This is a genomic window from Nocardioides pini (genome assembly GCF_026712185.1).
Taxonomy (GTDB): Bacteria; Actinomycetota; Actinomycetes; order Propionibacteriales; family Nocardioidaceae; genus Nocardioides; species Nocardioides pini.
This window is the reverse complement of the sequence record NZ_JAPPUX010000005.1, coordinates 515,374-571,835: the sequence shown is the minus strand read 5'-3', so window position 1 is coordinate 571,835 and position 56,462 is coordinate 515,374. Positions and strand designations below refer to the sequence as shown.

The window sequence follows — 56,462 nt, the reverse complement described above, 5'->3', positions numbered from 1 at the left end:
GTGGTGCTGTCGATGGCCGTGGCCTGCCTGCTGCTGCCGCTCGCGACCTCCGCGGTGTCGGTGGCCCTGGTGATGGCGCTCATCGCCTGCGGCAACGGCCTCGGGTCGGGCATCGTGATGACTCTCGGCGCGGACGCCGCCCCCGAGGACGGCAGGTCGCAGTTCCTCGGCGCTTGGCGGTTGTGCGGCGACATCGGCAACACGGGCGGGCCGCTGCTGGTCGGCGCGGTCGCCGCCGTCGCCCCGCTGGCGGTCGCGTGCGCCACCGTCGGCGTCCTCTGCCTGGCCGGCGCGGGCTGGGTGGGCTACTGGACCCGGCAGGTCGACGTGGCTCGGGCGGCGCTCAGACGCTATGGCGTGACCGCCTCGGGGTGAGGGGGTTGCAGGCCGGGGCCTCTCGCATGCATGTACGTGGGTTGTCGGGCAGGAGCGGCCTGCTCGACCTATCCACAGGCATAGGAGGCCCCGGTGTTCACTGAGCGTACGAGTGTGGGACTCGATGTGCACGCACGCTCGGTCGTCGCGACGGCGATCGACACGATGACGGGTGAGCTGTTCAAGGAGCGGCTGGTCCCGTCGAACGAGATTGTCCTCGGCTGGTTGGGCAGGCTGCCGGGCCCGGTCGCCGTCACCTACGAGGCGGGCCCGACCGGGTTCGGGCTCTCCCGCGCGATGACCAGCGCCGGCATCCGTTGCGAGATGGCAGCGCCCTCGAAGCTGTCCCGTCCGGCCGGCGACCGGGTGAAGACCGATGCCCGTGACGCCTTGCAGCTGGCCAAGCTGCTGCGTAACGACGACATCACCAGTGTCCGGGTGCCGACGATCACCCAGGAGGCAGCACGCGACCTGGTCCGTGCACGCGAGGACGTCCGCGGCGACTTGATGCGGGCTCGGCACCGGGTGAGCAAGCTGCTGCTGCGCCATGGCCACGTGTATTACGGCGGCCAGACCTGGTCCAAGAAGCACCACGCGTGGCTGCACAGGATCCGGTTCGAGGAGCTCGGCACCCGATGCGCCTACGAGGCCGATCTGGAAGCGATCGAGTTCGCCGTCGCGCGCCGTGACCGGCTCGACGCGCTCATCACCCAGCTCGCGGCGGACAGCGAGTTCACCGACGTGACCCGCCGCTTGTGCTGCCTGCGGGGAATCTCGACCCTGACCGGATTTGCGCTGGCCGTCGAGCTGGGCGACTGGCACCGGTTCAACGGGCACGGCATCGGCGCCTACCTCGGGCTGGTGCCGTCCGAGCACTCAAGCGGCCAGTCCCGCCGACAAGGCTCGATCACGAAAACCGGCAACAGCCACGCCCGTCGGCTGCTGATCGAGGCAGCCTGGCACCACAAGGCCCGCTACACCGTCGGCCCGGTCCTGCGCGCCCGCTGGGAACAAGCTCCCGAGGCCGCGCGCGTGCGCGCCCATGCTGGCAACACCCGGCTCAACCAGCGCTGGGCGACCTACACCCGACGGCACAAGACACACACGGTCGCGAACACCGCGATCGCGCGCGAGCTTGCCGGCTGGTGCTGGTCCCTGGCCACCCTCGAGCCAGCCGTGTAGACCCGCAACGAGACTTGGCTGGCCCGTCGAGGACCTGACGAGCAGCGCGAGGAGAACCGGTCCGCGATTCGGCTGTGAGCCACGAGCACGCTCGTGACGCTCGACCTCAGACAAGCAGACCACTCCCGCCGCACGCCGTCCTGCGGTACCCAACCCGCGAATATCAGCATTGACCGCGCGTCGAGAACGACACGCTGCGACAGGCCCTACGACATCCACCACGCCAAGAGAGGCGCCGCCAACACACCCAGTGTCGGCGGCGCCTCACCACGCCCTCTTGACACCCGAGGGCTACATATCAGCCGACGGTGACCGTCACCTCGTTGGACACGACGTCGGAGTCGGTGTCGACGACGCGGAACTGGTTGGGACCGGTGCGGCTCGTCTGGACGTACGTCGCGAAGGTGCCGCCGCTGACCGACATGGTCACCGGGAAGTCCGACCACGCGCCGTTCTCCATCCGCTGCACCTGCAGGATCGCGCCCTCGCCGCCCTGGTAGGTCCCGGTGAGGTCGATCTGCTGCATCGGGCTCACCGACTGCTGGGCCGCCGACAGGGAGATGCCCGCGGCCGGGGCCTCCGACGAGGGCTCGGTGCCGGGGGTCGTCCCGGCCGTCTCCTCGGGCGTGGTCTCCGTGCTGGTCTCCGAGGGCTTGGGCAGCCGGAACGTCGCCGAGGAGGACGGCTCGTCGCTGGCCGCGGAGTCGTCGCCGATGCCGGTGGCCTTGACCCCGACCATGATGGCGAGGCCGCCGAGCAGGCCGATGACCACGGCGACGCCGACGAGGGCGATGAGCCCGGTCAGCACGGGGCGGTTCTCGGTGTCCATGTCGGTGGGGAGGGGCCTTTCACGCGGGTCGTCGGTGTCGGGCCATCATCCAAGACGGGTGGGTGCAAGGCCAACCGGCGAACGCCCGTCGGACAGGATGGGGCCATGCAGTCACCGTTGCGACACGGCAAGGCAGCCATCGGCACGACCATCGCCGGCGGTGCCCTCGCCGCGCTCTCCCAGGCCCCCGAGCGGGCCTCCCGCCTGCTGCGGCACCGCTACCCGACGGTGGCGGTGACCGGCATGACCGGCGTCGGCAAGACGCGCCTGGCCGACCGGCTGTCGCGCCGGGCCAGCGCGGAGGCGGCCGGCGGGGCCGACGTGGGCTCCGCGGTGATGGAGCGTCGTACGCGTCGCAACGCGCGGCTGCGCGGCTACCGGTTCCGCGTCGTGCCGGGCGAGAACGCCGCCACCCGGCTCGGGGCGCTCGACGAGGTCTTCCACGACGAGCCCGTCGACGGCGTGCTGCACGTCGTGGCCTGGGGTCACGCGACGCCGCGGCGGACGGGCGGCACCACCGGCGCGGCGCTGGCCACCCGCGAGGAGCAGCTGGCCGCCGAGCTCGAGGACTGGGCGATCACAGCCCACCGGATCGCCAGCATGGCGGTGCGCCGCGACCGGCCGACCTGGCTCGTCGTGGCGGTCACCAAGGCCGACCTCTTCGCCGACGACGTCGATGCCGCGGTGCGCTACTACTCCCCCGGCAGCGGCACGCCGTTCGGCGACAGGCTCGACGAGCTGCGCGCCCTCGCCGGCGGCGCCAGGCTGTCGATCGACGTGCTCCCGGTGTGCGCCCGCGGCGGCGACAAGCGCTCCGCGATGCCGGAGAAGGCCTGCAACGACCTCTTGGGCCGCCTCGAGCTGCGGATGGCCCAGCTCAGCGGCCACGTCTGACGCGTCCCGTACGACCGTCGACCGGACCGAACGACCTCGACCGCCCGGCGTCGGCGCTCGCCGGGCGGGTGGGCACGCGGCTTCGGTCCGATCGACGGACCGGGCGGGCCTCGGGTGGAGGTCCGGACCGGGCAGGCCGCGCGCGAGCCCGTCGTTCACATTTCCACGACTTCTGGTTTCGGCGCCGTTCATCGGGGCAGAAGGACGCCATGAGGCCGATCGCGATCAACCAGCGGGCGCTGCGGGGCGCCCGGGAGGAGCTCGACTCCGCGCGCGAGGACCTCCGGGCCGCACTGGGCGACCTCCACCACCCCGCCGACGACTTCCCGTGGCGCGACCTCGTGGTCGAGGGCGTCCGGAGCCTGGTCGACGACGCCGAGCAGGTCGCGACGAGGTGCCGCACCCTCGCCGGGGCGATCGACGACTCGGTCGTCGACTTCGACGAGCTCGACCTCATGGTCGGGCAGGCCGCGACGCTCGCCGCCGGCCTCGACCAGGTGACGCCATGACCCGGGTGGTCGCCGACCGGATCGAGACGCAGCAGGAAGCGCTCCAGTTCGGCGACCCGATCGGCTGCCACTACCACTGGCTCGAGCCCGACGAGGTCGACTCCTACGGCGACTCCGTGCGCCGGCTCGCCGCCAAGGTCGAGCTCGCCGTCGACGCCTTCGAGCGCACGTCCCAGCTGTCGGAGGACGTGTTCGCCGGTGAGGCGGCCGACACGCTCCGCGACCGCGCCGCCCGCCGCCGCGATGAGTCGGCGACCGTCCGCGACCACCTCCGCGGGCTCGGCCGCGCCGTCAACGCCTACTCCGACGTGCTGCGCCGGCACCGCGAGGGCCTCGAGCAGCTGCGCGACTTCGCCGTCAGCAAGGGGCTCGAGGTGCGCGACAACCGGATCTGGCCCCCGGTGGAGACACTGCCCGGTGACGCCGGCCAGAAGCAGGTCGACGCGTGGGAGAACGACTGGAAGGCCTACCAGGCCTGCTTCGAGGCCAAGGTGGAGCTCCGCGACGCCCGCCGGGCCGCCACCCGCGACCTCGTCCGGGCGCTGGCCGAGCACGCCGGCGTCCACCCCGACGAGGACCGCGCCAGGCTCGTCCCGTCCGGTGCCCGCGAGGTGCGCTTCGGCGACCTGCGCCGCGAGGCGGCGGAGGAGGCCCTCGAGGCCGTGCAGGCCGGCGACGCAGCGGAGGCCGCCCGCGGCACGGTCGACGCCCTCCGGCGCCGGGAGCAGACCGCGCTCGGTCGGCTCGAGAACCTCGTGCTGGCCGAGGCGCCGCCCGAGGAGGTCCAGGCCCAGGCCGCCCAGGTCCAGTCGCTGCACCGCGAGCTCACCGAGGCGAGGGTCGAGGCGCGAGACGCCGAGGCCGTCGCGCAGCGCGAGCAGGCGCAGGCCGACCGAGCCGCCCGCGACCTCCGGGACGCGGAGTCCGGACGTCCCCGCCTGGTCGTCGACCGTGCCGAGTGGGCGCCGGCGGACCGACCGACCGACCTGCGCGACCGCCTGGGCTAGACGCGCTCGTCGGGCGCCCCCGCCGCCCCCGCCGCCCCCGTCGTACGCCGCTCGCGCTCCGCGATCGCGTGCACGTCGGTGCGGGAGTCGTAGGACCAGAAGTCCCGCAGGGCCACGGCGGTCAGCACCACGCCGGCCACGCACGCCGCGCCGCCGCTGACGACGGCACCGCGCACCGACCACGCGTCCGCGACGAAACCGGCGCGCGTCTCGCCCACCATCGGGCCGACCGAGTAGGACAGCATCTCGATGCCGGCCAGCCGGCCCCGCATCGTGTCGGGGATGGTCTGGTTCCAGACCGTCGAGCGGAACACGGCGGAGACCATGTCGGCCGCGCCGGCCAGGGCCAGGAAGCCGCACGCCAGCCAGAACGACGGCATGAGGCCGGCGAGGGCGATGAAGCCGCCGTAGAGGCACGCGGCGATGACGATCGCGCGCCCGTGGTGGTGCACGCGTCCCACCCAGCCGCTGAGGGCCGTGGCGACCAGCGCGCCGACGGTCTCCGCGGAGTAGAGCAGACCGAGCAGCTCGGGCCGCGCGAACACCTCGTGCGCCAGCGCCGGGAACAGCACGACGGGGATCGCCAGCATCATCGCCGCGATGTCGACGACGTACGTGCCGAGGAGGTCACGGCGGCGCAACGCGTAGGTCAGGCCCTCGTGGATCCCGCGCAGGCTCGGCGGCGTGGTGTCGCCGCCGTGCGGGTAGGGCCGCATCGCGGCGAACAGCCCGGTCGCGACGGCGTACCCCACGAGCCCGACGAGGAAGCACCAGCCGACCCCCACGTAGGCCACCAGCAGGCCGCCGATCAATGGCCCGAGGAGCACACCGAACTGCATCGCGAAGCTGCTCAGCGCGTTGGCAGCGGGGATCTGGTCGTGCCGGACCGTGCGGGGCTCGAGGGCCTCGCGAGATGGCCGCTGCATCGAGCTGACCGCGGCGTAGAGCGCGGCGACGACGAAGATCACCCACACGCGGGGCTCGTCGAGGAAGGCGTTCCACGCGAAGGCCAGCATCAGCACGACCTGGGCGGCACCCGTGGCGACCAGCAGCCGACGGCGGTCGACGTGGTCGGCCAGCGCACCGCCGTAGAGCCCGAAGACGACGAGCGGGCCGAGCTCGACGAGACCCACGAGCCCGACCATGAGGTTCGACCCGGTGAGGTCGTAGATCGCGAACGGGACGGCGACGTAGGCGACCATGCTGCCGAGGTAGAAGACACTTCCGGCGGTGAAGAGCAGCCGGAAGTCGCGGGACTCCCGCAACGGGCTGACGTCCATGCGCAGTGCGCGCACGCGCTCGGTCCAGGTCACGAGCGTGGAGTGTCCCACCGACGCTCGCCGTGGGCACCCGAATTCACGCGGGCGCGACCTCGAAGCTCGTGACGGGGTTGGGGCGGGTGGCCCGGCAGGTGAGCTGCTCCGCGGCGCCGAGCACCCGCCGCACGCGCACCTCGTGCGTCGATCCCGCTGCCTCCAGGACGACGGTGGTGACGTCGCCCGCGGTGCGCGCCGACACGACGTGCACGTCGTCGAATCCGGTCAGGCCCGTCCGGCGGCGTACGTCGATGTCGGCGGCCTGCGCCGGCATGGGCAGGTCCGAGCGCCCCCGGAGGTGCTCGAGGAGCACCTCGCCCCGGTCCGTGGCCTCGGCGACCCGCCGGGCGGACTCCGGGTCGAGCCCGCCGTAGTAGAGACCGCGCGGCAGCACGACGAGGTTGCCGGCGAACCGGTCGCCCCCGACGTGGGACGTCTCCCAGACCCCGGCGCCGTGCGGGCCGGCCGCCAGCTCGAGGGCGACCGGCCGGCCGAGCTCGGCGCAGCAGGCGTCGTGGCGCCCGTGGGTGCACACGGCGAGGACCGGTGCTGTCTCCGGCCGCAGGCCGAGCGTCCTGCCGGCACCGAGGGCGGCCAGGTCGAGGTCACGCACGTCGTCGATCGCGTCGAGGTCGACGGCCTCCGCCCACGAGGACGCTCCCGCCGCCCGCGCGGCGACGACCCGGGTCGGTCCTCCGCCGGCACGCCTGCCGGGCCGCCGGACGAGCAGCACCCGGACCCGGTGCCGCCGCGCCTGCTCCTGCAGATGGGCACCCAGCCCCTCGGGCAGCCGGGCGTCGCGCAGGGCGTCGGCGCCCCACGGCCCGGGGTGCTCGAGGAGGAGGTAGCTGCGGACCGTCGAGGCCGTTCCCGCGAGCTCGTCGCTGCGGGCCCGGCTGGCCGTCGCGCACCGGAAGTCGGTCACCGGACGACCTCGAGCAGGCCCTCCCGCACCAGCCGCCGGCACAGCACGAGCGCGCTCTCGTCGTCGAGGGGGAGGTCGCCCGGAGCCAGCTCGGCACGGTCCGCGACGTGCTCGAGGGCCGGTCGCACCCGCGCCGGCACCCGGAGGACGCGGTCGCCGATCATCACCCGCACCTGGTCACCGTCGTCGACGAGGACGCACGGGTGCCCGCGCCGACGCCGCAGCCGGGTGCCGGCGTCGATCCCGGTCGCGAGGGCGTCACGGTCGAGCAGCGCGCCGGCCAGCCGTGGCGGGCGGCCGCTCAGGAATCCCTCGACCTGGCCCGCGGCGAGCGCGCCGGGGTCGAGGCGGCGTACGGCGTCGGCGACGGAGGCGAGGTGGTCGGCGAGGCCCTCGGAGAGGCGCGTGGGGTCGTCGAGGTAGCCGGCGGGCAGGTGGTCGTCGGGCACCGCGGCGAGCAGGCGGCCGACCTCCCGCGTCACCAGGCTGCGCCACGTGAGCTGGTTGATGCCGATCGTGAGGTGCAGCGAGACCGACTCCTGCGCCCGCGCGGCGTGGGGGGTGCCGGTGGGGAGGTAGGCCACGACCCCCGGCTCCAGCAGGAGGTCGCCCGGCCCGCCCTCGCCGTGCACCTCCCACATCTTGGTGCCGTGGGTCTGTATGACGAACACGTCGTGGGAGTCGGAGTGGACCGCGAAGCCCTGGGCCCCGGGCGGGGTGAGGTAGGCGTTGGCCTGGCAGGGATGGCCGAGCTCGAGCTCCAGCTCCGCGACCAGGTCACCGACGGGCGACCAGTAGCGCTGGAGGCCCTGCAGCACGATGGTGGCGCCCTCGTCGTGCAGGCGCATCAGCTTGACCGGGTCGACCAGGCCGGTGAGCGGCTTGCCGGCGAGGCTGCCGCCGCGGGTGAACGACGACTCGGGCAGCACCGAGCCGTTGCGGGCGACCCGGACCGCGGGGGTGCGGATGGCGGTCTCGGTGAGCAGGTGGTCGACGTGGGCGAGCGAGAGCACCTCGGCGCCGTACGCCGGGTCGGTGTGGTGGACGTGGACCGAGGACGCCCAGACCTTGTCGACGAAGGTCTGGGCGTCACCCGTGAGGCGGTCGAGAGCGCTCGGTCCGGATCCACCGATCGACGCCGTCGCGAGCGCCATCAGACGGGTGTGATGGCAAGGCGGAGTGCCGAAGGCGGGCCGCTAGGCCCGTCGAGCGCGCGACAACGCAGCCAGCGCGCCCGGATGGTGGCGCGCAGCAGGCGAGAGATCGGTGGATCCGGGCTCAAAGCGCGGTCCCGTCGGTGCCGTCGGCGTCGGTGGAGTCACCGTCGGTGGCGTCGGTGGAGTCACCGTCCGTGCCGTCGGCGTCCGTGCCGTCGGCGTCGGCGTCGGTGGAGTCACCGTCGGTGGCGTCGGTCGAGTCACCGTCCGTGCCATCGGCGTCGGTGCCGTCGGCGTCCGTGCCGGGGCCGGCTGCGACACCGGTCGGGTCGACGCCCTCGGTGCTCATCTCGTCGTCGCCGAGCGGGTTTCCGGGAGTCGTCATGGGTTCCTCCTCGCTGTGCCGCGACGGACGGTCCGCCCCGGGGATTGGGTCGAGTCTGGTGCGCGCCGCGTCCACCGTCCCACACCCCTGGGGACGGGGTCAGCCCCCGACGGGCTCGGTCTCCCGGACCTCGAAACGGGTCGTGCCCTTGACCTTGTCGTCGCCGCACGACTGCCGTCGCGGCGGACCGGCCACGGCCACGAGCTCGTCGGCGGGATCGCCGCCGGCCAGGACGTGCAGCTCGCGGGCCTGGTCCAGCGCCGGGCGGCCCGCCCGCCCGCGCGTCCACGGCAGCGGCACCTCGCCGCGCCCGACCGCGGTGCACGCCTCGACCGCGGTGTCGGTGTCGAGCCGGCCGAGCGTGATCCCGCTGGGAAGTCCGAGCAGGGTGCCGGAGAACCGGTGGCCACCGAGGTGCGTGGTCTCCCACGTGGCCTCGGGCCACGTCTCCGCGAGCCGGCCGGCGATCGGTCGGCCGACCTCGGCGCAGCAGCGGTCGCGCTTGCCGTTGGTGCAGACCAGCCACAGCGGGCCGTCGTACGCCGCCATCTCGGCGAGGTCGAGACGCAGGAGGTCCTCGGGCCGGTCGAGCACGGTGGCGCGCACGTCGAAGCCCGCCTCCGTGGCGCGGGCGTGGAAGACGTGGGTGCCGGGGCCGGCGCTGCCGTCGGGCCGGCGGAGCAGGAGGACCTTCATCTCGACCGACCCGAGGTGCTCGCGGACCGCCTCGGGGAGGCGGTTGTCGCTGACGGCGTCGCGGCCCCACGGCCCGGGGCTCTCCACGAGGAGCATCTCGGCGTCGGTGGGCGCCGTGCCGGCCATCGGCTCGTCGTCGACGAGGCTGGCGATCGAGCACCGGAAGTCAGGCATGGCCAGAAGTCTGACGGACGGGTCCCACCCGCCCGCGCCCAGGACCGCCGCCGGTCCGGCGCCCGGTCACGGAGCGCGCCTCAGAGCAGCCCGCGGCGGCGGGCCACCGCGGCGGCCTCGGTGCGCGACGCGGCCTCGAGCTTGGCCAGGATGTTGGAGACGTGGACCGACACGGTCTTGGTGCTGATGAAGAGCTGCTTGCCGATCTCGCCGTTGGACCGCCCCTCCGAGACGAGGGCGAGGATCTCCGCCTCGCGCGGCGTGAGCGTCGCCGTCTGGGCGGACGTGGCGGGCGCGGGTGCGGACCCCTGGGCGACGAGCTCGTCGAGCATCGGCTGGGCGCCGAGCGCGTGCGCCGCCTGCCGTGCCTGGTCGGCCACCGTCCTGGCCCCGGCGGTGTCGCCGACCGCGCGCAGCACCCCGGCCAGCCGCACCCGGGTCTGTGCCACCTCCGGCACGCTGCCGTAGGCGACCGCGGTCTCCTCGGCGGCGCGCCAGGCCGCGACGAGGTCGTCGGCCGAGGGCGGGTCGACCTGGGCCAGCCAGCACCAGCGCAGGTGCTCGGCGGTGCGCCGGGCGACCCACATGCGGTACTCCGGGCCGTGGCTGCCGTCGTAGGGGGCGTAGAAGTCGATCACCCGGCCGCCGTCGGCGACCATCCGCTCGACGTCGTGGGCCGCCGCGTCCCGCTCCTCGGCGGACTGGTGCGGCGCCGCGGCGGCGAAGGCCGCCAGGGTGAGGGTGGCGAGCCGCAGCCGGGCCTGGAACCACTCGTGCCACAGCGGCACGACCACGGCCACCACGTCGTCGTAGACCGACACCGCGAGGGCCCCGTCGCCCGCGGCGGCGGCCCGCATGATCTCGGCGCTGCCCGCGGAGAGCGCGGTGAGCCCGTCGGTGCCCCAGTAGTCGCGGAGCCGCTCGAGGGCCTGCTCCTTGCGGCGGCCGCGGATGCCGATGGTGATCAGCATCTGGTGGGCGAAGTAGAGCCACTCGAACACCATGGGCGGGTTCTGCCCGCTGACGTCGAGCAGGGCCCAGGCCTCGTCGAGCAGGCCCTGGTGGGTGAGCGCGACCGCGAGCAGCAACCGGGCCTCGGCGGGATAGGGCGACCAGGTCAGGCCACCGACCTCGCTGCGCTCGATCACCTCGCGGTAGACCTCGACGGCCCGGGGCAGGTCTCCTTCGTCGTGGTGGAGCCGGCCGAGCAGGTAGAGCGCCCGGAGCTCGGGCTCGATCAGGCCGGCCCGTCGCGCCCGGTCGGCCGCGGCGCGCCACCCGGCGCTCGGGCTCGCGCCGCCCTCCGGGTCGAGCCCCGCGACGGTCGCGTGCAGCTCGACGGCGAGGCTGGTGAGGTCGTTGCGCTCGGCCAGCTCGAGGGCCTGCAGGGCGATGCTCCGCGCCTCGTCGGCGTGCCACCCGCCCAGGCTCTGGGCGTGGACGAGGAGCGCACGGGCCAGGAGCTTCGGCGGGCCGCCCCGCAGCAGCTCGACGGCCTCCGCGGCGGTCTCGCGGGGCGACTCGGTGGTGTCGGTGAGCATCAGCGCCGACGCCAGGGACGTGAGCAGCTGGCCACGGTCGACGGCGGGAGCGTCGACCGGCAGGGCCGCGAGCCGGGCCCGGAGGACCTTCACGGCCTTCTGCACCCGGCCGGAGGCGATCAGCGCCTCGGCGCACCGTCGGGTCAGCGCGAAGACGTCGACGTCGGGCACCGGAACGCGGGCGGTGTCGACCAGCTCGAGCGCGTCGAGGAAGTGGGTCGCCGCCTCCGACGGGCCGCCCACGGCGAGCGCCTCCTCGCCCGCCTCGATGGAGGCACGCACGGCGACCGGGCGGTCGTCCGCACGGCGGGCGTGCTGCGCGAGCTCGGCCGCGGTGCCGATCGCCCGGCCCTCCCCCAGGGCGGCGACGAAGTCGGCGTGCAGCCGCATCCGCTCGCCGGGCAGGAGGTCGTCGTAGACCGCCTCGCCGAGCAGGGCGTGGCGGAACGCGTAGGTGCCGCCGCGTGAGGCGACGAGGACGTGGGCGTCGACAGCGTTGCGCAGCGCGGTCTCGAGCTCGGTGGCGTCGAGGTCGGAGACGGCGGCCAGCAGGTTGTGGCTGACCTGACGGCCCGCGACCGAGACGAGCCGCACGACGCGACGGGTCGTCTCGTCGAGGCGGTCGAGGTGCACGAGCAGCACGTCGGCGAGCTCGCCGGGCACCTGCCCCGACGACGCGGCACCGACGAGCTCCTCGATGAAGAAGGGGTTGCCCTCGGCGCGGTCGACGATCGAGACGTACTCGGCCTCGGACAGCGTGGACGGGTGGAGCGCACGGACGAGGAGGCGCACGGCGTCGTCGGCGAGCGGCTCCACCTGGAGTCGCTCGACGCCGCGCAGGCGCATCCACTCCGCGACCTGGCGGCGGAGCGGGTGGCGGCGGTGGAGGTCGTCGGCGCGGTAGGAGACGACGAGCGCCACGCCCGGCACCGGACGGGAGAAGAGGAAGCTGAGCATGTCGCGGGTGGACTCGTCGGCCCAGTGGGCGTCCTCGACCACGACGAGGACCGGGGCGCGCTCCGCGACGGCGGCGAGGAGGTGGCCGAACGCGTCGTAGACGTTGCCGCGGTCGAGGGCCTGGTCGCCCGACGCGGTCTCGCTGCTGCGGATCCGGCGGCCGGGCTGGAGGCGGGCGAGGGTGGGGTGCACCTCGAGCACGCGGCCGGTGACGTCGGGGAGGTCGGCCATGAGGCGGCCGAGGATCTCGGAGAAGGGGAGGTAGGGCAGCGAGCTGTCCGCGAGGTCGAGGCAGTGGCCGGCGACGACCTGCCAGTCGGCCTCGAGGGCCGCGTCGCGCAGGGCCATCAGGAGGCGGGTCTTGCCCACGCCGGCGTCGCCGCCGACGAGCACGGCCCGGGCCGGGGCGTCGCCGGGGCCACCCGCGCCGGCGGAGGAACCGGCTCCGGACGTGCGAATGCCGAGCTGGGCGGTGAGTTGCTCCAGCTCGGCATCGCGTCCGATGAGATCGGTGGTCCGCAGGGTCGGCACGGACGACATTGTGTCGTGCCGGTCAGACACTCGCGGGTCGATCGCGGTGTGGGTCACTTCTGGGTGTCGTCGGCGCGGACACGGGTCCAGCGACGGTGCCCGTAGTCCTTCCGGATCCTGTCCTGTCGGTAGGTCAGCTCGGCTCCCAGGAAGCTGTCGGTGGTGAACATGTGCTTCTCCTCTTCTCCTCGGCCCGGTTCCGGACCGTGAGTAGAGGTTCCGTCCATGAGGTAGGCCGGGACATCGGGCGCGTGCCCTATCTCCGGGCGGCCGGCTACCTCAGACGCGCGCCGCGTCGGCGTACGACCGGGGTCTGAGGTAGCTGCGGGCTACCTCGGGACGACCGGCCGGCCGGCCTGCCAGACCCCGGCGACGAGCGGGACGCCGGGGCGGTAGGCGAGGTGGACGTAGGACGGCGCGTCGAGGAGGACGAGGTCGGCGGCCTTGCCGGGGGCGAGGACGCCGACGTCGTCGCGGTCGAGGGCGGCGGCGCCCGTCGCGGTCGCGGCGTGGAGCGCCTCCGCCGGGCTCATCCGCATCTCGCGGACGGCCAGCGCGATGCACAGCGCCATGGAGGAGGTGAAGCACGACCCCGGGTTGCAGTCGCTGGCCAGCGCGACCCGCACGCCCGCGTCGATCAGGCCGCGCGCGTCGGGGTAGGGCTGGCGGGTGGAGAACTCCACGCCCGGCAGCAGCGTGGCGATCGTGCCGCTCGACGCCAGGGCCGAGACGTCGTCGTCGTCGAGGAAGGTGCAGTGGTCGACCGCGACGAGGCCGAGCTCGCAGGCCAGCTGCACGCCCCCGCCGTACGTCAGCTGGTTGGCGTGGAGGCGTCCGCGCAGGCCGCTGTCGGACCCCGCGGCGAGGATGGCGCGTGCCTGGTCGACGTCGAAGGCGCCGTCCTCGCAGAACACGTCGATCCACCGGGCGTGCGGTGCCGCGGCCGTGAGCATGGGGCCGGTGACGAGGTCGACGTAGTCCTCGGGGGTGGTGTCGGCGGGGACGACGTGGGCGCCGAGGAAGGTCGTGTCCTCGGTGAACTGGCGGGCCACCGCGAGGCTGCGCGCCTCGTCGTGGACCGACAACCCGTACCCGCTCTTGATCTCGATGGAGGTGGTGCCCTGGGCCCGCATCTCGGCGACGAGCCGGGCGACGTGCGAGGTGAGCTGCTCGTCGGTGGCGGCGCGGGTCTTCGCGACCGTGGTGCGGATGCCACCGGCTGTGTAGGGCTGGCCCGTCATCCGCGCCTCGAACTCGGCGGAGCGGTCGCCGGCGAAGACGAGGTGGCTGTGGGAGTCGACGAAGCCGGGGATGACCGCGCGCCCGCCGGCGTCGACCTGCACGTCGGCGGCGGGCGCGTCGACGGCCGGGCCCACCCAGACGACCCTGGCGCCCTCGACCACGACGGCGGCGTCGCGGACGAGCCCGAGCACGCCGCCGCCCTCGGCTCGCGCCGGGTCGTTGGTGGCGAGCTCGCCGATGCCGGTGATGACGGTCGAGACGGCGCTGCTCATCGGTGGTCCTCTCCCCAGGTGCGGGCGACGGCTGCCTCGAGCTCGAGCCCGATGTCGTAGCGCTGGCCCTCCTCGACGACCCAGCGTCCGTCGACCATCACGCGCTGCACGTCCTCGGCGGACGCTGCGAAGACCACGGCGCCCTCGTCGCGGCCGGCCCCGGCGGTGCGCGGACTGGCGGGGTCGACGACCACGAGGTCGGCGCGCCGGCCGACGGCGATGGCGCCCGCGTCGTGCCAGCCGAGCGACGCGTGCCCGTCGGTGGTGGCGGCGGTCAGCAGCTCGGCCGCGGCCCAGTGACCGCGCTGCTGGGTCGCGAGCCGCTCGTCGAGCTCGACGGCGCGCATCTCCTCGAACAGGTCGATCACCGCGTGGCTGTCGGAGCCGAGGGTCAGCCGCGCGCCGGCGTCGTGCAGCCGGCGGCTCGGCCCGATGCCGTCGCCGAGGTCGCGCTCGGTGGTGGGGCAGAGGCTCACGTGAGCCCCGGCGCCGCCGATCAGGGCGATGTCGTCGTCGGTCAGGTGCGTGGCGTGCACGAGGCTGGACGCCGGTCCCAGCAGGCCGTGGTCGGCGAGCAACCGCGCCGGCGTGACGCCGTACGCCTCGAGGCAGGCGGTGTTCTCCGCGACCTGCTCGGAGAGGTGGACGTGGAAGGGCCGGGCGTCGAGGCGGTCGGCCACCGCCGGCAGGTCGGCAGCGGGCACCGCGCGGACGGAGTGGACGGCCATGCCGGCGACGGCGTGAGGGACCGCCGCCAGGTCGACGGCCAGGGTGTCGACCCGGTCGGCCCACGCCTCGACGCTGCCGTCGCTGTAGCGCAGCTGCGCGCCCTCGGGCGGCACCCCGAAGCCGGAGGAGAGGTACAGGGTGTCGAGCAGAGTGAGCCGGATGCCGGCCTGCTGGGCCGCCTCGACCAGCACGTCGCCCATCTCGTTGGCGTCGGCGTAGGGCGAGCCGTCCGGGCGGCGGTGGACGTAGTGGAACTCCCCCACGCACGTGATCCCGGCGGCCGCCATCTCGCGGTAGGTCGCGCGCGCCAGGGCGAGGTAGGTGTCCGGGTCGAGCCGCGCGGCGACGGCGTACATCTGGTCGCGCCAGGTCCAGAAGGTGCCGCGGCCGCGCTGGGTGCGGCCGCGCAGGGCGCGGTGGAAGGCGTGGCTGTGGGTGTTGGCGAGACCGGGGACGACCAGGCCGCGCACCGGGATCGCGCGGGGTGGGTCGGCGTCCGGGGTGACGGAGGTGAAGCGGCCGTCCTCGACCTCGACCAGCACGTCGTCGAGGAAGCGGTCGCCGACCCAGGCGCGCTCGAGGAGGTACGCCGTCACGCGGGGTCCCCGCGGCGTTGTTGGGAGGAGCGCTTCGGGGTCCCCGCAGGCTCGTGGTGGAGGAGCGCAGCGGGGGAACCAGGAGGCTGTGGGGTGAAGCGTTGCGGGGGACAAGAACGTCGTGGGGTGCTCATGCGGGGTCCCTGCGGCGTGCGAGCTCGGCCAGCACGTCGGCGAGCGCCTCGACGCCGGCCAGGCAGTCGACGGTCTCGGCGTGCTCATCGGGCGAGTGCGAGACCCCGGTCGGGTTGCGGACGAAGACCATCGCCGTGGGGATGCCGGCGTCGGACAGGATGCCCGCGTCGTGACCCGCCTGCGTCGGGATGACCGGCCAGCCACCCAGGCTCGCGAGGCGGGTGGCCAGGTCGGGGTCGAAGGCGACGGAGCCCGACACGGACTCCGCGGTGACGTCGAGCCTGGTGCCGTCCCGTTCGGCGCGGTCGTGTGCCTGCCTCTCCACCGCCTCCACGAGGGTGGCGAGGGCCTCGTCGGACGAGGCCCGCGCGTCGAGCCAGGCGGTCACCAGCGACGGGACCGCGTTCGTGCCGTTGGGCTCGACCGAGAGGCGGCCGAAGGTGGCGCGCTGTCCCGCCAGGCGCGCCTGCTTGTTGGCGGCCAGCGCGGTCATGGCGTAGGTCAGCATCGGGTCGTGCCGGTCCTCCATGCGGGTCGTGCCCGCGTGGTTGGCCTGGCCCGCGAAGTCGAAGCGCCAGCGCCCGTGCGGCCAGATCTCGCTCGCCAGCCCGACGGCCACGTCGCGGTCCACGAGGTCACGGCCCTGCTCGACGTGCAGCTCGACGAACGTGTCGACGCGGTCGAGCGAGAGCAGCCCGGCCTCCGGGTCGAGGCCGGCACCCGCGACCGCGTCGGCGAGGAACACCCCGTCGCGGTCGCGCAGCTCGCGCGCCTCGTCCCAGGTCGTGGCGCCGGTGACCAGCCGCGAGCCGAGGCAGGCACGTCCGAACCGCGACCCCTCCTCCTCCACGAACACGCCGACGCCGATGGGACGATCCGGCTCGAAGCCCCGGGCCCGCAGCGTGTCGACGGCCGCGAGCGCGGACGCCACGCCCAGCGGGCCGTCGTACGCGCCGCCGTCCAGGACCGAGTCGAGGTGCGAGCCGGTGAGGACGCCCCGCCGGCCGGCAGCCGCGGCCGGCACCCACCAGGCGACCTGGTTGCCGATGCCGTCGGTCTCGACGGCCAGGCCGCGCGCCACGCACTCCTCGGCGAACCACGACCGCAGCTCCGACTCGGCCGTCGTCCAGGGCTGGCGGAAGTAGCCACCCGAGGAGGCCGACCGGCCCACCGGCGCGAGGTCGCGCCACATCTCCTCGAAGCCGGACGTCGGTGCCATGCCTGCAGTCCACCGGGATCACCGACCTCGGTCAACGCGCCGCCCCGTTGCTGCGTCTCGGATCCCAGACGCCGCCTGGTGGTCGTCCCGCTGATGTAACGCCGGGTTGGTGCGGGTACCCACTGGGGTGCTCCACGGTGGGTAGGGGCACTAACCCGGCGTTACAGCGCAGGGGAGCCGGCGGCGCCTAGCCTTCGGGCATGGAGTTCCGCGAGGTCGTACGCCGCCGGCGCATGGTGCGCCGCTACGCCGACCGGCCGGTCGACCCGGCCGCCGTCGACCGCATGCTCGAGCACGCCCAGCGCGCCCCCAACGCGGGGTTCACCCAGGGCTGGGCGTTCCTGGTGCTGGACACCCCGGAGGACGTCGCGCTGTTCTGGGCGACGACGGGAGCCGACCCCGATGCCCACAACACGTGGTTGGACGGCATGCGCACGGCCCCGGTCGTGATCGTGCCGCTGACCAGCAAGGCCGCCTACCTCGACCGCTACGCGCTGCCCGACAAGGGCTGGACCGACCGCGACGAGGCCCGCTGGCCGGTGCCGTACTGGTGGGTCGACGCCGGGATGGCCGCGCTCCTGGTGCTGCAGACCGTTGTCGACGAGGGCCTCGGGGCGTGCTTCTTCGGCATCGAGGAGCGCTTCCTCGACGGCTTCAGGGAGGCCTTCGGCATCCCGGAGGACCACGCCCCGGTGGGCGCGATCACCGTGGGCCACCGCGAGTCCGACACGGGCGCGGCCGGATCGCCGGCGCGTCGCGAGCGGCGTACGAATCTCGTCCACCGCGGACGGTGGGGCACTACGGTCGGCCCATGACCGACCGCGTGGTCGCCGCCCTGCAGGCGCTCGTCCGCATCCCCACCGTCTCCGACCGCGACCCCGCACGCGTCGACACCGGCGCCTTCGACCGGCTGCTCGTCGAGCTCGCGACGTGCTTCCCGCTCCTCCACGAGCGGCTCGAGCTCACGCGGGTCGGCACCCACGGATTGCTGTTCCACTGGGCCGGCGCCAGCGCCGAGCGCCCGGTCGTGCTGATGGCGCACCTCGACGTCGTGCCCGTCGACACGGGCGCGCCGTGGCGGCACGACCCGTTCGGCGGCGAGGTCCACGCCTCCGACGTCGGCCCGGCGGTGTGGGGCCGCGGCACCCTCGACGACAAGGGCTGCGTCGCGGCGATCTGCGAGGCCGTCGAGTCGCTGCTCGAGGCTGGGCACGAACCGGCCCAGGACGTCTGGCTGTCCTTCGGCTGCGACGAGGAGGTCAGCGGGACCGCGGCCATCGAGGCCGTCGGCGTGCTCCGTGACCGCGGAGTCACGCCCTGGCTGGTGCTCGACGAGGGCGGCGCGATCGCGGGAGGAGCGTTCCCGGGCGTGAAGGCCCCGCTGGGCGTCATCGGCGTCACCGAGAAGGGCACCACGTCGCTCGAGCTCGTCGCTGAGGGGCGCGGCGGGCACGCCTCGACGCCCGCGAGGAACGGCCCGACGGCGCGCATCGCCCGCGCCATCCTGCGGATCGAGAAGTCGCCGTTCCCCGCGTCCGCACCGGCACCGACGCTCGAGCTGATGCGCCGCCTCGCGCCGCACGTGCCGCTGCCGCTGCGCCCGTTCCTCGGGCGCGCCGACCGGCTGGCCCCGGTGGTGACCCGGGCGCTGCTCGCCGCGGGCCCCGAGGCCGCGGCCATGACGCGCACGACGGTCGCGGCCACCACCCTGAGCGGGTCGCCGGCGCTCAACGTGATCGCGTCGACCGCGAAGGCCGGGCTCAACATCCGGGTGATGGTCGGCGACACGGTGGCCGGCGTGGTCGAGCACATCCGCAAGGCCGTCGACGACGACTCGATCCGCATCGACGTCGTCGAGTCGGGCGAGCCGTCACCGGTCTCGCCGATGGACGAGGCGTTCGAGCTGGTCGAGGGCTGCATCGGCGAGGTCTTCCCGGACGCGGTCGCGACGCCGTACGTCATGATGGCCGCCACCGACTCGCGCCACTTCACGGCGATCAGCGACCACGTCTACCGCTTCGCCCCCTTCCGGATGACCAAGGCCCAGCGCGAGGCCATCCACTCCTACGACGAGCACCTCGGCGTCGCCGACCTCGTCGACGGCGCCCGCTGGTACCGGCTCCTGATCGAGAGGCTCCCCGCATGAGCACCACGACACCGACGGCGAGGACCGCCGTGAAGGGCCTCGCCGCGATCGTCGGCTTCCTGGTCATGGTGGAGTTCGCCAGCGGCATCCTGCAGGGCTACTACACCCCGATCTACCCGCAGATCGCCGACCACCTCTCGATCAGCGAGGGCGACATCAACTGGTTCGAGGCGGCGCAGCTGATCGTCAGCGCGCTGTGCATCCCGCTGCTGGCGCGGCTCGGCGACCTGTCCGGGCACAAGCGGGTGCTGCTGATCTCGACGGCCGTGACCGCGCTCGGCTCGTGGTGGCTGGCGTTCGCGCCGTCCTTCACGACCTTCCTCATCGGGTGGGCGATCCAGGGCGCGTACGTCGTGTGGCTGCCGCTGGAGATCGCGATCATCCACCGCCGCACGCGCGACTCCGGCCGCCAGGAGCTGCTCACCCGGCGCGGGGCCGCGATCCTGGTCGGCTCCCTCGAGCTCGCCGTCATCGTCGGCGCCGTCAGCAGCGGCCTGCTCGTCGACACCCTCGACATGAACGTCCTGCTCGCCCTGCCCGCTGTCGTGGTGACGGCCGTCTTCTTCGTGATCCTCCTCGGCATCGAGCAGGTGCCCGGCGACGACTCCGGCGGCATCGACTGGACCGGTCTGGCGCTCGTCACCGTCGCGCTCGGCGTGCTGATGGGCGGCCTGGTCCGGCTGCGTCTCGACGGCGCGGGGTCGCTGCTCGGCTGGTCGACGATCGTGGTGTCCGTCGCGGCGTTCGCGGTGTTCTGGCGCTTCGAGCTGCGACACCCGGACCCGATCGTCGACGTCCGGCTCCTCAGCAGCCCCGCGCAGTGGCCGGTGCAGGTGACGGCGTTCCTCTTCGGCATCCCCGTGCTGGGCGGACAGATCCCGCTGTCCACCTACGCGCAGGCCGACCCGGCCGAGCGGGGCTACGGGCTCGGCGCCGACCCCGCGTTCATCTCCACCCTGATCGGGCTCTACGTCGTGACGCTGGCGATCGGCGCGTTCACCCTGCCGCTGACCACCCGCCTGCTCGGCGGCGTACGACGCGCGCTCGTCGTCGCGTGCTGCCTCGTCGGGCTGGGCTACCTGCTGTGGCTGCCGTTCAACTCCGAGACGTGGCAGGCGCTCATCAACATGGGCATCGCCGGCCTGGGATCAGGCGCGCTGGTCGCCGCCCTCCCCGCGGCCGCCGCGGCAGCCGCCCCACCCGAGCGCACGGGCATCGCCACGGGCATGACCAACGGCACCAAGACGGTGGGCGGCGCGATCGCCTCGGCCATCTTCGCAATCGCCCTCACCGCGACGGGCTCGCTCGACGCGACCTCGGAGCACGTGGCGCCGTTCAGCGGCTACCTCACCGTCTGGGCCGTGTGCGCCGGCGCGTCCTTCCTGGCCGCACTGGCGCTCCTCGCGGCGCCGCCACACGCCTTCAGCGACGTACGCAACGAGACGGTCCCGCACTGAGCCCCGCCGCTCCGTCACGACCGCGCAGCGGGGCGACCCCGTCGACGGTCACGCATCGCTTCCGGGCCGCTGCTCCGGTGAGCTGAACACCGACTCGGGCCGCTCCAGGCGTACGCCGTCGACAGTCAGGTCGACGAGCTCGTTGTAGAACGCGACCCGGCCGGCGACGGCGCCGACGGCCGGTGCCGGTGAGTGGTAGGACCATGCGACGTTGGCCAGGGCGGGCGGGCCCGGCCAGGTCCAGTAGTCGTCGGTGCGCCCCTTGTAGGGGCAGAACGAGACGTTGTCGGTCGGCTCGAGCAGGTCCAGTCGCACGTCCTCGCGCGGGAGGTAGAACCGCGTCGGGAGGTCGGTCTCGAAGAGCAGGACCGGTCGGTCGCTGGTGGCGAGCGTGACGCCGTCGACGGCCACCTCCACCCGCCGCGAGCTCGCGATCGCCTCGACCCGCTTGTGCGGGTCGCGGGGGTGCCCGGTGACCGGCTCGTCCTCCTCGGTCCACTCGAGCAGGCCGGGCTCCCACGTCAGCACGACCCGGTCGGCGACGGCCTCGTCGTCCAGCGTCCAGGCGGCCGCGGGCAGCACCCGGCCGCCCGCCGCGACGTCGTACCACTGAGCCACGGCGACCTGCGGGGCGAAGAACGAGAAGCCCTCGCGGACGGGAGGGTCGGTGGGCGCGAGCACGCCGTCGGCGACCTCGTCGCGGCGAAAGGCGTAGACCGGCGGGAACCGGCCCTGCCACACCAGCAGCGGCTCGCGGGACTCGACGACCACCTCCCCGGCGAGGCGGCCCCGGACCCACTTGTCGATCGGCTCCGTCCGCAGCACCCCGCCAGTCTGCGCCCCAAGGGGACGCCGCGCCAGCGCCGGTCAGAGGCGGGTCAGCGAGGCAGGTGCGGAGCGGCCGCGGCGGCCTCGATGCTGTCCTCCGACGGCATCAGGAACCACAGCAGCGGGTAGACCAGGATCTGGCTGCCCGGCAGCAGGAAGAGCGTCACGAGGAACAACAGCCGCGTGACCCACGGCGTGAGCCCGAGGCGACGCCCCACCCCGGCGCAGACACCGGCGATGATGGCCCGGTCGGTGGAGCGGACGAGGCCCTGACGAGCGAGGGAGGTGCGGATCTTTTCCATGCCTCCAGCATGCGCCGCCGGCGCGTCCTGCGCCATCGGGGTCAGCCCCTGCCCCACCCCGGGACCGGGTCGGGGTCCGCTTGCCAGGAGGCGCCTAGGGTGGACGGCACGGAGGTGATCGTGATGTCCGACCTCGAACCGTCCCCGCAGGAGTCCGGAGTCGAGCCCGTGCGCAGCGAGCGCGAGCGCGACGACCGCACCGGACGCTCCGCCGCAGCCGCCCGCATCGCGCAGCAGTCCACCTGGGTGGACCTGCAGGTACGCCGCGCGATGGAGCGCGGCGAGTTCGACGACCTCCCTGGACAGGGCAAGCCGATCGAGGACCTCGGCGTCGAGCACGACCCCGACTGGTGGGTCAAGAAGCTCGTCGAGCGCGAGAACATCGCCCTCCTCCCGCCGGCCCTGGCCCTGCGCAAGGAGGACGCCGAGCTGGAGGGCCGCCTGGACGCGATCACGGCCGAGACCGAGGTGCGGCGCGAGGTCGAGGACTTCAACAAGCGGATCATCGAGACGCGCCGGCAGCTGCAGGGCGGCCCGCCGGTGATCACCGCACCGCGGGACGTCGAGGCCGAGGTGGCCGCGTGGCGGGAGCGTCGTACGGCCCGGGTCGAGGCCCAGCGCGCGGCCCTGGCCGCCGGTCGGCCGGCACCACCCAAGCAGTCGTGGTGGTCGCGCTGGCGCAACCGCTGAGGGCGGCTCCGTCCCGAGCGGAGGCCGCGGATCCGTCGTACGGCAGGACTTTGCACCCGAGTTCCCTGGTTACAGGTCGAGATCTCCACCTTTAAGGCGGTCACCGGATATCCGGTGACCGCCAGCGGCGAGACATGCGTCATATCCGGGGCCCGGCGCGCGGCGGTAGTTTGCGCGCATGACACGCCCCGCCAAGGACTTCTTCGCCCCGCTCGCCGTCGGTGCGCCAGCGCCGCCCCGCGAGATCCCGGCCCGGCCGAGCCGCGCCATCCACTTCTTCGACCCGGGCAACGAGAAGATGGCGGCGAAGGTGCCCGACATGGTCGGCACGGTCGACGTGCTGCTCGGCAACCTCGAGGACGCGGTCAAGGCGGAGAACAAGGAGAAGTCCCGGCAGGGCCTCGTCGACATCGGCAGGGCCACCGACTTCGGTCCGACCCAGTTCTGGACGCGGATCAACTCGCTCGACAGCCCGTGGGTGCTCGACGACCTCACCACCCTCGTGCCCGAGATCGGCGACAAGCTCGACGTGATCATGGTGCCGAAGGTGCAGGGCGCGGAGGACATCCACTACGTCGACCGCCTGCTCGCGCAGCTAGAGGCGAAGGCCGGCCTCGACCGGCCGATCCTGGTGCACGCGATCCTCGAGACGGCGCGCGGCGTGGCCAACATCGAGGAGATCTGCGCCGCCAGCCCGCGCATGCAGGGCCTGTCGCTCGGCCCCGCCGACCTGGCCGCCGACCGCCGCATGAAGACCACCCGCGTCGGGGGCGGCCACCCCGGCTACCTCGTCCGCCAGGACCCGGTGCGCGACGACCTCGGCGTGCCGCAGTACGACGCCCAGCGGACGTCGTACCAGCAGGACCTGTGGCACTACACGATCGCCCGGATGGTCGACGCGTGCGCGATGCACGGCATCTACCCCTACTACGGGCCCTTCGGCGACATCAAGGACACCGTCGCGTGCGAGGACCAGTTCCGCAACGCGTTCCTCCTCGGCTGCGTCGGCGCGTGGAGCCTGCACCCGGTGCAGATCACGATCGCCAACAAGGTCTTCTCCCCCAGCGTCGAGGACGTCGCCCACGCCCGGCGCGTGATCGCCGCGATGGGCGACGGCACCGGAGCGGTGATGATCGACGGGAAGATGGAGGACGACGCCTCGGTGAAGCAGTGCCAGGTGATGGTCGCCCTCGCCGACGAGCTCGCGGCGATCGACCCCGAGCTCAAGGAGCAGTACGACGCGATCTCGGCGGACGGGGAGGTGCGCGCATGAGCGAGTTCACCCCTCTGCGCTCGGTGCTCTACATGCCGAGCTCCAACGAGCGGGCCCTGGAGAAGGCGAAGTCCCTGCCCTGCGACGCGCTCATCCTCGACCTCGAGGACGCCGTCGCACCCGACGCCAAGCCGGCCGCACGCGAGGCCGCGGCTGCCGCGGCGGCCAGCGGCGCCTACGGCCGGCGCACGGTCACCATCCGCGTGAACGGGCTCGGCACCCAGTGGCACGACGACGACATCGTCGCCGCGAGCCAGGCCGGGCCCGCCGCGATCGTGGTCCCCAAGGTCGACAGCGCCGACGACGTCGCGCGGCTCGTGACGGCGATGGAGAAGGCCGGCGCGCCCGACCACACGCGGCTCTGGGCGATGGTCGAGACGCCGGTCGCGGTCCTCGACGCCCTCGCCATCGCGCGGGCCTCGGAGCGGGTCGGTGCCTTCGTCCTCGGCACCAACGACCTCGTCAAGGAGCTGTACGCCGAGCACGTGCCGGGGCGCGCGCCGATCCTGCCCAGCCTGCACACCGCGCTGCTCGCCGGGCGGGCCGCCGGCATCGCCGTCGTCGACGGCGTCTACAACGACGTCAAGGACACCGACGGCTTCCTCGCCGAGTGCGAGCAGGGCCGCCAGATGGGCTTCGACGGCAAGACGCTGATCCACCCCGGCCAGGTCGACGGTGCCAACCGGGCGTTCGCGCCCAGCGAGCAGGCGGTCGAGGACGCCCGCGGCCTGATCGCCGCCTGGGAGGACGGCAGGGGCGCCGGCGTGGTCACCTTCAACGGCAGGATGGTGGAGAACCTCCACGTCGAGTCCGCGCGCCGCACGCTGGCCATCGACGAGGCGGTCCGGGCGCTCGGCGCGGGCTGACGGCACCCCCGGAGGGGCGGACAGGGCATGGACAGCCTCCCACCCGTAGGGAGGGATCCGACTTTGCGAACGACAGCGGACCCGCCAGAGTGATCCGGCCCGCCCACCGTGGGCCGGCCGCAGCACCCCCGCATCACCTAGGAGGCACACCCATGATTGTCCTCGGACTGATCCTGCTCATCCTCGGGCTCCTGCTCCCCCAGAGCATCCTGACCACCCTCGGCATCATCCTGATCGTCGTCGGCCTGGTGCTCAACTTCGTGCCGATCGGCGGCTCCGCCCGACGGGTCTGGTAGCGCTTCGCCACCACCTGGTGCGACGGCCCCGGACACCACTGGTGTCCGGGGCCGCGCTGTGCCTGCGGGTCGAGCGGCCTCAGGCGCTCTCGGTGCCTCGCCGGAAGCGGTCGTTGATCCAGGTGCTGGCGGTGCCCATCCAGCCGGCGAGGTCGTGGATCAGTCGACCCAGGGTGTCCTGGGTCCGCTCGAACGACACGGTGTAGCTCGCGGCCGCCTCCTGCGCGGCAGCGCTGACCGACGCGGTGTCGTCGTCGGCCCGGCGCGGGTAGTCGCCGCCGAGGATCGTCGTGTAGGCGCCGGAGTCGATCCAGCGTCGCAGCTCCGTCGCCCGGACCACCGCGAACGGGTGGCTCTGCTGCTGGAGCAGCGAGAGCTTGATGAGGGACTCGCGGACGTCGCCGCCCTCGTCGTACTGCGACCCCTGCTGGAGGAACGACGTCACGTCGAGCTCCTCGAGGGTGCCGCCGCTGGCGAGCTTCATGTGGGTGCGCAGCGCCGCGGTCGGGTCCTGGGTGGCCAGCAGGCCGGCCCGGTCCGCGGACAGCTCGGACTTGCGCGACCACTCCAGCAGCCCGACGGTCACCATCCGGATGCCGATCGCGCCGCCGGGCACGGCATAGAGCAGCCCGCCGAGGCCGAGGAGCCGCACGAGCAGCGTGCGGTAGACCGCGTGCCCGCTGACGGCGTGGCCGAGCTCGTGGCCGATCACGAAGCGCAGCTCGTCGTCGTCGAGGTGGTGCACCAGGCCGGACGACAGGATGATGATCGGCCGGTCCATGCCGACCGTGACGGCGCTCAGCGCGGGGTCGGCCGCGACGTACATCTCGGGCAGGTCGCTGACGTCGAGGCTCCGACCGACCTCCGCGAGCAGCCGGTGGAGCCGCGCGAACTGCCGCTCGTCGACCAGCACCGCGGACCCGAGCAGCGTCAGCCGCCAGGCCCGCTCCCGGAAGACGCCGGACATGGTCTTGAGCAGCACGTCGAAGCCCTTGAGCCTGCGCAGCGCGACGAGCGCGCCCTTGTCGGCGGGGTGCTCCCACGCCCGCGAGCTGATGTCCGTGAGCACGACGCGCGCACGCGCCGGCTTCTTCTCCCCCGATGCCATGCAGGGATCCTGACGCATGCGACCGCGTCGTGTCGCCGGTTCACCCGGACCACGTCGAATTCGGGTGCCGACGGGGGACCCGCGCGGCCATCATGCTCAGCATGGCCGGCTCGCATCGCACGCACCACGTGGCCCTCGTCCACGGTGACACCGTCCTCGTCGAGCCCGACGGCTCGCTGCCGAGCTTCGTGCAGGACGTCGCGGACGACGACGCGCCCGAGCCCACGGCGTACGCCACCACGCTGGCCGGCGACGGCGTGCACCTGGCCCCGGTCGTGACGCTGCCGCAGCAGGACGCCGAGGTCCGGCCCGACCGGCTGCACGTCCTCGCGCTGCGCGGCCCGGCACCCACGGGCGCCACGTGGCGTCGGGTCGACGACCTCGCCGAGCCGTGGCGCTCGCCGGTCGAGACGGCGCTCCGGGAGTACGCCGGCGACGCACCGCCGCGACGCCCCGCGTGGTTCCGCCCCGGCTGGCACGAGCGCGTGGAGGCGTGGGTGGACCGCGAGCTGGCCGCCACCGGTCGTCGGCGTACCGGCCCGCTCCGCACGCACCGGGTGTGGAGCATCTCGGCGGTGCTCGAGGTCCCGACCGACGGCGGCACCCTGTGGTTCAAGGCGTGCTGCGACCACTTCATCGCCGAGGCTGCCATCGTGCACCGCCTCGCCCACCGCATCGGGCACCTGGTGCCGGTGCTGGTCGCGGCGGACGACGAGGCCGGCTGGCTGCTGATGGAGCCGTTGCGCGGCGCCTCCGACCGCGACCGGGCCACCGGGGCGGTCGACGCGGCCGCGCCGCTCTGGGGGCGGGCGCAGGTCGCGGCCCTCGACTGGCTCGACGAGCTGCGCGCCGCGGGCTGCCCCGAGCGGGGCCTCGAGGCCACGCTCGACGCCTGGCACGCCGTCCTGGCCACCAGCCCGGAGATGGCCCTGCTCACCGACGCAGAGCGGCAGGATCTGGCCACCGGCACCGTTCGCGCCGAGGCGCTGGTGCGCGAGTTCTGGGCGTGCGGGATCCCCGACACCCTCTCCCACGGCGACCTGCACCCCGGCAACGTCGCCTACGACGGGCGCGAGGTGCGGATCTTCGACTGGACCGACGGCTGCGTGACCCACCCCCTCCTCGACGGCAGCCACCTCGCCCGCGTGCTCGACTGGTACGGCACCGGCGAGGGTGAGGCGGACCGGGTGATGCAGGCGCACGCGCGGCCGTGGCGCGACGCGTTCCCGGCGGCCGACGTCGACCGCGCGCTCGAACTGGCCCCGCTGGCCGACCTCGTCTTCCAGACCGTCACCTTCGCCCACATCGCGACGGCCGCCGAGGACGGCGCTGGCGACTTCACGGGCACCGTCGCGCGGCTCACGAGCGCGCTGCTCGACCTCGTCCGCTGACCGCTCCGGCCGCTCAGCGGGTCTCGGTCATCGGCACCCGGACCCCGCGCTCCTCGGCGACCTCGATCGCGCGGTCGTAGCCCGCGTCGACGTGGCGGATGACGCCCATGCCGGGGTCGTTGGTGAGCACGCGCTGGATCTTCTCGGCGGCGAGGTCGGTGCCGTCGGCGACCGTGACCTGGCCCGCGTGCAGCGATCGCCCGATGCCGACACCGCCACCGTGGTGGAAGGAGACCCAGGTGGCGCCCGAGGCGGTGTTCACCAGCGCGTTGAGGATCGCCCAGTCGGCGATGGCGTCGGAGCCGTCGAGCATCGCCTCGGTCTCGCGGTAGGGGGAGGCGACGGAGCCGCAGTCGAGGTGGTCGCGGCCGATGACGATCGGCGCCGAGAGCTCGCCGCTGGCGACCATCTCGTTGAACCTCGCGCCCGCCTTGGCGCGGTCGCCGTAGCCCAGCCAGCAGATGCGCGCCGGCAGGCCCTGGAACTGCACGCGCTCGGCGGCCAGGTCGAGCCAGGTGTGCAGGCGGGCGTACTCGGGCTTCTCGTGGGCCGGGAAGAGCTCCTTGATGGCGCGGTCTGTCGCGGCGATGTCGGCGGGGTCGCCGGACAGCGCGGCCCAGCGGAACGGGCCCTTGCCCTCGCAGAAGAGCGGCCGGATGTACGCCGGCACGAAGCCCGGGAACTCGAAGGCCCGGTCGTAGCCGCCCTTGCGGGCCTCGTCGCGGATGGAGTTGCCGTAGTCGAAGACCTCGGCCCCCGCGTCCTGCAGCTCGACCATCGCCCGCACGTGGCGCGCCATCGACTCCTGGCTGCGCTTGGTGAACCCGCGCGGGTCCTCGGTGCGCTCGCGCTCCCAGTCGTCGAAGGACGTCCCTGCCGGCAGGTAGAAGAGCGGGTCGTGCGCGGAGGTCTGGTCGGTGACGATGTCGACGAGCGGGCCGTCACCCGAGTCCCGCCGCGCGAGGTGGCGCTCCAGGATCTCCGGCAGCACCTCGGCGGCGTTGCCGAGCAGGCCTATGGACAGGCCGCGTCGCTCGGCGCGAGCCTCGAGCGCCAGCTCGAGGGCGTGGTCGAGGTCGCGCGCCTGGACGTCGAGGTAGCGCGTCTCGAGGCGCCGGTCGATGCGGTGCTGGTCGCACTCCACGCAGATCGCCACGCCGTCGTTCATCGTCACGGCCAGCGGCTGGGCGCCGCCCATGCCGCCGAGGCCGGCGGTCACCGTGATGGTCCCGGCGAGGGTGCCGCCGAACCTCTTGTCCGCGATCGCGGCGAACGTCTCGAACGTGCCCTGGAGGATCCCCTGGGTGCCGATGTAGATCCACGAGCCGGCCGTCATCTGGCCGTACATCGTCAGGCCCAGGTCCTCGAGGCGGCGGAACTCCTCCCAGTTGGCCCAGTCGCCCACCAGGTTGGAGTTGGCGATCAGCACGCGCGGGGCCCACGCGTGGGTGCGCATCACCCCGACGGGCTTGCCCGACTGCACGAGCAGCGTCTCGTCGTCCTCGAGGTCGCGCAGGGTGCGCACGAGGGCGTCGTACGCCTCCCAGCTGCGCGCGGCCTTGCCGGTGCCGCCGTAGACCACGAGGTCCTCGGGGCGCTCGGCGTTGTCCGGGTCGAGGTTGTTCATCAGCATCCGCAGCGGCGCCTCGGTCTGCCACGACTTCGCGGTCAGCCCGGTGCCGGTGGCGGCGTGGATGGGCAGGCGGGGGTTGCTGGCGTTCACGTGAGGTCTCCGATCACGGATGCGGCGGCGGCGAGCACCGCGCCGGACTGGACGAGGTCGACAGCGGCCTCGATCTCGGGCGAGAGGTGGCGGTCGGGGCCCGGGCCCGCGATGCCGTTGCTGCGCAGCAGGTCGACGACCGCACCGGTCGCCGGCGACGGGGTGAGGGGGTCGCGCAGGTCGAGGGCGCGGGCCGCGGTCAGCACCTCGACCGCGATCACCCGCGACAGGCCGTCGACGGACCGGCGGAGCTTGCGGGCGGCGTTCCAGCCCATCGACACGTGGTCCTCCTGCATCGCGCTGGAGGGGATCGAGTCCACCGACGCCGGGACCGCGAGGCGCTTGAGCTCGGAGACGATCGAGGCCTGGGTGTATTGAGCGATCATGTGGCCGCTGTCGACCCCGGGGTCGCTGGCCAGGAACGGCGGCAGCCCGTGGCTGCGCGCCCGGTCGAGGAACCGGTCCGTACGTCGCTCGCTGATCGAGGCGACGTCGGCGGCGACGATCGCGAGGAAGTCGAGCACGTAGCCGACCGGGGCGCCGTGGAAGTTGCCGTTGGACTCGACGCGGTCGCCGACCACGACGGGGTTGTCGATCGCACTGGCGAGCTCGCGGCCGGCGACGGTCGCGGCGTGCTCGACGGTGTCGCGCGCCGCGCCGTGGACCTGCGGCGAGCAGCGCAGCGAGTAGGCGTCCTGCACGCGGTTGCAGTCGCCGGTGCGGTGCGAGGCCACGATCGCCGAGCCGGCCATGAGGGCGGTGAGGTTGGCCGCCGACAGGGCCTGGCCGGGGTGGGGGCGGATGTCCTGGAGCTCGGCGGCGAAGACCCGGTCGGTGCCGAGCTGCGCCTCGACGCTCATCGCCGCGGCGACGTCGGCGGTGCGGAGCAGCATCCGCAGGTCGGTGATCGCCAGGACGAGCATGCCCAACATCCCGTCGGTGCCGTTGATGAGGGCGAGGCCCTCCTTGGCGGCCAGCTCGACGGGCTCCAGGCCGGCGGCGGCCAGCGCGTCCGCTGCTGGCATGAGCGTGCCGTCCGCGTCGCGGACCTCGCCCTCGCCCATCAGCGCCAGTGCACAGTGCGACAGCGGCGCGAGGTCGCCCGAGCAGCCGAGGGAGCCGTACTCCCGCACCACCGGCGTGATGCCGTGGGTCAGCAGGTCGGCCATGAGCTGCGCGGTCTCGCGTCGTACGCCGGTGCGGCCGGTCGCGAGGGTGGAGAGCCTCAGCAGCATGAGCGCCCGCACGACCTCGCGCTCGACCTCGGGTCCGGACCCGGCCGCGTGGGAGCGCACGAGGGAACGCTGCAGCTGGGCACGCATCTCGGTGGGGATGTGCCGGGTGGCGAGCGCCCCGAAGCCGGTGCTGACGCCGTACGTCGGCGTCTCCCCGGCCGCGAGCGCGTCGACGACGGCGCGGGCGCGGTCGATGGCCGCCAGCGCGTCGTCGGCCAGGGAGACGGGTGCGCCGTCGCGGGCGACGCGGACGACGTCCTCGAAGGAGACGGGGCCGACCCCGACGGTGATGCTCTGCATGGCTCCATGGAACTCGCCGCCGGTGCCCGTCCGCCAGAGCCGAGCCGGCGCAGCAGTCTCACATCCGAGACAGTCGGGCTCACCCGTACGGAGGACACCGAAACGACCGCCGCGTGGCACGGTGGAGCGAACGCGGTCCGATCGGATCGTCCGAGCAAGCCGAGAACCAAGGAGGTCCACGATGGACGCGACGGCATGGATCATCGTCCTGGTCGTGGTGCTGGTCGTGGCGGCAGTCGTCGCCTGGCTGGTCGCCCAGCAGCGGAAGAAGAAGCAGCTCGAGCACGCGGAGCAGCTGCGGACCGAGGCCCACGAGCACGCGCGGGACATCCCGGAGACGCAGGTGCGCGCCAAGGAGGCCGAGGCGGAGGCGGAGCGTGCGCGTCTCGAGGCCGAGCGCGCCCAGGCCCGTGCCCAGGAGGCCCAGGTGGCCGCCACCCAGCAGCAGGCGGTGCACGAGGACCGGCTGCGCACAGCCGACCAGGTCGACCCGCGGGTGGACACTGCGTCCGACGACTATGCCCCCGGTACGACGACCGACGGGCGCGCCACCGCGACGCACGACCCCGACACGGTGCTCGACGCCGACGACCCGCGACGCACGGACGGGACCGACGACACGCGCCGCACCTGATCAGCGCGCCTCGCGGCGCAACGCGGGACAGGGACGGCCGGTGCTGGAAGACTGGCCGTCCCTGTCCCGTGAAAGAGGAAGCCCGTGACCACGCTCATCATCGTCCTCGTCATCATCGTCGTCGTGATCGCTCTCGCGGCGTTCCTCGTCCGGAAGAAGAACCACGAGGCCAACGTCGCCCGCGCCGACCAGCTCCGCGCCGAGGCCGCGACGCGGGCCCAGTCCACGATCGCCCCGGCCCAGGAGCGCGCAGCGGCCGCCGAGGCCGAGGCCGAGCAGGCCCGCGCCGCAGCCGCGAAGGCCGAGGCGGAGGCACACGAGGCCCGGCTCGCGGCCCAGCAGGTCGAGGCCACCCACGAGGGTCAGGTCCGCGCGGCCGACCGGATCGACCCGCGCGTCGACCACAAGGCCGACGACTACGCACCCCAGGTCCCGGGCACCGTCGACCAGACCCCGACCCCGCCGTCGGAGGTGAACGCCGAGCAGCCGACCACCCAGCAGCCGGCCACCGAGGCCGTCGCCAGCGAGCAGCCCGCGACCGAGCCCGTCCCCAGCGAGCAGCCGGCCGCCGCCGAGCCGACGCCCGAGCAGCCGGCCGCCGTCGAGCCGACGCCCGAGCAGCCGGCGGACGACACGGCCACCCGGGCGAGCACCCCGGAGAGCACCCCGGACGGCCGGGCCCCGCTGCTCCCGCGCCGCACCCCGGGCGCGAACGAGATGCCCGGCAAGCCGATCGAGCAGACCGACAGCGGCGGTGGTTGGTTCACCAAGGGCTCGGGCAGCGACACCGACCGGACGTGACCCGGGCGGGTCGTCTGGACCACCCTGACTGACCCCGTCCCGGCCCCTAGAGTCGGGAGTCGGGACCAGTCATGCCACGCCTCGACCTCACGGACCGCGAGCAGTGGGCCCTCCGGGACCTGCTGGCCACCGAGCCGTGCCCGGGGTCCCCGCTCCCGACACGGCACGTGCTGGAGCTGCTGTCCGTGCTGATCCCCGCGGACGAGGTCGGCGCGGTCTACCAGGACAGCACCTGCACGGTCACGGACGGGATCCGCCTGGTCGGGATGCCCGGCGTCGCCCGCGGCCGTCCGCGGCCGGCCCGTGGGCCGCACTACCTCGGGATCACCCACTGGAGCGCCCACCCGCTCGCCACCCGCTCGCGCCTCGGCGACTCCCCGGGGATGCAGGACGGCCTGTGCATCGGCTTCCGCAACGGCGCGGACGGCGTGGTGCAGATCGCCCTCGAGCGGTGGAGCAGCCCGTTCGACGACCGCGACGTCGCCGTGCTCCAGATGCTGGCACCGCTGCTCGCCCGCCTGTCCCGGGAGCGGCTCACCCCCCAGCTGCCCACGTCGCTCACGACGCAGGAGCGCCGCGTCCTGAGCCACGTGGCGGCTGGGCGGTCCAACGCGGAGATCGCCGAGGCGCTCTTCGTCGCGCCCTCGACGGTGCGCAAGCACCTCGAGAACACCTACCGCAAGCTCGGTGTGACGAACCGGGTCGCCGCCGTGGCCCGCCTCCAGGGTCGCGACCTCCCCGACATCGACCTGCGCGAGCGGCTGTCCCGGCTCAACTGAGGACGAACATTCGCCGGGATGCGAATACCGGTGGCCGCGTGGACTCTCCGACGCTGGGGACACACCCCCAGCCGAAAGGTCCGCCATGAAGAACTCCGTTCGCGCGCCGCCCTGGTCGCCGCGGCCCTGCTCGCGACCTCGACCCTTGCCAGCTCACCCGCCGCCTCCGACGGGTCCAGGTGTCAAGCACCGGCATCCCCACCACGACCCGCCCGCCTCCACCGAGGGTGCCCAGGTGGTGCTCGACTGGCAACGCACCGCGATCGCCACTGTCTATCCGGCAACGCCGATCCCGACGGGCATCCCGGTCCTCGGCTTCACCTCGTTGGCCATCGACGACGCTGTCACGACCTCCCTCAGGTGGGGAGCCAGCTCCGAGACCGCTGCTGTCGCGACAGCAGCGCACGACGTGCTGCTCCACTACAACCCCGGTGCTGTCGCCGCCCTTGACGCCCAGCTCGCCACCACCCTCGCCGGCGTGCCCGACGGGGCTGCCGAGGACCGGGGCGCGCGCGCCGGTGAGCGGGCCGCAGCACGGATGATCGCGAGCCGGTCCGGTGATGGCTACGGCGACACCACGATCCACTACACCCTGCCGCCGGACGTCGGCGTGTGGCAGCCGGTCCCCCCGGCGACGGACATGCTCGGCGCGTGGCTGGGGTCCGTGCGACCGCTGGTCATCACGCACCCGGTCCGGGTCGACGGTCCCGACCGGCTCACCAGCGCGGACTACACGACGGACTACAACGAGGTGAAGCTGCTCGGGTCCACGACGTCGGCGACCCGCAGCCAGGCGCAGGCGGACACCGCTGTCTTCTTCAACACCAACCCCGCGATCATGCAGGGCGACGCGCTCATCCGGAACCTCGAGAGCAACCCCAGGAGCCTGGAGCAGACCGCACGGTTGTTCGCGGCCCTGCACGGAGCCATGGCCGACTCGGTGATCCGCTGCTGGCAGCTCAAGCGGGACGTCGGGTTCTGGCGACCGTTCCAGGCCGTCGCCGGGGCTGGCGATGACGGCAACCCGGACACGCAGCCCGAGTCCGGCTGGACGTCGTACCTGCCGACGCCCCCCTACTCCGACTACGTCACCGGGCACGGGTGCCTGACCGGATCTGCGGTCGAGGTGATCAGGACCATCCTCGGCGAGGACACCCAGCTCGAGCTGCGGTCGTTGTCGCTGACCGGCGCGGTGCGCACCTATCCCACGCTGACCGCCCTCGAGTTCGATGCGCTCAACTCGCGCATCTGGGGCGGCCTGCACTTCCGCGACGCGATGAGTGACGGCTACTCGATCGGACACCAGACGGCGCGGATGGTGATGAAGAGGCTGGACTGATCCCCGGACGTGCCACGATCGGCTCGTGAGCCAGGTCCCTGCAGCGACGCGCACCCTGCGTGTGCTGCGGTTCCTGGCCACGCAGGCCGACCCGGTCCCGCTCGACCGGATCGTCCGGGCGTGCGACCTGCCGCGCAGCACGGCGTACCACCTGCTCAACACGATGATCGACGAGGGCTTCGTCGTGCACCTGCCCGACGAGCACCGCTACGGGCTCGGGGTGGCCGCGTTCGAGGTCGGCAGCGGCTTCACCCGGCAGGAGCCGCTGGCCCGCCTCGCCCGCCGGCCGCTCGCCGAGCTCGTCGACCGGACCGGCCACGGCGCCCACCTCGCCGTGCTCCACGGGCGCGACGTGCTCTACGTGATCGAGGAGCGGGCACCGGGGCGCCCGCCGCTGGTCACCGACGTCGGCGTCCGCCTGCCCGCCCACCTGACCGCGTCCGGCCGGGCGGTCCTCGCCGCCCTGCCGGCCAGCCAGGTGCGGGCGCTCTACCCCGACCGCGACGCGTTCGTCGACCGTCACGGCAACGGTCCGTCGTCGCTGAGCGCCCTGCGCGCGGTGCTGTCCGCGACACGGCAGCGCGGCCACGCGACCGAGGACGGCGAGGTGACGCCGGGGCTGCAGAGCGTGGCAGCGGCCGTGCTCGACCACAACGCCCACCCGGTGGCCGGGGTCGCGGTGACCTTCCCCAGCGACGCCGGCGACGACGTCGACGCGATCGCCACGGCCGTGAGGCAGACGGCCGCCCGGCTGACCCGGCGGGTCAGCGGGAGGGCAGCAACCGGGCGTTGACGATGATCCGGGTGCGGTAGACACCCGTCAGGTCGTTGCGGTCACCGCACGTGATGAGGACCAGGCGCGGGGCGCCCCGGTCGCTGAACAGCCCGGCGACGGCCGACCGCGACATCCCGGTCACCCGGCGGACGCGGGTGACCTCGAAGCGGTTGCGGCCCACGACGACGACGTTGCCGGGGCGCAGCCTGCCGAGGTCGTCGAACACCCCGTGCCCCTTCGACCAGGTGTGCCCGGCGAGGACGGCGCTCCCCTCCTGGCCGGGCAGCACGCCCGACCGCCAGCGGTAGACGTCGCGGACGCTGCGTCCGATCGCGAGGTGGCCGGCCCGCGTCACGCCGACCGGGATGATCCCGGCGTCGACCCCGATCGCCGGGATCGACAGCCGGCCGACCGCCGCGGGGCGCTCCGCCCCGCGCGTCACCGGACCCGCACCGGCAGGCGCGCCCGCGAGCACCGCCGCCGCGACCAGCACCACCACCAGCAACCTGCGCATGCCCCACATCGCTCGACCCCTCCGTCGGCCCACCCGGCCGGACCCCGTCGCCCGGCGCTCGGAGGCTACGCCCGTGCGGGTGCACGTGAGGCGGTCTTGGGCCAACGTGCGGGGAGCCTTCGAGGAGGGCCGGCCGGGTCGCGCGTGACCCGGCCCGCACCGCACTCGTTGAGCGAGGACGACGACAAGGAGCACTCGTGGAGCCGACACCCCGTCACGTGCAGCGCACCGCCCTCTCCCTCCTCACCGCGGCAGGGCTGGTGGTGGGCGGGTTCGTCGCCGCCGCGCCGTCGGGGCCCGGGCCGGCCGACCTGCCGTCGACCTACGACGCGCAGGCCCGCGAGCGTGCCGAGGCGCGCGCCGAACGACGCCCGCACACCCACCCCGGCGCCACCTCCACCGGCACCTCCGCCGGCACCTCGTCCCGGACGGCGACCGACGTGGCGGCCGTCGACGACGGTCACGGCCACGTCCACGACGACCCGACGACCAAGAACGCCGTGAGCCGCAGCGGCGAGGCGGCCGCGGCACCGGACCGCACCACGCCGGAGCAGCGCGCGGCCAGCCTCGCGCGGGTCGCCGCCCAGCGCACGCAGCGCGAGCCCCGCCTGGTCGGCGTACCCCTGCGGAGCAAGCGCCGCGCGGTCCCCGAGAGCGTGTACGCCATGGCCGGCGGCTGCTACCGGGTGGCGGGCCGGCCGCTCACCTTCCGGGCGACGGGGCTGGGCACCTACCTCCTCTACACGCCGGAGCGCGCCTTCGTCGCCGCGGCGGGGACCGACGGCGCGACCGACGCCGCCGAGCCCTCGCCGCTCGCGGACTGGACCGCCACGAAGACCGGCACCGGCCGGTTCACCTTCACCCTCGCCGACGGCCGCGGGCTGCGGCGGACGGGCGGTGGCCTGGGCACCGGCACGCCCGAGGCCTTCGCGCTGCGCCGTACGACGGGGTGCGCGGCGTTCCCCGAGGTCGCGACCAACGTGTCGGGCCGCCCGTTCGGCGGTGTCACGTCCTTCCAGGAGGTCCGCGGCTGGGTCGACCCGCACGTCCACGGCCAGACCCACGAGTTCCTCGGCGGCCGCGTCATCTGCAGCCCGCCGTTCCACCGGTACGGCGCCCCGGCCGCGCTCGTCGACTGCCCCGACCACCAGGTCGCCGGCGGCCGCGGTGCGGCGCTGGAGGACGTGCTCGCCGACAGGACGCCCGGCACCGGCCACGACCCCGTCGGCTGGCCGACGTTCTCCTACTGGCCCAACCCGCACTCGCTCACCCACCAGCAGGTCTACTACCGCTGGCTCGAGCGCAGCTGGCGCGCCGGCCTGCGGATCCACACCAGCCTGCTGACCGAGAACCACGTCCTCTGCTCGATCTACCCGCTCAAGAAGAACTCGTGCGACGACCGCGACTCGGTGCGCCTCCAGGCCAAGGGGATGCGGGCGATGCAGGACTACATCGACGCGCAGTACGGCGGCCCCGGCCGCGGCTGGTACCGCATCGTCACCAACCCCTTCCAGGCACGGCGGGTGATCAACCAGGGCAAGCTCGCCGTGGTGATGGGCATGGAGACGTCCGTGCCGCTGGGGTGCAACGTCCAGCTCGGCCGGCCCACCTGCACCGAGGAGCAGATGCTCGCCGAGCTCGCCGAGATGAAGCGGCTCGGCGTCAGCCAGATGGAGCTGACCAACAAGTTCGACAACGCCTTCACCGGCGTGGCCGGCGACGCCGGGACCACCGGCACCCTGACCAACAGCGCGAACTTCCTCAGCACCGGGTCGTTCCTGCGGATGCAGCGGTGCCCGACCACCTACCCCGCAGGCACCGAGGACCGGCTCCAGTCGCCCAACCTCGGCGACCTCGACGGCGCCGGCGGCGGCCAGCAGCCCACCCCCGACCAGGACGCGATCTTCGGCGCCATCTGGAAGCTGTTCGGCGACCTCGGCGTGCAGCCGGCCCCGGTCTACCCGGCCGGGCCGCACTGCAACCAGCTCGGGCTCAGCCCGCTCGGCGAGCGGCTGCTGTCGGCGATGATCGACCAGCGGATCCTCTTCGACCCCGACCACATGAGCGTCGCCGGCCGCAACGCTGCGCTGGACTACCTCGAGCGGCAGCAGGCAGCCGGACGTCCGGTCGGCGTCGTGTCCTCCCACTCGTGGTCCACGCCGGACGCCTACCCGCGGATCTACCGCCTCGGCGGCTTCGTCGCGCCCTACGCCGGCGACTCGACCGGCTTCGTCGAGAAGTGGCGCCGGCACCTCGGCTGGACCGACCCCCGCTACTACTTCGGCTTCGGCTTCGGCTCCGACATGAACGGCTTCGGCGCGCAGGGCGACCCGCGCGGCGCCGACCCGGCCGATCCGGTGACGTACCCCTTCACCGGGCTCGGTGGCGTGCGGGTCGACCGGCAGCGCAGCGGCGAGCGGGTGTACGACGTGAACACCGACGGCGTCGCGCACTACGGCCTGTACGCCGACTGGGTGGAGGACGCCGAGCACGTGGCGGGGGCCGACGGGCCGGCACTCGCGGCGGACCTGGCCCGCGGCGCGGAGGCCTACCTCCAGACCTGGGAGCGCGCGTGGGGCCTGGCCCCCGACTCGTGCCGCAACCCCGGCCTGCGGATGTCGCAGCGGCGGTTCACCCGCGCCGCCGATGCCGGGATCGGCGTCCGTGCGCTCATGCGACGGGTCGGGCAGCCGTGGCAGCGGCTGGGCCGGGAGCTGACCTACTGCGCGAGGGAGCCCGGGAGGACGCGCGTCGTCATGACGGTCGAGCTCTCGCGAGGCGGCACGGTGACGGGCGTGCGCCCCGGCTGAGCGGCCGACCGCCGGCGCCGCGGGCGGGGGACGTCCTCACCCGGGGGTCGCCCGGCCCCGGGTCGGCACCGGGTCGGAGCGGACGCCCTCGCGGTCGGTGAGCTCGGCCACCGGAGCCGTGGCCTGGTAGACGCCGGGCTCGATCTCGACCGCGCCCAGCTCCTCGGCCCGGGCCGCGGAGTCGGGGGTGAGCACGACGAGGACCTCGTCGCCGGCCTGCTGCAGGATCCGTACGCGCTGCTCGCGCCAGCGCGCCACGAGGGCGATGTCGAAGACCTCGCACTCGGTGACCGGGACGACGCGCGCGTGCACCCTCGGCCGCGTCTGCTCGAAGCCCTGCGGAACCTGCTCGTCCCCGACCCAGACCATCTCCACCGACTGCTGGTCGGCGGTGTAGGAGCACGGCAGGTCGAGGGTGCCGTGCTTCGCGCGCGGCCCGACGAGGTGGAGCGGGGGGACGTAGCCGTGGGCGCGCTCCCACCCGCGCGCGGCCCCGTGGTAGCGCGACAGCTCCCGCTCCGTGCCGTCGAGGTCGACCCGGATGAAGCGCGCACCGACAGGCATGCGGGTCATCGTCAGGATCCAGACGGGGGCGGCGTTGCGGAGGAAGCCGGTCGGGTACGTCGGCCACGGCACGTCCGCGTGGCCCGGGGCGTTGGTCGGGATCCGGAGGTCCATGAGGGGGTTGGTGCCGAACCGGACCACGTCGACGTGGTCGGGCGCCTCGCCGAACGGACCGTCCTGCCCGTTGAGGCCCAGCGCCCGGACCCGTTCGACCGGGGTGAGGCCGATCAGGTCGTCGGGGCGGTAGACCGCACCGGTCAGCTCGTCGTGGCCCTGCTGGACGATGCGGCGCGACACCTCCGGGACGAGCAGCTTCTCCAGGACACTCACGTCTCGCGCCTCCTCGGGTGGATGGACGACACACTCTCAGTCACGTCGGTCAGCTCCGACAGCGGGGCGATCCCGCCCCAGCCGTCGCGGACGTCGCCGACGAGGCCCTCGCGCTCGGCGAGGTCCTGGTCCCACGTGTAGAAGCGGGCGCCGCCGCCCGTCACGCCCCCGATGGCGATGTCGGCGCCCTTCCACCGCGCATGCACCTTCACCGAGAGCAGGTCGTCGAGGTCGTCGATCTCGTGGCGCACCCGACCGTCGGGGCCGTCGACCAGCACGTAGTCCTGGGCGGCCGCCGCCACCCGCACCTCGACGCCGTCGATCACGGCGTAGCGTCCCGGCTCCTTGGTCACGCCCGTCATCGTGGCACTGCCAGCCAGCCGTCCGGGCCGTACTCGGCCACGAGCTGCTGGTTGCCGAACTTGTCGTAGCTCCAGATCTGGTCACCGATGTTGATGTCCGACGGTGAGACGTTGCGGAACTCGGGGATGCCCCCGGAGGTGTAGCCGTTGCCCGTGAACGGGTCGGTCGGGTCGAGCGCCCCCTTGTCCCAGGTGCCGTCGCCGCCGAGGTCGGAGTGGCGCGGGATGTTGAAGTCGTCGGGACCCTCCGCGCTGTAGCGGAGCACCTTGATCTCGTCCTGGTCGGGGCTGAACTCGGTGTCCTTGTAGCCCAGGCCGAGGTCGTCGAACATCTCGCGCGGCGTGCGCAGGTGGGCGACGTCCTCGGCTCGGGCGGTGAAGCCGAAGGACTGGTCGGGGCTGAACCGCGGGTTGGTGGTCGACGAGCCGCGGAGGTAGTCGTCGTAGACGTTGTCGGAGATCACGCGCTGCAGCGGGGTGCCGGGCTCGATCCTGATCGCGTTGCGCGCCTCCGTCAGGCGCTCGATCTCGCTCGGGGTGAGGTCGCCGACCGGCTTGTCGACGAGGGTGCGCAGGTCGTCGGGCATGGCGTCGAGCCGACGCAGGTCGCCCAGGTCGTCGAGGTGCCGGAGGTCGCCCAGGTCGTCGAGGTGCCGCAGGTCGGACAGGCCGTCGATGATGTCCATCGTGCCCTTGGCGCCGCGGGTGGCGAGCGCGCCCGTGCCGGCGGTGGCGACGGCCACCACGGCGTCGGGCACGAGGTGGCCGATCGCGCGGGCCGGGTCGTCGGCCCACGTGTCCCAGTCGAGGAGGCTCTTGCCGAGCTCCTTGCCGAAGCCGATGGGGTCGGTGGACAGCCCGGTGTAGATGCCCTTGGCGATCTCCCACGCGTTCTCCACGGAGAGCTCGTACTTCTTCGCCAGCTCCTCGGGCGTGAGGTCGCCCGTGGCGAGCTTGTAGGCGTCCATCACGAGGTTGACCGGGCTGAACGGCATCATCGTCAGCAGGTCCCACACGGCCTCACCCGCGCCCTCGAGGATGCCGCCGACGAACGTGAGGCCGGACTCGAGCCAGGTGGGCTCCTCCGGCGCATCGGCGCACCCGGCCCTGACCTGGCCGGCGCAGGTGGCCGCCGCCTCGTCGAGGTCGGCGCGGGCGGACGCGAGCTCTTCCAGCGCTGCCTGCTGGATCGGGCTGCCCGAGTCGACGAACGGCTCGGCCTGCTCGGTGCCGCCGTCGGCCCAGTAGGTGCGCATGCGGCCCATGTAGGAGTCGTACCGTGTGCGCGCGTCCTGTGACTCCTGCTGGCCGCGCTCGTACTCGGTGCGCGCCCACTCGGCCCGCGACTGTGCGTTCTCCAGCTCGCCGGCGTACGTCGTCAGGCCGGCCGCGGCCTTCCTGAACCCGTTGCCGGACTTGTACCAGCGCTCGGGCTCGAGGTCGTGCGCCTCCCGGAACTCGTCGGCCGCACGCCCGGTCCACCCGGAGACGTCGATCTTGGACAGCGCGTCGCCGGTGTCGTAGAAGAGCTGCCCCTTCTGCTCCATCGTGAGCGCCTTCGAACGGATGTTGCCCGGGTTGCCCTCGATCTCGAAGTCCGGCACGTCAGAGCACCTTGACCGCGGCGATGGTGCCCTTGAGCGCCGAGAGGGCGTCGTGGCCGGCCTTGTCGGTCTCGTAGTAGTTCATGGCGATCTTGCCCAGCCGCCCGGCCATCTCCTCGACGTCCTGGCAGAGGTTGTTGACGCCCTCCTCCCAGCGGCCCTTGAACTCGTCGAGGGCGTCCCAGACCACGTCGTTGCCGACGTCGCCCTTGGTGGGCACGAGGTCCTCGACGTCCTTGTCCTTGAAGAGCTGCAGGGTGTCGTTGAGGCCCTGGGCGGCCTTGCCCATGCTCTCGAGGTCGACCTCGTAGTCGTAGGACGGCATGGCTCCTCGATTCCCCGTGTCGGTCTTCCTCAAACCGCATTCTCGAGCACGGTGTGCGGGTGTGAAGACGGGGACGCGCGGGTAGGAGGATGGCGACCACCCGTGACACGAGGAGAGGGGGCGGCACGTGGCCGTCGGACTTGTCTATGCCGAGATGCAGGCGGCGGCCCAGGCCGTGGCCGACGCCGTGGAGCCGGTGCAGAAGACGCTGCAGGACCTCGGCGCCACCATCGAGACCGAGGCCGGCAAGGGCTTCAGCGGCCAGGCGGCCGCCGGGTTCGGCGAGGCGATCAACGCCTGGTTCGAGGTGGCGATCACCCTCGGGCCGGTCCTCGAGGGCTACTCGCAGAACCTGATGTACCTCGCTCAGGAGCACGCGACCAACGACGTCGCCCAGGCCGAGCGGGCCGGACAGCTGGCCGACCGCCTCGGCGGGGGCGCCCGATGAGCGCCCGCGGGCTGATCGTCCACCAGGGCTCCCTGTCGACGCTGGAGACCGCCATGAGCGACGCCACCACGGCGATCACCACCCGGATCGACGAGCTCCTCGCCCAGGTCGACACGCTCACCCCGGGGTGGGACGAGTCGAGCGAGTCGCACGCGGCCCACCTCGAGCACCAGCAGCGGCTCCGCGACGGCGTCCAGCGACTGACCGAGGCCCTCGACCGGGTGCGGTCCGCCCTCGCCACCTACCGGGAGGACGCCCGCGAGATCGAGGTCGAGAACGTCGCGATCGTGAACTGATCGCCCACCCGTCACCACGTCAAGTTACCTGCGGGTAGGATCCTTCTCACGCCGCAGGTCCCTGCCGTCGGCACGATCGGCGGATCTAGGCTGCGGCTCTGTACGCCCCGACCGAGGAGCAGCCCTTCATGCAGACCTTCGCGATCGTCCTCTCGTTCGCACTGACCGTCGCCGCGGTGGCCATGCTGGTGCCTGCCGTACGGCGCATGCTGGGCGTCATCCGGAGCGGCCAGCCCGCACCCGGCCGCAGCGACAACCCGGTCGGCCGGACGGCGACGATGCTCAAGGAGACGTTCCTCCACACCCGGATGCTGCAGTGGCACTGGGTCGGCATCATGCACTGGTTCGTCTACGCGGCCTTCCTCTTCCTCAGCACCGCGGTGCTGGCGGCGTACTTCCAGCTCTTCGAGCCGTCGTTCGCCTGGCCGCTGGTCGGGCACTGGTACCCCTACGAGTGGTTCAGCGAGCTGATCGGCCTGCTCAGCACGATCGGCATCGTCTACCTGATCGTCTACCGGCAGCTGCACCACCCGCGCAGCGAGGGCCGGCGCAGCCGGTTCTTCGGATCCACCTTTTGGCAGGCCTACTTCGTCGAGGCGCTGGCGCTGCTCGAGGGCTCGGCCATCCTCTTCGTCCGCGCCGCCGAGTGGAGGCTCGACGAGGACGCGGGGCGCAGCCACTACCCGATCGCGTCCTGGATCGGCGACGCGTTCTACTCCGACGACGCCTCGACCCTTGAGAACACGATCTATGCCATCGCGGCGTTCAAGATCGCGCTCGCGATGATCTGGCTGATGGTGATCGCCCGCAACATCACCATGGGCATCGCGTGGCACCGCTTCACCGCGTGGTTCAACATCTTCTTCAAGCGCGAGCCCGACGGCACCACCGCGCTCGGCGCGATGAAGCCGCTCACCTCCGACGGCAAGGCGGTGACCCTCGACGACATCGACGACCTCGACGAGGACTCGGTCCTCGGCGTCGGCAAGGTCGAGGACTTCTCCTGGAAGGGCATCCTCGACTTCACCACCTGCACCGAGTGCGGTCGCTGCCAGTCGCAGTGCCCCGCCTGGAACACCGAGAAGCCGCTCTCCCCCAAGCTCCTCATCACCAGCCTGCGCGACCACGCGTACGCCAAGCACGACGGCGTGGAGGCGCACGCCGAGCGCGAGCTGGTCGGCGTCGGCTCCAAGGGCGAGAGCGCCGGCGCGGGCACCGACGTGCTCGACTACTTCTACAACCCCGCCGACGGCGACTTCGTCATCGACGAGGACGTGCTGTGGAGCTGCACCTCGTGCGGCGCGTGCGTCCAGCAGTGCCCCGTCGACATCGAGCACGTCGACCACATCATGGACATGCGGCGCTACCAGCTGCTCGTCGAGTCCAACTTCCCGGCCGAGCTGAACCAGCTGTTCAAGGGCCTGGAGAACAAGGGCAACCCGTGGAACATGTCCGCCAGCGCGCGGATGGACTGGGCCAAGGGCCTCGAGTTCGACGTCCCCGTGGTCGGTGAGGACCTCGAGTCCCTCGAGTCGGTCGACTGGTTGTTCTGGGTCGGGTGCGCGGGGGCCTACGAGGACCGCGCCAAGAAGACGACGCGCGCGGTGGCCGAGCTGCTGGACATGGCCGGGATCTCCTTCGGCGTGCTCGGCAACGGCGAGACCTGCACCGGTGACCCCGCGCGTCGCGCCGGCAACGAGTTCGTCTTCCAGGGCCTCGCCCAGCAGAACGTCGAGACCTTCAAGGAGTACAAGGTCAAGAAGGTCGTCTCGACCTGCGCCCACTGCTTCAACACGCTCAAGAACGAGTACAAGGACTTCGGCATCGAGCTCGAGGTCGTGCACCACACGCAGCTGCTCAACCGCCTCGTGCGGGAGGGGAAGCTGACGCCTGTCAAGGACGGCGCCGGCGCCGCGAAGCGCTCGATCACCTACCACGACCCGTGCTACCTCGGCCGCCACAACCAGGTGTACTCGCCCCCGCGCGAGCTGCTCCAGGTGCTGCCGGGCGCGGAGTACGTCGAGATGGAGCGCAACTCCGAGCGCTCCTTCTGCTGCGGAGCCGGTGGCGCCCGCATGTGGATGGAGGAGAACCTCGGCGAGCGGATCAACATGAACCGCACCCGGGAGGCCGTCGGGACCGGCGCGGACCAGATCGCCGTCGGGTGCCCGTTCTGCCGCGTGATGCTCTCCGACGGACTGACCTCCCAGCAGGCGTCCGGCGAGGCCCGCGAGGAGGTCGAGGTCCTCGACGTCGCGCAGATGCTGCTCGCGTCCGTCAAGGGCGAGCAGGCGACCAAGGCCGCCCCCGGGTCCGTCCCGGCCGCCGCGCCCGCCGCAGCCACCGCGACGGCCACCGCGACCGCCACCGCGACCGCCACCGACGTGGCCACCAAGGACGAGCCGGAGGCCGGTGACGTCACCGTCACCGACGAGACCGTCACCGAGACTGCCGACGTGGGGCCTGCCGCGAAGGCGTCGGGCGGCTCGTCGCTCTTCGACACCCCGGCCCCCGAGGCGCCGGCCCCTGCCGCCGAGCAGTCGTCCGGCTCGCTGTTCGACACCCCCGCGCCCGAGGCACCTGCTGAGACTGAGGCGCCTGAGGCAGCCGAGGAGAAGCCGGCGGAGGCGTTCGCCGGCGGGTCGCTGTTCGACACTCCCGCGCCCGAGCCGGAGGCGCCGAAGGCCGAGGCCCCGGCCGAGGCCCCGGCACCGTCACCGGAGAAGCCCGCCGCCCAGCCGTCCACGGACCTCGGCAGCGGCGGCTCGCTCTTCGACCTCGGGACGCCCGAGCCGGCCGCACCGGCCGCCCCCGTCGAGCCGGCAGCCTCCGAGGACGAGCCGGCTCCCGCTCCGGCAGCCGACCTGGGTGGCGGCGGGTCGCTGTTCGACATCGCTGCGCCGGAGCCGGCTGCGGCCGAGCCGACCTCGGCCGAGCCCGCTGCGACCGAGCCCGCCGCGTCGCAGCCCGGGCCCGCCGTGGGCGGTGAGTCTGCCAGCGACTCGACCCCCAGCACCGCTCCCGCACCCGCCCCGCAGGTGGACCTCGGCAGCGGGTCGCTCTTCGACCTTCCCGCGCCCGAGCCGGCTGCTCCCGCAGCCCCGGTGGCCGCTGAGTCTCCCAGCGACTCAACGCCCAGCGAGCCCGTCGAGGAGCCTGCTGCGGCCGTCGCCGAGCCTGCCACCGAACCGGCGCCTGCAGTCGCGCAGGAGGAGCCGACGGCTGCCGGGTCGGCTCCCGCCGCGGGTACGACGTCGACGCCCGCGACGGACGTCGACCTCACGGGCCTGGGGTCGCTGTTCGACCTCGACGCACCAGCGGAGCAGCCGGCAGCGCAGCCGGCGTCCGCCTCGTCCCCGACCGAGCCCGAGCCCGCAGTGGACGCTGAGTCTCCCAGCGACTCAACGCCCAGCGAGCCTGCCGAGGCGGTCGCGGAGCCGGTGTCCGAGCCGGAGCCGGCGCCCGAGCCGGAGGCCGCGTCCGCACCGCCGAGCGGAGCGGACCTGAGCCAGGCAGCCCTGTTCCGGGACCCCGAGGAGGAGCCCGCGCCGGCAGCCGAGCAGGCGCCGGGTGACGAGCAGGCGGACGAGCAGGCGGACGCGAGCGACGTACCCGCCCCGGTGGACGCCGAGACCGCGCCCCCGTCCGACGGCCCGGCCCACGAGCCGCGCAACGACGTCGACATCAGCGGGTCCGGGTCGCTCTTCGACCTCTGACCCCTCCGGCAACCCGCTGCGTCATGCGAACCCGTACCTGTAGGTGCGGGTTCGTATGACGTCCGGGACCGGGCGGACAAGGCTGACATCACCCGACCGCCAAACTGACATCACGAAGACGTTGACATGACATCACGATGATGTCATCGTGGTGCACATGGACATCACCCCGTACGTCGACAGCCTCCGCCGCGACCTCGTCGCCGCGTCCGAGGCCGGCAGCGACGAGCTCAAGCAGGCGGCCGAGCGCCTGGCGTACGCACTCGACCCCAGCGCGCGTCTCGCGCTGATGGAGGCCATCTCCCACGCGGCCGCCGAGATCACGGCCGAGCTGCCCGACGGCAGCGTCGACGTCCGGCTGGTCGGTCGCGAGCTGGACTTCGTCGTCGAGATGGCTCCCCCGGCCGCCATGCCCGAGCCGCCTCCGCCGCCCGCGCCCCCGGCGCCCCTCGAGGAGGAGGCCGGCGACCTGGCCCGCATCACCCTCCGCATCCCGGAGTCGGTCAAGGCGCGCGCCGAGGAGAAGGCCGCCGCGGCCGGTCAGAGCCTCAACACGTGGATGGTCAACGTGGTGCGCAGCGCCACCAACGACCACTCGATCAACGTCGACATCGACCTCAGCAGCGTCCCCTTCGTCGGCTACGACCCGTTCGCCGGGAGCCGCAAGCAGGGGCAGGGCAGCCGCCGGATGACCGGCTGGCAGTGACCACCACGACCTGACCACCACGACCTGACCCGGGGCTCGAGCCCCGCCACCCCATCGCACCACGGACCGGCACCCGCCGGCCCGGTGGACGAGCACACCCTCAGGAGACCCGATGAGCAACCAGCTGGACCTCACCTTCGACACCCCGGAGCCGATCGGCCTCTACGTCGAGAACGGGCGCGGGAGCGTCGACGTGACCGCCACCGACACCACCGAGACGACCATCCGCATCACCGGCCAGCGCGCCGAGGAGTTCGACGTGCGCGACCTCGGCGACCGGATCGCCATCATCGCCCCGCCCCGCAGCGGGGGCTTCCTCGGCAAGGACGCACGCGCCGAGATCGTCGTGGAGGTCCCCGTCGCGAGCGGCCTGCAGGCCAAGGTCGGCAGCAGCGACGTGGCGACCCACGGCCGGTTCGGCGACGTCCGCATCGACAGCGGCTCCGGCGACGTGTCGCTCGACGTCGTCGACGGCGACACCCTCGTCCAGGCGGGCTCCGGCGACCTGGTCGTCGAGCACCTCCACGGCGACGCGCGCCTCAAGTCCGGCTCGGGCGACGTCGTCGTACGCCGTAGCGAGTCCGAGCTGGTCGTGACGACCGGCAGTGGCGACGTACGCGTCGAGTCGGCCCGCGACGGGCTCGCCGTCAAGACCGGCTCGGGCGACGCCCACGTCCTGTCGATGGGCGGCGAGGCGGTGTTCACCACCGGCTCGGGCGACCTGGTCGTCGCCGAGGTCGCCTCGGGGCGCGTGACCGCCAAGACCGCGAGCGGCGACGTCCGCATCGGCGTCGTGTCCGGTACGCCGGTGTGGACCGACGTCCGCACCGCGAGCGGCCGGCTCACCTCGACCCTCCCGAGCACGGGCGAGCCCGCCCCCGACCAGCCCTACCTCGAGGTGCGCGCCACCACCGCCTCCGGCGACGTGACCCTCCACGAGAGCTGACCGACCCGTCCGCAGACCCCACGAGCCGAAAGGAGCACGGCCATGCACGAGTCACTCACCGACATCGAGCTGATCGCACGCCACCGCATCGCCGAGCGCGTGCGCTACTCCCCCCGCGCGCCCCGCACCAAGCGCCGCTGAACCCCGGCGCCGCCGCCCAGCCGCCCGCCGCCGCCCCTGTCAGGACCTCATCGCGACACCGCGACGCCAGTAGCCCATGAAGGCGACCTGGCTGCGGTCGAAGCCGAGCTCCGTGACCAGGTGGCGGCGCAGGCCCGTGACGACCTTCGACTCGCCGGCGATCCACGCGTAGGTCCCACCCACACCCGTCACGTCGCCCGGGAGGTCCTCCCCGGAGGAGGAGTAGAACGGCGTCTCCCACAGGTCGGGGTCGACCTCGTCGGGCGTCACGTCGACGTGGGCTCCAGGGATCCCGAGGTGGGCCACCACCGCGTCGTGCAGGCCGATGCCGAGCTCGTCGCCCTCCCGCGCGAGCCACACGACCTCGACGCCCGCCGGACGGCGTACGTCCTGCACGTCGGCGGCGACGGGCACCTCGAGGAAGGCCGTGCCGGTCGCCTCGTCGGGCAGCTGCTCCAGCACCGCGCAGACCGCCGGCACGGCCGTCTCGTCGCCGACGAGGAGCAGGTCGGCGCCCGGGCCGGGCGTGAACTCGATGCCGCCGTAGGGGTAGCCCCGCCGCGGCGCGAGCAGGGCGATCCGGTCGCCGACCGAGGCGCGGGAGGCCCAGAGCGAGCCGGGGCCGACGAGGTCGCCCTCGAGGTGGAGCACCATGTCGACGACGAAGGTGGTCTGCGGACCGGAGCCGCGGACGTCGCGGATCGTGTACGTGCGCATGTGTCCGCGCTCGGCCGCCGGGCGCTCGAGCCAGGTGGAGAACCAGGTGTCGTCGGCGCCCTCGGTCGAGGTGAGGCCTCCGGTCTCCGGGTCGGGGAGGACCAGCTTGATCCGCTGGTCCCAGCGTGGGCCGTCGACCCCGAAGTCGGCGAGGTCGGGGCTGCCGAGCTCGACGCGGACGAAGGTCGGCGAGAGCCGCTCGACGGCGACGACCTCGACCTCGGTGAAGAGCATGGGGAGTGCGGCCTGGTTCGAGCTGGCGGTCACGGTCATCGGATCTCCTGGCTGGCGGGGCTGACAGTGCTGGACGGCGCGGGCTGCCGCGGCCGGTGCCGGCCGACGGGCACGACGAGGGGCGTGTGCGACACGGGGTCGTCGATCACCCGGTTGTCGAGGCCGAATACCGTCCGGACGACGTCCTCGGTGACGACCTCGTGGGGGCTGCCCTCGGCGACGATGCGCCCGGTGTGCAGCGCGACGAGGTGGTCGGCGTAGCGGGCGGACAGGTTGAGGTCGTGGAGCACCATGACGATCGTCGTGCCCCGCCGGGCGTTGAGCTCGGCGAGGAGGTCGAGCATCTCGACCTGGTGCGCGACGTCGAGGTAGGTCGTGGGCTCGTCGAGCAGCAGCAGGTCCGTGCCCTGCGCGAGCGCCATGGCGATCCACACCCGCTGGCGCTGGCCGCCGGAGAGCTCGTCGACGACCCGGTCGGCGAGCCCGAGGGTGTCGGTGAGCGTGAGCGCCTCGGCGACCGCCTCGTCGTCGGCGCTGGTCCAGCGGCCGAAGGGTCCGTGGTGCGGGTGTCGGCCCCGACCCACCAGGTCGGCGACGGTGACGCCCTCGGGCGCGACGGGGTTCTGCGGGAGGAGCCCCAGCGTGCGGGCGACCTGCTTGGTCGGCAGCCGGTGGATCGCCTCGCCGTCGAGCAGCACCGAGCCGGACCGCGGGCGGAGCAGGCGGGCGAGGCCGCGCAGCAGGGTGGACTTGCCGCACGCGTTGGCACCGACGATGACGGTGATGCGGCCGGTCGGGACCTGGAGGTCGAGGTCGCGCACGACAGAGGTGTCGGTGTAGCCGAGCGTGAGGTCGCTGGCCTCCAGCCGCGCGTGCGGGCTGGTGGGGGTGGCGGCGGTCATCCCGCCCTCCTTCCACGGTGTGCGTCGAGGGGGCCACGGGCGAGCAGCCAGAGCAGGAACGGGGCGCCGAGGGCGCCGGTGACGACGCCCACGGGCAGGTTGAGGTCGGCGAAGGCGTAGGCGCCGGCGTAGTCGCCCGCCAGCACGATCACGGCGCCGACGAGGCCGGCGGCCGGGAGCGTCGTGCGGCCGCGGTTGAGGGCGCGGGCGATCGGCCCGGACAGGAACGCGACGAAGGCGACCGGACCCGCCGCCGCGACGGCGACGGCGACGAGCAGCACGCCGAGGAGCATGAGCAGGTCGGTGCGGCCGCGTCCGACGCCGAGGCCGGCGGCGGCGTCGTCGCCGAGCTCGGTCGCGCGCAGCGAGCGGGCGACCCACGCGGTGGCGGGCAGCAGGACCGCGAGGGCGAGCGCCAGCAGCCCGATCGCCTGCCACGCGACGCCGTTGACGCTGCCGGTCAGCCAGCGCAGCACCAGCTGGACGTCGTACTCGTCGACGCGGGTGAAGACGTACTGGATGACCGACTGCATGGCGGCGGCGAGGCCGATGCCGGCCAGGACGAGCCGGAAGCCGCCGTGGTCGCCGGCGACGGCGCGCACGGCGAGCGCGACGGCGAGGGCACCGACGACGGCGGCGGCGGAGACCGGCCAGCCGGTCCAGCCGGCGAGGGCGATCGCGGAGACGGCGGCGGCGCTCGCGCCGAGGCTGATGCCGACGATGTCGGGGCTCGCGAGCGGGTTGCGTAGCGTGGTCTGGAAGATCGCGCCCCCGACGCCGAAGGCGACGCCGACCAGCACGGCGAGCACGGCGCGCGGCAGCTTGGACTCCATCACGATGTAGCTGGCGCCGGGGATCTGCTCGCCGCCCACGATGCGCACGAAGTCGGGGACGGTGACGGTGAAGTCGCCCAGCAGCACGCGCGCGGCGAAGGCACCGGCCAGCGCCACCACGAGGCTCGCGAGCAGGCGACGGTGGTGGCGCACCGGCGCCCGGCGGGCCCGTCGTACGACGTCGAGGGCGTCCGGCGCGGGCGGTTCGGCGATGGCGGGGCGGCCAAGGGTCACGGTCACAACGCCCTCCCGGTGCGGCGGATCAGGGCGATGAAGACGGGGACGCCGACGACGGCGGCCATGATGCCGACCTGGACCTCCGCCGGCGGCAGCACGATGCGCCCCACGGTGTCGGCGACGACGACGAGGACGGCCCCGGCGAGCATGGAGAACGGCAGCAGGCGACGGTGGTCGGGGCCGACGAGGGCGCGTACGACGTGGGGCACGACGAGGCCGACGAAGGCGATCGGCCCGGCCAGGGCGGTCGCCGTGCCGGCGAGCAGGACGATCGCGAGGGCGATCACGAGGCGGTCGCGGGTGGTGCGGCGGCCGAGGCCGCGGGCGAGGTCGTCGCCGAGGGCGAGCGTGTCGAGCAGCCGCGCGCCGGCGAGGGCGAGCACCACGCCGACGACCAGGAACGGCAGTCCGGCGACGAGCACGTCGGTGCCCCGCCCGGCGACCGTCCCCACCTGCCAGAAGCGGAAGGTCTCCATGGTCTTGCGGTCCGCGAGGAGCAGGCCGGTGGTCCAGCTGGCCAGGCCGGCGCTCAGGGCGGCGCCGGTGATCGCGAGCTTCATCGGGGTCGCGCCGTCGCGGCCGAGGGACGCGATGCCGTGGACCACGGCCGCGGCGAGGGCCGCTCCGACGAAGGCGAGCGGGAGGAACTGTCCCATCTCGGCGGCGCCGAAGGCCGTCATCCCGACGACCATGGCGAAGGTCGCCCCCGCGTTGACCCCGAGGATCCCGGGATCGGCGAGCGGGTTGCGGGTGAGCCCCTGCATGAGCGCCCCGGCCAGCCCCAGGGCGGCGCCGACGGCGAGGCCGAGGACGGTGCGGTCGAGGCGCGCCTCGACCACGGCGTGCAGGGGGTGGGTGGTGTCCCAGACGGACGCGAGCGGCACCGCTCGGGCCCCCACCAGCAGCGACAGCGCGCCGGCACCGGCCAGCGCCACGACCGAGATCGCGACGCTGACCGGCAGGGCGGGACGACGCCTCTGGCCTCCCCCCGGAGCCCTGGCGACGTCGTCCCGCGTCGGGACGAGGGCTGTCATCAGCCCTCGATGGCCTCGACCACGTGAGGCAGGAAGTCGCTCACGATGACCGGGATGGAGAGGGGCGTGGGGTTGGTGGACGCCATGGCGTTCTGCTTGTCGGACTCGGCGTACCAGTGGCCCTCGGCGATCGCGGGGATCTGGCCGAGCAGCTTGTCGTCCTCGATCGTCTCGACGGTGTCGGGCGTGTCGACCCACGTGACGAAAACGTCGGAGTCGAGGTCGTCGGCCTTCTCCGCCGACACCGTGCCGTAGAACTCGCCGGGCTCGATGGCGTCGGCGACGGCCGGGGCGTCGACCATGCCGAAGTCGCGCAGGATCGAGACCCGCGGGTCCTCGGGGGCGTACAGGCCGACGGTCGAGAGGTCGGTGGCGGCGAGGTAGCCGTAGATCAGCTCGGCGCCCTGGAGCTCGGGGTTGGCCTCGGCGGCCGCGTCGATCGTGGCCTGGGTGTCGGCCGCGACCTCCTCGGCGAGCGCCGTACGACCGAGGGCCTCGCCGACCATCTCGAGCGAGGTCTGCCACGGGGTGGTCCACGGGGCCTCGGGGTAGGCGACGACCGGCGCGATCTTGGAGAGCTTGGCGTACTCCGCCTCGGTGATGCCGGAGTTGGTGGCGAGGATCAGGTCGGGCGCGAGCTCGGCGACCTCGTCGATCGGCGCGCCGTCGGCGTCGTCGTAGCGCACGGGCGCCTCGGCGCCCGCCTCCTCGACGGCCGCGTCGAACCAGTCGGTCGAGCCGGCCTCGTTGCCGCCCCACGTGATCTTGGTGGCGCCGACCGGCACGACCCCCAGGGCGAGCGCGTGGTCCTGGTCGGTCCAGCCGAGGGTGGCGACCCGGGTCGGCTCGGACTCGATGGTGGTCTCGCCGAGCGCGTGCTCGATGGTGACCGGGAAGGCGTCGGGGTCGACGGACGTCGTGGACGTCGGCTCCGCGGCCGCCTCCGTGCCGCTCGTGGACCCGGTGCTGCACGCGGTGAGGGCGGCGACCAGGAGGGTGGCCGCGGCGATCTTGATCGTGGTGGGCGCGGCGAGGCTTCGCTTCATCAGGGCTCCGGGGTCTCGGTAAGGCAAGGCTAACTAAGGGAAGCCTAACCACACCCAGCCGGAATTAGACAACAGGGGTGTGCCGTAATCCGGGACGTGGACCACGGGCAGCGGGGGGCGAGCCTCAGATGGGCGTGCGGTGGAACCCCTGGAACGACCGACTCGGGGTGGGTCCGCGCTGGCCCTGGTAGCGCGAGCCGTACTTCTCGGAGCCGTAGGGGTGCTCGCTCGGCGAGGACAGCCGGAAGAAGCAGAACTGCCCGATCTTCATCCCGGGGTAGAGCTTGATCGGCAGCGTCGCGACGTTGGCCAGCTCGAGGGTGACGTGGCCGGAGAAGCCGGGGTCGACGAAGCCTGCCGTCGCGTGCGTGAGCAGGCCGAGCCGCCCCAAGGACGACTTGCCCTCCACGCGCGCGGCCACGTCGTCGGGCAGCGAGACCACCTCGTACGTCGACCCGAGCACGAACTCCCCCGGGTGCAGGATGAACGGCTCGTCGTCCTCCGGCTCCACCTCGCGGGTCAGCTCGGACTGGTCGGCCGCCGGGTCGATGTGGGGGTAGCGGTGGTTCTCGAAGACCCGGAAGTAGCGGTCGAGCCGGACGTCGATGCTCGAGGGCTGCATCATCTGCGGGTCCCACGGGTCGAGTGCGATCCGGCCCGCGTCGATCTCGGCGGCGATGTCGCGATCAGAGAGCAGCACGCGGCAAACCTAGCCTCCGTTCTCGGCCTCGTGGAGGGGGTCGCACAATGATCCGGTGACCTTCCACCGCTACGTCGCCCTGGGCGACTCCTTCACCGAGGGCGTCGGCGACCCCGACCCGGCGCGCCCCAACGGCCTGCGCGGCTGGGCCGATCGCGTCGCCGAGGTGCTCGCCCAGCAGACCGACGACTTCGGCTACGCCAACCTCGCCATCCGCGGTCGCAAGCTCGGCCCCATCGTCGCCGAGCAGGTCGACGCCGCGATCGCGCTCGATCCCGACCTGGTCACCATCCACGGCGGCGGCAACGACGTGCTCCGCCCGCGCGTCGACATCGACGCCCTCGCCCGGACGTACGACGGCGCGATCGCACGGCTCAGCGCGACCGGCGCGCGCGTGGTCATGTTCACCATCTTCGACCCGGGCGCGGGCGGCATCTACGGCCCGATGCGCGGGCGGATGGCGATCTTCAACGAGTGGGTCCGCGAGATCGCCGACCGCCACGGCGCGACCGTCGTCGACATGTGGCGGATGCGTGACGTCGAGATCGCCGGCGTCATGGACATCGACCGGATGCACCTCAACAGCTCGGGCCACGCCCACATGGCCCACGCCGTCCTCGAGGCCATCGGCGTCGAGCACGGCCTGGAGCCCGTGACCGTCGGCCCGCTCCCCGTCCTCGGGCGGCGCGAGACGTGGGCCGCGAACGCGCAGTGGACCCGCGAGTTCCTCGTGCCGTGGGTGCACCGCCGGCTCACCGGCCGCTCCTCCGGCGACACCGTCACGCCGAAGCATCCGGCCCTCTCCAGCGTGCGGCCGCCCGTCGGGTAGCCCCATCCGGTAGCATCTGGCCCGCCGTCCCCGGACGGCACTGCGGATGTAGCTCAGTTGGTAGAGCGCGACCTTCCCAAGGTCGATGTCGCGAGTTCGAGTCTCGTCATCCGCTCCACAGTTCGTCGGTCGCGCCCGTCGTACCAGCGGTGACCCACCCACATTCCCAGCCCCCGGAATGTCGCCCACGCACCGCCCGAGCCCCCCGCGACGTACCAGCGGTGACCCACCCACATTCCCTGCCCCCGGAATGTCGCTCCCGCACCGCCCGACGTCCACCAGCTGGGGCAGGAGTGAGACTTGCGACTTCTGGGACCAGAGGGGACAGTGAGGCGTCCGTCTGTTCTCGGATCGAAGGTCTTCCCCCATGCCTGCACTTCCCCGCCCGACCTTGCGCCGGGTCGCCCACCGCATCGCCGACGAGGACGCCTCCCGCCCGCTGTGGCGCCACCCCGCGACCATCGCGGCGGCCGCGCTCGCGCTCACCCTCGGCGCCGTGCCGCTCCTCCCGGACGGGGGTGCGGACGACCGCGGCGAGATCGCCCCGAGCGCCGAGACGACCGACGCACCCGGGGCCGTCGGCGCCGGCACGGTGACCCGCGCGATGCGCGTCGAGATCGACCGTGTGCTCGCCGAGGGTGCGGCCCTCGACCGCGCCGAGGGGCGTACGGCGCTCGCGCGGGCGTCCGTGCGGTGCGCGACCTTCGAGGGCCAGCGCTACTGCCTCGGCTTCGGGTGGACCGACCAGTCGGAGGAGGAGCTGGCCGCCCGGCTGGAGACCCGGCCCACGGCTCGCACCACCGAGCGCACCGGCGACCTCGACGCCGAGGGGATGCTCGCCCGCGCCCAGTCGCGTACGTCGACCGCGCGCACGGAGGCCGAGCGCGCCGAGCTGACCATGGCCGCCCGGTCGGTCGGCAAGGTCTGGATGCTGCGCCACGAGATCCAGGGGGTGCCGCTGCCCGAGGGCTTCGCCGCGCGCCATCCCGAGGTGGCCGCGGGCATCGAGGCCCGCGGCGGCTTCGGCGGGTCCTACCCGGAGCGGTCCAAGATCCTCACCAGCAAGGTGGCCCAGGCCCAGAACACCACCTACTGGTGCGGCCCGGCGACCATGCAGGCGATCGGCTGGGGCGCGCAGGGCACGCGGAAGAACCAGTCCTACTGGGCCCGCCGCCTCGGCACGACCACGGCCGGCACCGCGATCACCGACATGGTCCGCGTGGTCAACAACAAGACCGACTACGACGAGGACACCCACGCCGGTCCCTACATCGTGCTCGACGTCGGCGACTTCAGCTTCAAGCAGTGGTACCGGCTGATGATGCGCCACGTCCACGACTACCAGGCTCCGGTCGTGCTCCACCCGTCGCTGCTCACGCAGTACTACCCCTACCTCGACGACGACGCGAGCGGCCACTTCCAGGTCGGACGCGGCTACGACCAGAACCCCGGCGGCAACCCGCAGCTCGGCTGGTTCGAGCCCTGGGACCAGTCGAAGTTCGACCCCAGCGAGCCGGCGATCGGCCGCGTGCAGTGGCGCAATGCCTACCGCTCCTACCGCGCCAACCTCGCCCACTTCCAGCACAACATCGGCGTCTGACGTGCGCGGACGTACGACGGCCACGCTGGCGCTGCTGCTCGCGCTGACCGCGTGCGCCGGGACGGACGGGACCGACGGGCCCGACCCGGGTGACGCGCCGAGCAGCACCGATACGGCCAGCGGCGAGACCGCACCCGACCTGCCGGACGGCGGACCCGTCGACGAGCCGGTCGTCGCCGAGCCCGCGACCGCGCCGCTGGACTGGCACGACACCGGCGTCCCCGTCGACACCCGCTACGTCAAGGGACCGCAGTGGGAGGCGCTGGGCGACGCGGCCGACACCACCGTCGAGCTCGCCCGCGACGGCGACGCGGTCACGGTCGCCGCGGGCCGGGGGCGGACGATCTCCGAGGTGCTGATGAGCGAGGGCTGGGCCGTCGTCGTGCGCCAGGACGAGGCCGAGACCGCACCGAGCGAGGTGGCGGTCGTCGACCTCGCCAGCGGGGAGACCCGCGACCTCGTCACGCCGCCCGCGGCGAGCGGCGGCTCGTGGGCCCTCGCCGACGGCGACCTCTACTACCCGACGTACGGCGACGGTGGCGCGTACTGCCTGGCCACCGCCGCCCTGGCCGACAGCAACGGCGAGGACGGCTGGTGCGCCCCCGACCGCAGCGGCTTCTCGGGCCTCACGGCCGGCGAGCACGGGGTCGGGATCATGACCTTCGACGACGCGCGCCCCGTGGCCTGCCGCACGGTCAACCTCCTCGACGGCAGCGGTGTCCCGCAGCCGCTCGAGGGGCCGGAGGAGTGCGCGGCGTGGGACGTCGCGGCGACGGCCGACGGTGCGGTGTGGTCCGAGGTGCCGAAGCCGCGGCGCCAGGAGGAGGCCCGCTTCCACGCCTCCGCCGACGGGACCTACTTCGACCTCGGTCCGGGCACCACCGGCAGCGCCGTCCCCTGTGGCGGGTCGGTCTTCTTCGTCCGCGACCCGCAGGGCCCCGACGAGCCCGCCCG

At 73.4% G+C, this 56,462-nt stretch carries 53 protein-coding genes and 1 tRNA gene (2 of these 54 only partly in view); 28 read left to right on the top strand and 26 right to left on the bottom strand.

The genetic code is table 11. The features are described from left to right. Together NYO98_RS19580 and NYO98_RS19575 are read left to right on the top strand one after the other, a co-directional pair. Positions 1-375: the final stretch of an MFS transporter gene (locus NYO98_RS19580; RefSeq protein WP_268113499.1), read on the top strand. 855 nt of this gene lie to the left of the window's left edge; only the last 375 of its 1,230 coding nucleotides appear in the window; its start codon lies beyond the left edge, outside the window; it ends in the stop codon at positions 373-375. Positions 376-489: 114 nt separating this feature from the next. After that, positions 490-1,557, top strand: a complete 1,068-nt coding sequence (locus NYO98_RS19575) for an IS110 family RNA-guided transposase (protein ID WP_268113498.1) — start codon at positions 490-492, stop codon at positions 1,555-1,557. A 298-nt stretch (positions 1,558-1,855) separates the two neighbouring features. Here the strand turns inward: NYO98_RS19575 and NYO98_RS19570 are convergent, their stop codons facing one another. Beyond that, the gene (locus NYO98_RS19570; RefSeq protein WP_268113497.1) at positions 1,856-2,386 is read right to left on the bottom strand and encodes a hypothetical protein; all 531 of its coding nucleotides are present in this window, start codon (positions 2,384-2,386) and stop codon (positions 1,856-1,858) included. A gap of 105 nt (positions 2,387-2,491) precedes the next feature. Between NYO98_RS19570 and NYO98_RS19565 the strand changes: the two genes are divergently transcribed. The 3 genes from NYO98_RS19565 to NYO98_RS19555 all read left to right on the top strand — a co-directional run bounded on the left by NYO98_RS19565 (position 2,492) and on the right by NYO98_RS19555 (position 4,796). Further along, a complete protein-coding gene (locus NYO98_RS19565; RefSeq protein WP_268113496.1) occupies positions 2,492-3,280 on the top strand; it encodes a DEAD/DEAH box helicase family protein in 789 nt (262 codons plus the stop codon). Positions 3,281-3,489: 209 nt separating this feature from the next. Continuing rightward, entirely contained in the window at positions 3,490-3,789 is a 300-nt protein-coding gene (locus tag NYO98_RS19560; protein ID WP_268113495.1) for a hypothetical protein, read from the top strand. Beyond that, positions 3,786-4,796: a hypothetical protein gene (locus tag NYO98_RS19555; RefSeq protein WP_268113494.1), complete on the top strand. Its 1,011-nt coding sequence runs from the start codon at positions 3,786-3,788 to the stop codon at positions 4,794-4,796. The genes NYO98_RS19560 and NYO98_RS19555 overlap by 4 nt, the downstream gene beginning before the upstream one ends. On the opposite strand, the gene NYO98_RS19550 is transcribed toward NYO98_RS19555, so the two are convergent. The 9 genes from NYO98_RS19550 to NYO98_RS19510 form a co-directional block, all read right to left on the bottom strand. Continuing rightward, positions 4,793-6,109, bottom strand: coding sequence for an MFS transporter (locus NYO98_RS19550; RefSeq protein WP_268113493.1), 1,317 nt, complete (start codon positions 6,107-6,109; stop codon positions 4,793-4,795). The two genes, NYO98_RS19555 and NYO98_RS19550, sit on opposite strands and share 4 nt — an antisense overlap. A 43-nt stretch (positions 6,110-6,152) precedes the next feature. Further along, positions 6,153-7,037: a sucrase ferredoxin gene (locus NYO98_RS19545; protein WP_268113491.1), complete on the bottom strand. Its 885-nt coding sequence runs from the start codon at positions 7,035-7,037 to the stop codon at positions 6,153-6,155. Beyond that, a complete protein-coding gene (locus NYO98_RS19540) occupies positions 7,034-8,191 on the bottom strand; it encodes a JmjC domain-containing protein (protein ID WP_268113490.1) in 1,158 nt (385 codons plus the stop codon). The genes NYO98_RS19545 and NYO98_RS19540 overlap by 4 nt, the downstream gene beginning before the upstream one ends. 124 nt (positions 8,192-8,315) lie before the next feature. Next, positions 8,316-8,579 (bottom strand): hypothetical protein, encoded by a 264-nt coding sequence (locus NYO98_RS19535; RefSeq protein WP_268113489.1) that lies wholly within the window; start codon positions 8,577-8,579, stop codon positions 8,316-8,318. A 99-nt stretch (positions 8,580-8,678) separates the two neighbouring features. Further along, entirely contained in the window at positions 8,679-9,449 is a 771-nt protein-coding gene (locus NYO98_RS19530; RefSeq protein ID WP_268113487.1) for a sucrase ferredoxin, read from the bottom strand. A gap of 80 nt (positions 9,450-9,529) precedes the next feature. Next, the gene (locus NYO98_RS19525) at positions 9,530-12,478 is read right to left on the bottom strand and encodes a helix-turn-helix transcriptional regulator (RefSeq protein ID WP_268113485.1); all 2,949 of its coding nucleotides are present in this window, start codon (positions 12,476-12,478) and stop codon (positions 9,530-9,532) included. 329 nt (positions 12,479-12,807) lie between these two features. Next, positions 12,808-13,992, bottom strand: a complete 1,185-nt coding sequence (gene hutI / locus NYO98_RS19520; protein WP_268113484.1) for an imidazolonepropionase — start codon at positions 13,990-13,992, stop codon at positions 12,808-12,810. Then, positions 13,989-15,317, bottom strand: a complete 1,329-nt coding sequence (locus tag NYO98_RS19515; RefSeq protein ID WP_268113483.1) for a formimidoylglutamate deiminase — start codon at positions 15,315-15,317, stop codon at positions 13,989-13,991. The genes hutI and NYO98_RS19515 overlap by 4 nt, the downstream gene beginning before the upstream one ends. A 130-nt stretch (positions 15,318-15,447) precedes the next feature. Next, positions 15,448-16,671 (bottom strand): allantoate amidohydrolase, encoded by a 1,224-nt coding sequence (locus tag NYO98_RS19510; protein WP_268113482.1) that lies wholly within the window; start codon positions 16,669-16,671, stop codon positions 15,448-15,450. A 200-nt stretch (positions 16,672-16,871) separates the two neighbouring features. On the opposite strand from NYO98_RS19510, the gene NYO98_RS19505 reads away from it, so the two are divergent. Genes NYO98_RS19505 through NYO98_RS19495 form a run of 3 tightly spaced genes read left to right on the top strand, consistent with a single transcriptional unit; the run spans position 16,872 to position 20,274 of the window. Beyond that, entirely contained in the window at positions 16,872-17,486 is a 615-nt protein-coding gene (locus tag NYO98_RS19505) for a nitroreductase family protein (RefSeq protein WP_268113481.1), read from the top strand. Further along, entirely contained in the window at positions 17,483-18,817 is a 1,335-nt protein-coding gene (locus tag NYO98_RS19500; protein ID WP_268113480.1) for a M20/M25/M40 family metallo-hydrolase, read from the top strand. The genes NYO98_RS19505 and NYO98_RS19500 overlap by 4 nt, the downstream gene beginning before the upstream one ends. Then, positions 18,814-20,274, top strand: coding sequence for an MFS transporter (locus tag NYO98_RS19495; protein WP_268113479.1), 1,461 nt, complete (start codon positions 18,814-18,816; stop codon positions 20,272-20,274). Before NYO98_RS19500 ends, NYO98_RS19495 begins: the two co-directional genes overlap by 4 nt. Positions 20,275-20,322: 48 nt before the next feature. Here the strand turns inward: NYO98_RS19495 and NYO98_RS19490 are convergent, their stop codons facing one another. Both NYO98_RS19490 and NYO98_RS19485 read right to left on the bottom strand, forming a co-directional pair. Further along, positions 20,323-21,099 carry a DUF427 domain-containing protein gene (locus NYO98_RS19490; protein ID WP_268113478.1) on the bottom strand — a complete coding sequence of 259 codons (777 nt, stop codon included), beginning with the start codon at positions 21,097-21,099 and terminating at the stop codon, positions 20,323-20,325. A gap of 53 nt (positions 21,100-21,152) precedes the next feature. Then, complete coding sequence (locus NYO98_RS19485; protein ID WP_268113477.1) at positions 21,153-21,404, bottom strand: PspC domain-containing protein; 252 nt, start codon at positions 21,402-21,404, stop codon at positions 21,153-21,155. Between the two features lie 99 nt (positions 21,405-21,503). Between NYO98_RS19485 and NYO98_RS19480 the strand changes: the two genes are divergently transcribed. From NYO98_RS19480 to NYO98_RS19465, 4 genes are all read left to right on the top strand, one after another. After that, complete coding sequence (locus NYO98_RS19480; protein ID WP_268113476.1) at positions 21,504-22,094, top strand: DnaJ family domain-containing protein; 591 nt, start codon at positions 21,504-21,506, stop codon at positions 22,092-22,094. A 178-nt stretch (positions 22,095-22,272) separates the two neighbouring features. Then, positions 22,273-23,367, top strand: coding sequence for an HpcH/HpaI aldolase/citrate lyase family protein (locus NYO98_RS19475; RefSeq protein WP_268113475.1), 1,095 nt, complete (start codon positions 22,273-22,275; stop codon positions 23,365-23,367). Then, positions 23,364-24,233 (top strand): HpcH/HpaI aldolase/citrate lyase family protein, encoded by an 870-nt coding sequence (locus tag NYO98_RS19470; protein ID WP_268113474.1) that lies wholly within the window; start codon positions 23,364-23,366, stop codon positions 24,231-24,233. Before NYO98_RS19475 ends, NYO98_RS19470 begins: the two co-directional genes overlap by 4 nt. A gap of 152 nt (positions 24,234-24,385) precedes the next feature. Continuing rightward, complete coding sequence (locus NYO98_RS19465) at positions 24,386-24,529, top strand: hypothetical protein (RefSeq protein ID WP_268113472.1); 144 nt, start codon at positions 24,386-24,388, stop codon at positions 24,527-24,529. 79 nt (positions 24,530-24,608) lie between these two features. Here NYO98_RS19465 and NYO98_RS19460 read toward each other — a convergent pair whose 3' ends face one another. Continuing rightward, positions 24,609-25,637, bottom strand: a complete 1,029-nt coding sequence (locus NYO98_RS19460; RefSeq protein WP_268113470.1) for a M48 family metallopeptidase — start codon at positions 25,635-25,637, stop codon at positions 24,609-24,611. A 101-nt stretch (positions 25,638-25,738) separates the two neighbouring features. On the opposite strand from NYO98_RS19460, the gene NYO98_RS19455 reads away from it, so the two are divergent. Next, the gene (locus NYO98_RS19455; protein WP_268113469.1) at positions 25,739-27,028 is read left to right on the top strand and encodes an aminoglycoside phosphotransferase family protein; all 1,290 of its coding nucleotides are present in this window, start codon (positions 25,739-25,741) and stop codon (positions 27,026-27,028) included. A 13-nt stretch (positions 27,029-27,041) separates the two neighbouring features. On the opposite strand, the gene hutU is transcribed toward NYO98_RS19455, so the two are convergent. After that, positions 27,042-28,751 carry a urocanate hydratase gene (gene hutU / locus NYO98_RS19450; protein WP_268113468.1) on the bottom strand — a complete coding sequence of 570 codons (1,710 nt, stop codon included), beginning with the start codon at positions 28,749-28,751 and terminating at the stop codon, positions 27,042-27,044. Next, a complete protein-coding gene (hutH, locus tag NYO98_RS19445) occupies positions 28,748-30,286 on the bottom strand; it encodes a histidine ammonia-lyase (RefSeq protein WP_268113467.1) in 1,539 nt (512 codons plus the stop codon). Before hutH ends, hutU begins: the two co-directional genes overlap by 4 nt. Before the next feature lie 181 nt (positions 30,287-30,467). Between hutH and NYO98_RS19440 the strand changes: the two genes are divergently transcribed. The 5 genes from NYO98_RS19440 to NYO98_RS19420 all read left to right on the top strand — a co-directional run bounded on the left by NYO98_RS19440 (position 30,468) and on the right by NYO98_RS19420 (position 34,632). After that, positions 30,468-30,920 carry a hypothetical protein gene (locus NYO98_RS19440; protein WP_268113466.1) on the top strand — a complete coding sequence of 151 codons (453 nt, stop codon included), beginning with the start codon at positions 30,468-30,470 and terminating at the stop codon, positions 30,918-30,920. Between the two features lie 84 nt (positions 30,921-31,004). Continuing rightward, complete coding sequence (locus NYO98_RS19435; RefSeq protein ID WP_268113465.1) at positions 31,005-31,721, top strand: hypothetical protein; 717 nt, start codon at positions 31,005-31,007, stop codon at positions 31,719-31,721. 71 nt (positions 31,722-31,792) lie between these two features. After that, the gene (locus tag NYO98_RS19430) at positions 31,793-32,500 is read left to right on the top strand and encodes a response regulator transcription factor (protein ID WP_268113464.1); all 708 of its coding nucleotides are present in this window, start codon (positions 31,793-31,795) and stop codon (positions 32,498-32,500) included. Between the two features lie 235 nt (positions 32,501-32,735). Further along, positions 32,736-33,839 carry a vanadium-dependent haloperoxidase gene (locus NYO98_RS19425; protein ID WP_268113463.1) on the top strand — a complete coding sequence of 368 codons (1,104 nt, stop codon included), beginning with the start codon at positions 32,736-32,738 and terminating at the stop codon, positions 33,837-33,839. A gap of 25 nt (positions 33,840-33,864) precedes the next feature. Then, complete coding sequence (locus tag NYO98_RS19420; RefSeq protein WP_268113462.1) at positions 33,865-34,632, top strand: IclR family transcriptional regulator; 768 nt, start codon at positions 33,865-33,867, stop codon at positions 34,630-34,632. Here the strand turns inward: NYO98_RS19420 and NYO98_RS19415 are convergent. Next, complete coding sequence (locus NYO98_RS19415; protein ID WP_268113461.1) at positions 34,604-35,128, bottom strand: class F sortase; 525 nt, start codon at positions 35,126-35,128, stop codon at positions 34,604-34,606. The genes NYO98_RS19420 and NYO98_RS19415 overlap by 29 nt on opposite strands. A 197-nt stretch (positions 35,129-35,325) precedes the next feature. On the opposite strand from NYO98_RS19415, the gene NYO98_RS19410 reads away from it, so the two are divergent. Continuing rightward, on the top strand, positions 35,326-37,938 hold the full coding sequence (locus tag NYO98_RS19410; protein WP_268113460.1) for an amidohydrolase family protein: 2,613 nt from the start codon (positions 35,326-35,328) through the stop codon (positions 37,936-37,938). Positions 37,939-37,974: 36 nt separating this feature from the next. Here the strand turns inward: NYO98_RS19410 and NYO98_RS19405 are convergent, their stop codons facing one another. Genes NYO98_RS19405 through NYO98_RS19390 form a run of 4 tightly spaced genes read right to left on the bottom strand, consistent with a single transcriptional unit; the run spans position 37,975 to position 41,123 of the window. Then, positions 37,975-38,832: a hypothetical protein gene (locus tag NYO98_RS19405; RefSeq protein ID WP_268113459.1), complete on the bottom strand. Its 858-nt coding sequence runs from the start codon at positions 38,830-38,832 to the stop codon at positions 37,975-37,977. Further along, on the bottom strand, positions 38,829-39,185 hold the full coding sequence (locus NYO98_RS19400; protein WP_268113458.1) for a hypothetical protein: 357 nt from the start codon (positions 39,183-39,185) through the stop codon (positions 38,829-38,831). The genes NYO98_RS19405 and NYO98_RS19400 overlap by 4 nt, the downstream gene beginning before the upstream one ends. Positions 39,186-39,190: 5 nt before the next feature. Then, a complete protein-coding gene (locus NYO98_RS19395; RefSeq protein ID WP_268113457.1) occupies positions 39,191-40,798 on the bottom strand; it encodes a putative T7SS-secreted protein in 1,608 nt (535 codons plus the stop codon). Between the two features lies 1 nt (position 40,799). Beyond that, positions 40,800-41,123, bottom strand: a complete 324-nt coding sequence (locus NYO98_RS19390) for a hypothetical protein (RefSeq protein ID WP_268113456.1) — start codon at positions 41,121-41,123, stop codon at positions 40,800-40,802. Between the two features lie 127 nt (positions 41,124-41,250). Between NYO98_RS19390 and NYO98_RS19385 the strand changes: the two genes are divergently transcribed. The 5 genes from NYO98_RS19385 to NYO98_RS19365 all read left to right on the top strand — a co-directional run bounded on the left by NYO98_RS19385 (position 41,251) and on the right by NYO98_RS19365 (position 47,235). Next, positions 41,251-41,571 (top strand): WXG100 family type VII secretion target, encoded by a 321-nt coding sequence (locus NYO98_RS19385; RefSeq protein WP_268113455.1) that lies wholly within the window; start codon positions 41,251-41,253, stop codon positions 41,569-41,571. Next, positions 41,568-41,867, top strand: coding sequence for a WXG100 family type VII secretion target (locus NYO98_RS19380; RefSeq protein ID WP_268113453.1), 300 nt, complete (start codon positions 41,568-41,570; stop codon positions 41,865-41,867). Before NYO98_RS19385 ends, NYO98_RS19380 begins: the two co-directional genes overlap by 4 nt. Positions 41,868-41,995: 128 nt before the next feature. Next, entirely contained in the window at positions 41,996-45,583 is a 3,588-nt protein-coding gene (locus NYO98_RS19375; RefSeq protein ID WP_268113452.1) for a heterodisulfide reductase-related iron-sulfur binding cluster, read from the top strand. Positions 45,584-45,740: 157 nt separating this feature from the next. After that, complete coding sequence (locus NYO98_RS19370; protein ID WP_268113451.1) at positions 45,741-46,289, top strand: toxin-antitoxin system HicB family antitoxin; 549 nt, start codon at positions 45,741-45,743, stop codon at positions 46,287-46,289. Positions 46,290-46,401: 112 nt separating this feature from the next. Beyond that, complete coding sequence (locus NYO98_RS19365; protein ID WP_268113449.1) at positions 46,402-47,235, top strand: DUF4097 family beta strand repeat-containing protein; 834 nt, start codon at positions 46,402-46,404, stop codon at positions 47,233-47,235. A 180-nt stretch (positions 47,236-47,415) separates the two neighbouring features. Here the strand turns inward: NYO98_RS19365 and NYO98_RS19360 are convergent, their stop codons facing one another. The 6 genes from NYO98_RS19360 to dcd all read right to left on the bottom strand — a co-directional run bounded on the left by NYO98_RS19360 (position 47,416) and on the right by dcd (position 53,079). Next, a complete protein-coding gene (locus NYO98_RS19360) occupies positions 47,416-48,366 on the bottom strand; it encodes a siderophore-interacting protein (RefSeq protein ID WP_268113448.1) in 951 nt (316 codons plus the stop codon). Beyond that, the gene (locus NYO98_RS19355; RefSeq protein WP_268113447.1) at positions 48,363-49,229 is read right to left on the bottom strand and encodes an ABC transporter ATP-binding protein; all 867 of its coding nucleotides are present in this window, start codon (positions 49,227-49,229) and stop codon (positions 48,363-48,365) included. Before NYO98_RS19355 ends, NYO98_RS19360 begins: the two co-directional genes overlap by 4 nt. Further along, complete coding sequence (locus tag NYO98_RS19350; RefSeq protein ID WP_268113446.1) at positions 49,226-50,296, bottom strand: FecCD family ABC transporter permease; 1,071 nt, start codon at positions 50,294-50,296, stop codon at positions 49,226-49,228. The genes NYO98_RS19355 and NYO98_RS19350 overlap by 4 nt, the downstream gene beginning before the upstream one ends. Positions 50,297-50,298: 2 nt before the next feature. Further along, a complete protein-coding gene (locus tag NYO98_RS19345) occupies positions 50,299-51,333 on the bottom strand; it encodes a FecCD family ABC transporter permease (protein ID WP_268113444.1) in 1,035 nt (344 codons plus the stop codon). Continuing rightward, the gene (locus NYO98_RS19340) at positions 51,333-52,379 is read right to left on the bottom strand and encodes an iron-siderophore ABC transporter substrate-binding protein (RefSeq protein ID WP_268113443.1); all 1,047 of its coding nucleotides are present in this window, start codon (positions 52,377-52,379) and stop codon (positions 51,333-51,335) included. The genes NYO98_RS19345 and NYO98_RS19340 overlap by 1 nt, the downstream gene beginning before the upstream one ends. A 124-nt stretch (positions 52,380-52,503) precedes the next feature. Then, on the bottom strand, positions 52,504-53,079 hold the full coding sequence (gene dcd / locus NYO98_RS19335; protein ID WP_268113442.1) for a dCTP deaminase: 576 nt from the start codon (positions 53,077-53,079) through the stop codon (positions 52,504-52,506). A 55-nt stretch (positions 53,080-53,134) separates the two neighbouring features. Between dcd and NYO98_RS19330 the strand changes: the two genes are divergently transcribed. The 4 genes from NYO98_RS19330 to NYO98_RS19315 form a co-directional block, all read left to right on the top strand. Beyond that, complete coding sequence (locus NYO98_RS19330; protein ID WP_268113441.1) at positions 53,135-53,908, top strand: SGNH/GDSL hydrolase family protein; 774 nt, start codon at positions 53,135-53,137, stop codon at positions 53,906-53,908. Between the two features lie 42 nt (positions 53,909-53,950). Continuing rightward, a tRNA-Gly gene (locus NYO98_RS19325) sits at positions 53,951-54,026 on the top strand. Between the two features lie 249 nt (positions 54,027-54,275). Continuing rightward, the gene (locus NYO98_RS19320; RefSeq protein ID WP_268113440.1) at positions 54,276-55,508 is read left to right on the top strand and encodes a cysteine peptidase family C39 domain-containing protein; all 1,233 of its coding nucleotides are present in this window, start codon (positions 54,276-54,278) and stop codon (positions 55,506-55,508) included. A 1-nt stretch (position 55,509) separates the two neighbouring features. Then, positions 55,510-56,462: the 5' portion of a hypothetical protein gene (locus tag NYO98_RS19315; RefSeq protein WP_268113438.1), read on the top strand. It continues 160 nt past the right edge of the window; only the first 953 of its 1,113 coding nucleotides appear in the window; its start codon is at positions 55,510-55,512; its stop codon lies beyond the right edge, outside the window.

Bases quoted from the DNA above. Each gene is read 5' to 3' on its own strand.
- NYO98_RS19570 (WP_268113497.1), bottom strand. From the start codon at position 2,386: ATGGACACCGAGAACCGCCCCGTGCTGACCGGGCTCATCGCCCTCGTC.
- NYO98_RS19565 (WP_268113496.1), top strand. From the start codon at position 2,492: ATGCAGTCACCGTTGCGACACGGCAAGGCAGCCATCGGCACGACCATC.
- NYO98_RS19560 (WP_268113495.1), top strand. From the start codon at position 3,490: ATGAGGCCGATCGCGATCAACCAGCGGGCGCTGCGGGGCGCCCGGGAG.
- NYO98_RS19555 (WP_268113494.1), top strand. From the start codon at position 3,786: ATGACCCGGGTGGTCGCCGACCGGATCGAGACGCAGCAGGAAGCGCTC.
- NYO98_RS19540 (WP_268113490.1), bottom strand. From the start codon at position 8,191: ATGGCGCTCGCGACGGCGTCGATCGGTGGATCCGGACCGAGCGCTCTC.
- NYO98_RS19535 (WP_268113489.1), bottom strand. From the start codon at position 8,579: ATGACGACTCCCGGAAACCCGCTCGGCGACGACGAGATGAGCACCGAG.
- NYO98_RS19530 (WP_268113487.1), bottom strand. From the start codon at position 9,449: ATGCCTGACTTCCGGTGCTCGATCGCCAGCCTCGTCGACGACGAGCCG.
- hutI (WP_268113484.1), bottom strand. From the start codon at position 13,992: ATGAGCAGCGCCGTCTCGACCGTCATCACCGGCATCGGCGAGCTCGCC.
- NYO98_RS19510 (WP_268113482.1), bottom strand. From the start codon at position 16,671: ATGGCACCGACGTCCGGCTTCGAGGAGATGTGGCGCGACCTCGCGCCG.
- NYO98_RS19505 (WP_268113481.1), top strand. From the start codon at position 16,872: ATGGAGTTCCGCGAGGTCGTACGCCGCCGGCGCATGGTGCGCCGCTAC.
- NYO98_RS19500 (WP_268113480.1), top strand. From the start codon at position 17,483: ATGACCGACCGCGTGGTCGCCGCCCTGCAGGCGCTCGTCCGCATCCCC.
- NYO98_RS19495 (WP_268113479.1), top strand. From the start codon at position 18,814: ATGAGCACCACGACACCGACGGCGAGGACCGCCGTGAAGGGCCTCGCC.
- NYO98_RS19485 (WP_268113477.1), bottom strand. From the start codon at position 21,404: ATGGAAAAGATCCGCACCTCCCTCGCTCGTCAGGGCCTCGTCCGCTCC.
- NYO98_RS19475 (WP_268113475.1), top strand. From the start codon at position 22,273: ATGACACGCCCCGCCAAGGACTTCTTCGCCCCGCTCGCCGTCGGTGCG.
- NYO98_RS19470 (WP_268113474.1), top strand. From the start codon at position 23,364: ATGAGCGAGTTCACCCCTCTGCGCTCGGTGCTCTACATGCCGAGCTCC.
- NYO98_RS19465 (WP_268113472.1), top strand. From the start codon at position 24,386: ATGATTGTCCTCGGACTGATCCTGCTCATCCTCGGGCTCCTGCTCCCC.
- NYO98_RS19460 (WP_268113470.1), bottom strand. From the start codon at position 25,637: ATGGCATCGGGGGAGAAGAAGCCGGCGCGTGCGCGCGTCGTGCTCACG.
- NYO98_RS19455 (WP_268113469.1), top strand. From the start codon at position 25,739: ATGGCCGGCTCGCATCGCACGCACCACGTGGCCCTCGTCCACGGTGAC.
- hutH (WP_268113467.1), bottom strand. From the start codon at position 30,286: ATGCAGAGCATCACCGTCGGGGTCGGCCCCGTCTCCTTCGAGGACGTC.
- NYO98_RS19440 (WP_268113466.1), top strand. From the start codon at position 30,468: ATGGACGCGACGGCATGGATCATCGTCCTGGTCGTGGTGCTGGTCGTG.
- NYO98_RS19430 (WP_268113464.1), top strand. From the start codon at position 31,793: ATGCCACGCCTCGACCTCACGGACCGCGAGCAGTGGGCCCTCCGGGAC.
- NYO98_RS19415 (WP_268113461.1), bottom strand. From the start codon at position 35,128: ATGCGCAGGTTGCTGGTGGTGGTGCTGGTCGCGGCGGCGGTGCTCGCG.
- NYO98_RS19390 (WP_268113456.1), bottom strand. From the start codon at position 41,123: ATGCCGTCCTACGACTACGAGGTCGACCTCGAGAGCATGGGCAAGGCC.
- NYO98_RS19380 (WP_268113453.1), top strand. From the start codon at position 41,568: ATGAGCGCCCGCGGGCTGATCGTCCACCAGGGCTCCCTGTCGACGCTG.
- NYO98_RS19375 (WP_268113452.1), top strand. From the start codon at position 41,996: ATGCAGACCTTCGCGATCGTCCTCTCGTTCGCACTGACCGTCGCCGCG.
- NYO98_RS19370 (WP_268113451.1), top strand. From the start codon at position 45,741: ATGGACATCACCCCGTACGTCGACAGCCTCCGCCGCGACCTCGTCGCC.
- NYO98_RS19365 (WP_268113449.1), top strand. From the start codon at position 46,402: ATGAGCAACCAGCTGGACCTCACCTTCGACACCCCGGAGCCGATCGGC.
- NYO98_RS19360 (WP_268113448.1), bottom strand. From the start codon at position 48,366: ATGACCGTGACCGCCAGCTCGAACCAGGCCGCACTCCCCATGCTCTTC.
- NYO98_RS19355 (WP_268113447.1), bottom strand. From the start codon at position 49,229: ATGACCGCCGCCACCCCCACCAGCCCGCACGCGCGGCTGGAGGCCAGC.
- NYO98_RS19345 (WP_268113444.1), bottom strand. From the start codon at position 51,333: ATGACAGCCCTCGTCCCGACGCGGGACGACGTCGCCAGGGCTCCGGGG.
- NYO98_RS19340 (WP_268113443.1), bottom strand. From the start codon at position 52,379: ATGAAGCGAAGCCTCGCCGCGCCCACCACGATCAAGATCGCCGCGGCC.
- NYO98_RS19320 (WP_268113440.1), top strand. From the start codon at position 54,276: ATGCCTGCACTTCCCCGCCCGACCTTGCGCCGGGTCGCCCACCGCATC.